Annotated in this window: 57 protein-coding genes, 6 tRNA genes and 1 pseudogene (1 of these 64 running past the window's edge); 28 read left to right on the top strand and 36 right to left on the bottom strand. The window is 38.6% G+C overall.

The window, feature by feature from the left end; translation table 11 throughout:
* Both HOD97_04295 and HOD97_04300 read right to left on the bottom strand, forming a co-directional pair.
* On the bottom strand, nt 1–93 hold a 93-nt coding region (locus HOD97_04295), incomplete at its 3' end, for an IS1595 family transposase (GenBank protein ID MBT4280824.1).
* Nucleotides 94–142: 49 nt separating this feature from the next.
* A complete protein-coding gene (locus HOD97_04300) occupies nt 143–1,720 on the bottom strand; it encodes a sodium:alanine symporter family protein (GenBank protein MBT4280825.1) in 1,578 nt (525 codons plus the stop codon).
* A gap of 108 nt (nt 1,721–1,828) precedes the next feature.
* Here HOD97_04300 and HOD97_04305 point away from each other — a divergent pair, with 108 nt between their 5' ends.
* From HOD97_04305 to HOD97_04340, 8 genes are all read left to right on the top strand, one after another.
* Nucleotides 1,829–4,180, top strand: a complete 2,352-nt coding sequence (locus HOD97_04305; GenBank protein ID MBT4280826.1) for a DNA internalization-related competence protein ComEC/Rec2 — start codon at nt 1,829–1,831, stop codon at nt 4,178–4,180.
* Between the two features lie 265 nt (nt 4,181–4,445).
* Nucleotides 4,446–5,390 (top strand): ribonuclease HII, encoded by a 945-nt coding sequence (locus HOD97_04310; GenBank protein MBT4280827.1) that lies wholly within the window; start codon nt 4,446–4,448, stop codon nt 5,388–5,390.
* Between the two features lie 29 nt (nt 5,391–5,419).
* Nucleotides 5,420–6,397, top strand: coding sequence for a signal peptidase I (gene lepB, locus HOD97_04315; GenBank protein MBT4280828.1), 978 nt, complete (start codon nt 5,420–5,422; stop codon nt 6,395–6,397).
* A 66-nt stretch (nt 6,398–6,463) separates the two neighbouring features.
* Nucleotides 6,464–7,243 carry a hypothetical protein gene (locus HOD97_04320; GenBank protein MBT4280829.1) on the top strand — a complete coding sequence of 260 codons (780 nt, stop codon included), beginning with the start codon at nt 6,464–6,466 and terminating at the stop codon, nt 7,241–7,243.
* Nucleotides 7,244–7,324: 81 nt separating this feature from the next.
* On the top strand, nt 7,325–7,813 hold the full coding sequence (locus HOD97_04325; GenBank protein ID MBT4280830.1) for a hypothetical protein: 489 nt from the start codon (nt 7,325–7,327) through the stop codon (nt 7,811–7,813).
* A gap of 9 nt (nt 7,814–7,822) precedes the next feature.
* Nucleotides 7,823–8,185, top strand: coding sequence for a hypothetical protein (locus HOD97_04330; protein MBT4280831.1), 363 nt, complete (start codon nt 7,823–7,825; stop codon nt 8,183–8,185).
* Between the two features lie 7 nt (nt 8,186–8,192).
* Complete coding sequence (locus tag HOD97_04335; GenBank protein ID MBT4280832.1) at nt 8,193–8,711, top strand: hypothetical protein; 519 nt, start codon at nt 8,193–8,195, stop codon at nt 8,709–8,711.
* Nucleotides 8,712–8,776: 65 nt separating this feature from the next.
* Entirely contained in the window at nt 8,777–9,166 is a 390-nt protein-coding gene (locus HOD97_04340; GenBank protein MBT4280833.1) for a DUF309 domain-containing protein, read from the top strand.
* Between the two features lie 100 nt (nt 9,167–9,266).
* On the opposite strand, the gene HOD97_04345 is transcribed toward HOD97_04340, so the two are convergent.
* Nucleotides 9,267–9,350, bottom strand: a tRNA-Leu gene (locus tag HOD97_04345).
* 124 nt (nt 9,351–9,474) lie between these two features.
* Here HOD97_04345 and HOD97_04350 point away from each other — a divergent pair.
* From HOD97_04350 to HOD97_04445, 20 genes are all read left to right on the top strand, one after another.
* Nucleotides 9,475–10,467 (top strand): NAD(P)-dependent glycerol-3-phosphate dehydrogenase, encoded by a 993-nt coding sequence (locus tag HOD97_04350; protein MBT4280834.1) that lies wholly within the window; start codon nt 9,475–9,477, stop codon nt 10,465–10,467.
* Nucleotides 10,468–10,519: 52 nt separating this feature from the next.
* Nucleotides 10,520–10,591: transfer RNA gene (locus HOD97_04355), tRNA-Arg, on the top strand.
* A gap of 19 nt (nt 10,592–10,610) precedes the next feature.
* Nucleotides 10,611–11,279, top strand: a complete 669-nt coding sequence (locus tag HOD97_04360) for a tetratricopeptide repeat protein (protein MBT4280835.1) — start codon at nt 10,611–10,613, stop codon at nt 11,277–11,279.
* Between the two features lie 102 nt (nt 11,280–11,381).
* On the top strand, nt 11,382–11,816 hold the full coding sequence (locus HOD97_04365; GenBank protein ID MBT4280836.1) for a hypothetical protein: 435 nt from the start codon (nt 11,382–11,384) through the stop codon (nt 11,814–11,816).
* A 15-nt stretch (nt 11,817–11,831) separates the two neighbouring features.
* Nucleotides 11,832–13,346, top strand: coding sequence for a transcription termination factor NusA (gene nusA, locus HOD97_04370; protein MBT4280837.1), 1,515 nt, complete (start codon nt 11,832–11,834; stop codon nt 13,344–13,346).
* Nucleotides 13,347–13,350: 4 nt separating this feature from the next.
* A complete protein-coding gene (infB, locus tag HOD97_04375) occupies nt 13,351–15,747 on the top strand; it encodes a translation initiation factor IF-2 (protein ID MBT4280838.1) in 2,397 nt (798 codons plus the stop codon).
* Between the two features lie 2 nt (nt 15,748–15,749).
* Nucleotides 15,750–16,133 (top strand): 30S ribosome-binding factor RbfA, encoded by a 384-nt coding sequence (gene rbfA / locus HOD97_04380; protein MBT4280839.1) that lies wholly within the window; start codon nt 15,750–15,752, stop codon nt 16,131–16,133.
* Complete coding sequence (gene truB, locus HOD97_04385) at nt 16,114–16,767, top strand: tRNA pseudouridine(55) synthase TruB (GenBank protein ID MBT4280840.1); 654 nt, start codon at nt 16,114–16,116, stop codon at nt 16,765–16,767. Before rbfA ends, truB begins: the two co-directional genes overlap by 20 nt.
* Nucleotides 16,746–17,681 carry a bifunctional riboflavin kinase/FAD synthetase gene (locus HOD97_04390; GenBank protein ID MBT4280841.1) on the top strand — a complete coding sequence of 312 codons (936 nt, stop codon included), beginning with the start codon at nt 16,746–16,748 and terminating at the stop codon, nt 17,679–17,681. Before truB ends, HOD97_04390 begins: the two co-directional genes overlap by 22 nt.
* A gap of 8 nt (nt 17,682–17,689) precedes the next feature.
* Nucleotides 17,690–17,959, top strand: coding sequence for a 30S ribosomal protein S15 (gene rpsO / locus HOD97_04395; protein MBT4280842.1), 270 nt, complete (start codon nt 17,690–17,692; stop codon nt 17,957–17,959).
* A 4-nt stretch (nt 17,960–17,963) separates the two neighbouring features.
* Nucleotides 17,964–20,129, top strand: a complete 2,166-nt coding sequence (locus tag HOD97_04400; GenBank protein MBT4280843.1) for a polyribonucleotide nucleotidyltransferase — start codon at nt 17,964–17,966, stop codon at nt 20,127–20,129.
* Between the two features lie 75 nt (nt 20,130–20,204).
* Nucleotides 20,205–21,629, top strand: coding sequence for an aminotransferase class I/II-fold pyridoxal phosphate-dependent enzyme (locus HOD97_04405; protein MBT4280844.1), 1,425 nt, complete (start codon nt 20,205–20,207; stop codon nt 21,627–21,629).
* A gap of 97 nt (nt 21,630–21,726) precedes the next feature.
* Nucleotides 21,727–22,113: a MerR family transcriptional regulator gene (locus tag HOD97_04410; protein MBT4280845.1), complete on the top strand. Its 387-nt coding sequence runs from the start codon at nt 21,727–21,729 to the stop codon at nt 22,111–22,113.
* A 4-nt stretch (nt 22,114–22,117) separates the two neighbouring features.
* Nucleotides 22,118–22,191, top strand: a tRNA-Pro gene (locus tag HOD97_04415).
* 96 nt (nt 22,192–22,287) lie between these two features.
* Complete coding sequence (locus HOD97_04420) at nt 22,288–23,295, top strand: T9SS type A sorting domain-containing protein (GenBank protein ID MBT4280846.1); 1,008 nt, start codon at nt 22,288–22,290, stop codon at nt 23,293–23,295.
* 139 nt (nt 23,296–23,434) lie between these two features.
* Nucleotides 23,435–24,112, top strand: a complete 678-nt coding sequence (locus HOD97_04425) for a DUF2914 domain-containing protein (GenBank protein MBT4280847.1) — start codon at nt 23,435–23,437, stop codon at nt 24,110–24,112.
* Nucleotides 24,109–25,029, top strand: a complete 921-nt coding sequence (locus tag HOD97_04430) for a phosphodiester glycosidase family protein (GenBank protein MBT4280848.1) — start codon at nt 24,109–24,111, stop codon at nt 25,027–25,029. Before HOD97_04425 ends, HOD97_04430 begins: the two co-directional genes overlap by 4 nt.
* A gap of 3 nt (nt 25,030–25,032) precedes the next feature.
* Nucleotides 25,033–25,647, top strand: a complete 615-nt coding sequence (locus HOD97_04435; protein ID MBT4280849.1) for a DedA family protein — start codon at nt 25,033–25,035, stop codon at nt 25,645–25,647.
* Between the two features lie 42 nt (nt 25,648–25,689).
* Nucleotides 25,690–25,764 (top strand) — tRNA-Pro (locus HOD97_04440).
* Nucleotides 25,765–25,780: 16 nt separating this feature from the next.
* Nucleotides 25,781–28,195, top strand: a complete 2,415-nt coding sequence (locus tag HOD97_04445; GenBank protein MBT4280850.1) for a leucine--tRNA ligase — start codon at nt 25,781–25,783, stop codon at nt 28,193–28,195.
* Nucleotides 28,196–28,244: 49 nt separating this feature from the next.
* Here HOD97_04445 and HOD97_04450 read toward each other — a convergent pair whose 3' ends face one another.
* From HOD97_04450 to HOD97_04610, 33 genes and pseudogenes are all read right to left on the bottom strand, one after another.
* Nucleotides 28,245–29,249 carry a potassium channel protein gene (locus tag HOD97_04450; GenBank protein ID MBT4280851.1) on the bottom strand — a complete coding sequence of 335 codons (1,005 nt, stop codon included), beginning with the start codon at nt 29,247–29,249 and terminating at the stop codon, nt 28,245–28,247.
* Nucleotides 29,236–29,547 (bottom strand): divalent-cation tolerance protein CutA, encoded by a 312-nt coding sequence (locus HOD97_04455; protein MBT4280852.1) that lies wholly within the window; start codon nt 29,545–29,547, stop codon nt 29,236–29,238. Before HOD97_04455 ends, HOD97_04450 begins: the two co-directional genes overlap by 14 nt.
* Before the next feature lie 111 nt (nt 29,548–29,658).
* Nucleotides 29,659–29,732, bottom strand: a tRNA-Arg gene (locus HOD97_04460).
* A gap of 91 nt (nt 29,733–29,823) precedes the next feature.
* Nucleotides 29,824–30,708, bottom strand: a complete 885-nt coding sequence (locus HOD97_04465) for a bifunctional 5,10-methylenetetrahydrofolate dehydrogenase/5,10-methenyltetrahydrofolate cyclohydrolase (GenBank protein ID MBT4280853.1) — start codon at nt 30,706–30,708, stop codon at nt 29,824–29,826.
* An 18-nt stretch (nt 30,709–30,726) separates the two neighbouring features.
* Nucleotides 30,727–31,041: a cell division protein ZapA gene (locus HOD97_04470; GenBank protein ID MBT4280854.1), complete on the bottom strand. Its 315-nt coding sequence runs from the start codon at nt 31,039–31,041 to the stop codon at nt 30,727–30,729.
* Entirely contained in the window at nt 31,038–33,419 is a 2,382-nt protein-coding gene (locus HOD97_04475) for a phenylalanine--tRNA ligase subunit beta (GenBank protein MBT4280855.1), read from the bottom strand. The genes HOD97_04470 and HOD97_04475 overlap by 4 nt, the downstream gene beginning before the upstream one ends.
* Nucleotides 33,419–34,411: a phenylalanine--tRNA ligase subunit alpha gene (gene pheS, locus HOD97_04480; protein ID MBT4280856.1), complete on the bottom strand. Its 993-nt coding sequence runs from the start codon at nt 34,409–34,411 to the stop codon at nt 33,419–33,421. The genes HOD97_04475 and pheS overlap by 1 nt, the downstream gene beginning before the upstream one ends.
* Nucleotides 34,412–34,759 carry a 50S ribosomal protein L20 gene (rplT, locus tag HOD97_04485; protein ID MBT4280857.1) on the bottom strand — a complete coding sequence of 116 codons (348 nt, stop codon included), beginning with the start codon at nt 34,757–34,759 and terminating at the stop codon, nt 34,412–34,414.
* 14 nt (nt 34,760–34,773) lie between these two features.
* Nucleotides 34,774–34,968, bottom strand: a complete 195-nt coding sequence (rpmI, locus tag HOD97_04490) for a 50S ribosomal protein L35 (GenBank protein ID MBT4280858.1) — start codon at nt 34,966–34,968, stop codon at nt 34,774–34,776.
* Nucleotides 34,969–34,979: 11 nt separating this feature from the next.
* Nucleotides 34,980–35,510: a translation initiation factor IF-3 gene (locus HOD97_04495; GenBank protein MBT4280859.1), complete on the bottom strand. Its 531-nt coding sequence runs from the start codon at nt 35,508–35,510 to the stop codon at nt 34,980–34,982.
* Nucleotides 35,485–37,431, bottom strand: coding sequence for a threonine--tRNA ligase (gene thrS / locus HOD97_04500; GenBank protein ID MBT4280860.1), 1,947 nt, complete (start codon nt 37,429–37,431; stop codon nt 35,485–35,487). The genes HOD97_04495 and thrS overlap by 26 nt, the downstream gene beginning before the upstream one ends.
* A gap of 125 nt (nt 37,432–37,556) precedes the next feature.
* Nucleotides 37,557–37,630 (bottom strand) — tRNA-Val (locus tag HOD97_04505).
* Nucleotides 37,631–37,734: 104 nt separating this feature from the next.
* Nucleotides 37,735–39,378: a S41 family peptidase gene (locus tag HOD97_04510; GenBank protein MBT4280861.1), complete on the bottom strand. Its 1,644-nt coding sequence runs from the start codon at nt 39,376–39,378 to the stop codon at nt 37,735–37,737.
* A gap of 8 nt (nt 39,379–39,386) precedes the next feature.
* Nucleotides 39,387–40,013 carry a dTMP kinase gene (gene tmk, locus HOD97_04515; protein ID MBT4280862.1) on the bottom strand — a complete coding sequence of 209 codons (627 nt, stop codon included), beginning with the start codon at nt 40,011–40,013 and terminating at the stop codon, nt 39,387–39,389.
* Nucleotides 40,003–40,683, bottom strand: coding sequence for a 16S rRNA (cytidine(1402)-2'-O)-methyltransferase (gene rsmI, locus HOD97_04520; protein ID MBT4280863.1), 681 nt, complete (start codon nt 40,681–40,683; stop codon nt 40,003–40,005). Before rsmI ends, tmk begins: the two co-directional genes overlap by 11 nt.
* A gap of 20 nt (nt 40,684–40,703) precedes the next feature.
* Complete coding sequence (locus HOD97_04525; protein MBT4280864.1) at nt 40,704–42,026, bottom strand: L-lysine 6-transaminase; 1,323 nt, start codon at nt 42,024–42,026, stop codon at nt 40,704–40,706.
* Between the two features lie 8 nt (nt 42,027–42,034).
* A complete protein-coding gene (locus tag HOD97_04530) occupies nt 42,035–43,558 on the bottom strand; it encodes an aldehyde dehydrogenase family protein (protein ID MBT4280865.1) in 1,524 nt (507 codons plus the stop codon).
* 104 nt (nt 43,559–43,662) lie between these two features.
* Nucleotides 43,663–44,574 carry an ABC transporter ATP-binding protein gene (locus HOD97_04535; protein ID MBT4280866.1) on the bottom strand — a complete coding sequence of 304 codons (912 nt, stop codon included), beginning with the start codon at nt 44,572–44,574 and terminating at the stop codon, nt 43,663–43,665.
* A gap of 118 nt (nt 44,575–44,692) precedes the next feature.
* Nucleotides 44,693–45,400: pseudogene (locus HOD97_04540) on the bottom strand (hypothetical protein).
* 12 nt (nt 45,401–45,412) lie between these two features.
* Nucleotides 45,413–46,258, bottom strand: coding sequence for a hypothetical protein (locus HOD97_04545; protein MBT4280867.1), 846 nt, complete (start codon nt 46,256–46,258; stop codon nt 45,413–45,415).
* Between the two features lie 2 nt (nt 46,259–46,260).
* Nucleotides 46,261–47,085 carry a hypothetical protein gene (locus HOD97_04550; protein ID MBT4280868.1) on the bottom strand — a complete coding sequence of 275 codons (825 nt, stop codon included), beginning with the start codon at nt 47,083–47,085 and terminating at the stop codon, nt 46,261–46,263.
* Nucleotides 47,086–47,094: 9 nt separating this feature from the next.
* Complete coding sequence (locus tag HOD97_04555; protein MBT4280869.1) at nt 47,095–48,474, bottom strand: hypothetical protein; 1,380 nt, start codon at nt 48,472–48,474, stop codon at nt 47,095–47,097.
* Nucleotides 48,464–48,802, bottom strand: a complete 339-nt coding sequence (locus tag HOD97_04560; protein MBT4280870.1) for a hypothetical protein — start codon at nt 48,800–48,802, stop codon at nt 48,464–48,466. Before HOD97_04560 ends, HOD97_04555 begins: the two co-directional genes overlap by 11 nt.
* Before the next feature lie 65 nt (nt 48,803–48,867).
* Nucleotides 48,868–49,995 (bottom strand): hypothetical protein, encoded by a 1,128-nt coding sequence (locus HOD97_04565; GenBank protein ID MBT4280871.1) that lies wholly within the window; start codon nt 49,993–49,995, stop codon nt 48,868–48,870.
* Between the two features lie 61 nt (nt 49,996–50,056).
* Nucleotides 50,057–50,458, bottom strand: a complete 402-nt coding sequence (locus HOD97_04570; GenBank protein MBT4280872.1) for a four helix bundle protein — start codon at nt 50,456–50,458, stop codon at nt 50,057–50,059.
* Nucleotides 50,459–50,488: 30 nt separating this feature from the next.
* Entirely contained in the window at nt 50,489–52,312 is a 1,824-nt protein-coding gene (locus HOD97_04575; protein ID MBT4280873.1) for a methylaspartate mutase, read from the bottom strand.
* 5 nt (nt 52,313–52,317) lie between these two features.
* Entirely contained in the window at nt 52,318–53,172 is an 855-nt protein-coding gene (locus HOD97_04580) for a phosphatidate cytidylyltransferase (GenBank protein MBT4280874.1), read from the bottom strand.
* A gap of 97 nt (nt 53,173–53,269) precedes the next feature.
* Nucleotides 53,270–53,338, bottom strand: coding sequence for a hypothetical protein (locus HOD97_04585; GenBank protein MBT4280875.1), 69 nt, complete (start codon nt 53,336–53,338; stop codon nt 53,270–53,272).
* A 33-nt stretch (nt 53,339–53,371) separates the two neighbouring features.
* The gene (locus HOD97_04590; protein ID MBT4280876.1) at nt 53,372–54,256 is read right to left on the bottom strand and encodes a diacylglycerol kinase family lipid kinase; all 885 of its coding nucleotides are present in this window, start codon (nt 54,254–54,256) and stop codon (nt 53,372–53,374) included.
* 4 nt (nt 54,257–54,260) lie between these two features.
* Complete coding sequence (locus tag HOD97_04595) at nt 54,261–54,722, bottom strand: septal ring lytic transglycosylase RlpA family protein (protein ID MBT4280877.1); 462 nt, start codon at nt 54,720–54,722, stop codon at nt 54,261–54,263.
* The gene (locus HOD97_04600; GenBank protein MBT4280878.1) at nt 54,715–55,635 is read right to left on the bottom strand and encodes a dihydroorotate dehydrogenase; all 921 of its coding nucleotides are present in this window, start codon (nt 55,633–55,635) and stop codon (nt 54,715–54,717) included. The genes HOD97_04595 and HOD97_04600 overlap by 8 nt, the downstream gene beginning before the upstream one ends.
* Nucleotides 55,628–56,425 carry a dihydroorotate dehydrogenase electron transfer subunit gene (locus HOD97_04605; GenBank protein MBT4280879.1) on the bottom strand — a complete coding sequence of 266 codons (798 nt, stop codon included), beginning with the start codon at nt 56,423–56,425 and terminating at the stop codon, nt 55,628–55,630. Before HOD97_04605 ends, HOD97_04600 begins: the two co-directional genes overlap by 8 nt.
* On the bottom strand, nt 56,412–57,671 hold the 3' portion of the coding sequence (locus tag HOD97_04610; GenBank protein ID MBT4280880.1) for a hypothetical protein. The gene runs 486 nt beyond the window's last position; 1,260 of the gene's 1,746 nt are visible here — the last part of the coding sequence; its start codon lies beyond the right edge, outside the window; it ends in the stop codon at nt 56,412–56,414. Before HOD97_04610 ends, HOD97_04605 begins: the two co-directional genes overlap by 14 nt.

Below are 57,671 nucleotides of genomic sequence, written 5' to 3' on the forward strand. Positions count from 1 at the left end.
GGCGTCAAGATCCAAAGAAAACAGCTTAACCAATTGTCTAAATTTCTTCTCGGAAATATGGGAACGCCTAACATACTTGTTTCTCATTGTCATATAAGAACTTACAGCCTTTTATCTTATGCATTCTAGTCATGACCCTATTTTATTTTTTGTACGGGACGTGTTTTTGAGCAAAGTATGATCCCGTCATTTTCTTCAATGCTCCGGATAAGAATATGATTGAAATCAAATTGGGAAATGTCATGATTCCTAATGCAGCATCACCAAAGGCCCACACCGCTTCAAGACTCGCAATTCCTCCAAGAAACACAAATAATACAAAAATCCATCTGTAGGGTTTGATAGCTTTGCTTCCAAAAAGATATTCTGTTGATCTATCACCATAAAAGGACCAGCTGATGGCAGTAGAAACTGCGAAAAGTAGGACGGAAAGTGTGACTATTTTGTCCCCACCTCCAAAAAGCCAACTTAATCCTTCTTTAAATGCAAAGGAGGTAAGGAGACTGCTATTATATAATTCTCTTCCTTCAAATATCCCGGAAGCTATTGCTGCATCTGCTATTGATTTACTTTCAGCTGATATATTCACAAAGAATGCGGTATGTTGCCATGCGCCAGTGGAAAGAATAACCAATCCCGTCATCGTACAAATAATCAAAGTATCGATAAAGGGTCCAAGCATAGCCACGGCACCTTCGCGGATTGGATAATTAGTTTTTGCGGTGGAATGTGCAATTGCTGCGCTTCCTTGCCCGGCTTCATTCGAATACAATCCGCGTTTAATCCCCCAAAGCATGGTCATTAAAATTCCACCGCCCGTGCCTGCTACTGCTGCCGGTGGATTAAATGCCATTTGGAAAATGAGCATAAAACTTTCTGCGATTTTATCATAATTAGCTAAAATAATAAGAGATGCTGCACTGACATAAACCAATGCCATCCCCGGGGCAAGATAACCGGTTACGTGTCCGATTCGTTTAATTCCTCCAATGATTACAAGAGCAACAATTCCTGCCATTAAAAGTCCATTGATGATTTGCTGAATGGAAACTGAAAAATCATTGAAAATGACATGTTTTACCATAAGAAAATGTTCAGGGCCAAGAATATTTGACATTTCGGAATAAATCTGATCTGACACGGTAAAGGACTGAATAGCGTTACCGGTTGCAAAGGAACAAATAATGGCGAATGCTGCAAAGGCTACTGCCATCCATCGCCATTGTTTTCCCATTCCGTTTTCGATGGTGTACATCGGACCGCCGGCTGTAAAGCCTTGATCGTCAATTTCACGATATTTAAGAGAGAGAGAACATTCTGCAAACTTCAGCGTGGTTCCAAAAAATGCGGTAACCCACATCCAAAATATCGCACCCGGACCACCGTAATAAATGGCGGTAGCTACGCCGGCAATATTTCCAATTCCAACCGTTGCAGAAAGAGCAGTGGTTAATGCACGAAAATGATTCAAGTCGCCTTCATCTTCGGGATTATCATAAATACCTCGCGTGACATTGACTCCATGCCGGAGATATTTTATTTGTGGCCAACCAAGACGAATGGTGGCAAAAATCCCGGTTCCTACGAGTGCTATTACCATTAAAGGTATTGCTCTTTCTGATGGGAAAGACCAAACTGCTTCAAAAGAATGCAGTCCAAATGCATACAGAAGAAAAAGAATTATGCCGAAGGCTAAAAGTCCGGATTTAGATCGATTCATGGATGAGTCCTTTATATTCAGTGAAAATTTGATCGATAGTTTACGGGATGGAAACGACAGGCGCAATTTGGAATTGCAGACCAGTTCAGGTTGTCTTTACCTTGGAATATGGAATTATTCCGCAAGTCGCCTCTAGTGTTTATTGCCATTGCTGTTTGCAATGGAATTGTGGTTGGAAAGATTTTCAATGTGCCATTAACAATGTTAAGCGTCCTGGCAATTCTGGCGTTTCTTCTTTTTGTTTATTCTCATTATACAACGAGTGAGATCGCATTCCTGATTACTATTTTTATTCTATCTCTCGGCTATTTCGAATTAGAAGAAAACCGATTAACCCGATTAAGAGAAACGCTTGATTCTCTTCATGACCAACCCGTGCATTACAGTGGAAGCGTATTAAATATTCAACAAACCAAAAAAGGACAAAAGATCCATTTAAAAAATATCAATCTCGCATCTGAAATTAGTTTTGATAATTCCTTTACATATCATGTATATCTACGTGGAATCCATTCCATTCTAATTGGCGATACACTTTCCGGGCAGGGTGAATGGATGGCATTATCCGGACGAAGAAATCCCGGGGATTTTGATTTTCGTTCTTTTTATCATCGTCAAAATATTTTCGGGAAAATTTTTCAAGATAAATATGCAATTCCTTCAATAGATACACTTTCTGAAATTTCAATTATGAGGACAATGGCTCAGATTCGGAAAGATTTGAATCAAACGTTTCATCATTATGTTGGAAAACCTTACGCAGGATTGTTATCCGCACTTATCACAGGGGAACGGAATGATGTTGATCCTGAAATAAAAGACCATTTTATTGCAACAGGAGTGGTTCATGTATTGGCGGTATCCGGGCTTCATGTTGGTTATGTACTGCTCGTTCTCATTTTTATAACAAAAATACTTCGAATTCCTTGGGGTTGGGATCGTGCAGTCATTTGGATCGGATTGCTTCTTTTTTGTCTTTTAACAGGAGGAAAGGCAAGTGTAATTCGCGCTTGTTTAATGGCAGGTCTTTATATGTTGGCGCCGGTAATAAATCGTCCTGCTAATATATGGAATATTATTGCTGCGGCTGCACTTTGTTTACTTTTATGGGATCCTTTATATCTGTTTAATATGGGGTTTCAGTTGAGCTTTACTGCCGTCATTTCTATCGTATTTTTCTATAATTATTTGAATCGTGTTTTGCCGGAATTTCTACAAGTCCCTAAAATGAAAAATCCAGTTGCAAAATTTTTCTGGGGATTATTCCTAGTGTCATTTTCTGCGCAAATTGGAACCCTTCCATTTACGGCAATTTATTTCGGAAAAATTCCGATAATTGCTCTTATTGCCAATATAATAATTGTTCCGCTTATTGGAGTTTTAGTTGGCATTGGATTTGTAATTTCACTCTTTAGCTGGATTCCATTCGTTGGCGAAGTATATGGGCAGGCCGCATGGTTTTTTGGGACTATTATTGATAATTTAGCAGCGTATTTCGCCGGATTTAAATATGGTATTATTAAAACGGGAAGCATGCCAATTTATTTGGTGTGCGTCTATGTTTGTTCCATTATCGGCACTTTTCTTTTCATGGAAAAAGCGTTCAGAAAAAAAGGCATCATTGCACTTCTTATCGGTCTCAATGTCGCTGTATGGACTCCTACTTTTCAACATCCCGCGATGGATGTTATTTTTTTGGACGTCGGTCAAGGTGATGCTGCTCTTGTACGGTTTCAAAATGGAAAAACGATGTTAATCGATGCCGGACAGCGAAACCGATATCAAGATTCTGGAACGGAAATGATACTTCCGGTTTTGGATTATTTTAATATCAATAAATTGGATTGGATTGTGATGAGCCATCCGCATAGCGACCACATCGGAGGATTGATTTCTGTTTTGGAATCCATACAGGTCGATTCAATTTGGGATACGCACATGGATTACCATTCTTGGACATATAAACGTATTTTAGAATTGGCAGAAGAAAATAATACAGGAATTAGGAAATTAATCAGTGGAGAAATAAATCGGATTGATGGTAATACTGCCGTCGAAGTGTTTGCTCCGGACACAGTTTTTATAAAACACGAATCCAATGTGAATAATGCGAGCATTGTTATGAAATTGATACATGGGGAAAATTCTTTTCTATTTACCGGAGATTTGGAACATGAAGGCGATGCGTTTTTACTTTCTTTCGGTTCAGTGTTGAAAACCGATGTACTGAAAGTGGGACATCATGGCTCCATTACCAGCACGACTCAGGCATTTTTGAACTTAGCGAAACCTACCTGGGCCGTTGTGTCGGTTGGCAATAAAAATAAATTTAACCATCCATCTCCGATTGTTATGGAAAGGCTATCAGAGAAGGTATCAAATATCAGACGAACGGATTTGCACCAAGCAGTGTGGTTCAAATCTGATGGTGAAAAAATTTGGGAGGTGGATTGGAGGTAGTGTGTTTCTGTAGATCGATCGCTATCGAGCAGAGATGCTCGATGCACAATATTTCTGTCATTGCGAATCCGCCAGTCGGCGGATGAAGCAACCCGCTTACATTTGTCTAAACTTGATGATTTGTGATTAAACAAGTTCAAGGGGATCACTTTGTTGCTAGCGCGTTTCGTGATGACGGTTCGGGCGTTTTGGGTATACAGGCGATGACAGTGCTCTTTTTCAATCGCTCTTCAGCAATTCTCTGAATTAAATTATTCCAAGGTAAATGATGGCAATTGATCCAAAATATATCGCCGGGGTGGATGAAGCCGGCCGTGGACCTTTAGCGGGACCGGTAGTAGCAAGTGCTGTTATTCTGAAAAAAGATCATGGAATCGAAGGGCTTGGCGATTCTAAAAAACTAACCCCAAAACGCAGACAAGCAGCATTTGAACTTATTATGGAAAAAGCGGAAAATGTCGGCGTCGGATTGGTGAGTTCAAAACAAATAGATCGAACCAATATTCTTGCTGCCACGCATAAAGCAATGAAAATGGCATTGGGTAAATTACATCCTACTCCCCAATTGGCATTGATTGATGGAAGACCGCTCAGGACAAATGTGATCCAGAATAAAGGAATTGTTGGCGGGGATGGAAAAATTGAATCCATTATGGCTGCATCCATTGTGGCGAAAGTAACCAGAGATAAAATCATGGAACAGTACGATATTGTTTTTCCGGATTATGGTTTTGCAAAACATAAGGGATACGGCACAAAACTGCACATGGAAGCACTTATATTACATAAAGCGTGTCCCATTCATCGGAAATCTTTTGCGCCGGTAAAAGCAAATATGCCAACCATGAATTGGCTGAAAAATGAAAAGAAAATTGGTCGTCTTGGCGAACAGCTAACTGCCCTCAGATTAATGAAGGATGGGTTTCGCATTCTTGAAATGAACCGCACCTGCGGCAATCATGGCGAGTTGGATATCATTGCTAGAAAAAATGATTTACTGGTTATTGTGGAAGTGAAATCTGCAACAAAGGAACAAATGGGGGATTTGTCACTTAAAGTTGATCATCAGAAAAAACAAAAATTACAAAATGCTATTCAGCATTATTTGCAAAAGGATGAACCAAAATTCAAAGATATCCGACTGGATGTAAGCACCGTATTATTTATGAAAGGAAAACCAAAAATTGAGTTTTTCCGTGGCGTGGATTGATTAAGTTTCCCGTCAATTTTAAATCCATTATGACAAAAAATAAATTAATCCGGGAAATTCGATCCATTGCGATTCTAGTGACGATTGTATTGCTTTTAAAGGTGACAATCATGGAATCATACATTGTGCCGACGGGAAGCATGGAACGCACAATTATGACGGGCGATTTTTTAATCGGTAACCGTTTTGTATATGGAATGCGCACACCTGATTGGTTGGGTATTATTTGGACAGATATTGGGTTTGATATTCCATATGTACGATTTCCAGCATTTAAAAAACCCGGACAGGGCGATGTGATTATATTTAAATATCCCAGAGATACCCACCAAAAATATGTCAAACGATTGATAGCAGGCCCGGGTGATTCTCTTGAAATAAAATCTAAAAAAGTATATGTGAATGGGGATGAATTTATTCTTCCAAAGCATGGGCGATTCCAAATGCCTTTAATTTCTAAATCTTATAGCCAACCAGATATTTTCCTTGCAAACGGATCGAACAAAGATCATTATCCTACAATCCGGATACCGGCAAAAGGGGACCGCATCCCAATAAACAATGAAACAAATTGGCGATATTTGCTTCCACTTATGATGATGGAAGGTCATACGGCGGAACTAAATAAAGGAACCGTGAATTACCAATTTGATTTAACAGATCCCTACGATCTTAGACGAAGGGGGAAGAAAGAAAACGTACTTCGTCAGTATCGTGAATTTGATGAAAATGGAACCAAATTAAATCCATGGTCCGGAGTGTTGACACATTCAGATTTTCAATATCTTGTCATTGATGGCAAACCCATTCAGGAATTGAGTGAATATGTTTTAACGGAAGATTATTATTGGGCAATGGGTGATAATCGGGACGATAGTTTGGATAGCAGGTATTGGGGATTTGTCCCGCATAAATATATTCTTGGGGAAGCATTGTTTGTTTTCATGTCTCTCGATTTGGATAGTTGGATACCAAGATTGAACCGGATTGGAACGGTGATTCGCTAATATTTTACTCTTGCCTGTAAGGATAGCAACAGCGTAGTTTATTTCAACGAGGTAAGGAAAAAATTCATGACATTATTTACACTACAATCACGATTTATTGCGTGTGCACTCATATTAACGGTTGCTGGGGTTTACGCTCAGGATGATGCATCTGAAGCGATTTCAGAGCCGGATACGGCAGCTGTTGCTGTATCGGATACAACGGGTGGATCGGAAGAAATAGGAGTGCCAGAAACCGAAGAAATAAGTGAAGGTAAAACATTTATAGAGTTGGTACCGGGTGCCGGAGGATTGGATTTAGGCTACAAAGGATATCCATGGGGAAGTATGATTTCCAAAATTCCGTCCGCTTCTTATATAGATTCTGAAGACTTTTCAAATGATTCGACAAGCATTGTATTTAAGGGAAATCTTGGATTAGAAGAAGTTCGGATGGGATTTTTCTATGGAGATGGCGGGTTTTGGAAACTTGAGATTGATTATACCTTAGACCGCAGCAATGTAGATTCCCAAGTAAAACTATTCAATAAAATAGAAAAGAATTTGGCCGAAGTATATGGTCCCCCAAAGGGAACCAGTCAGCTATTAAATGGTCCAAACTCAACATATTCTGATGTAATGAATGTAAAATTTTCCCGTGCGTTTTATCGTTCATCGTGGAATGTCGTTCCGGTGAAGGTTGAGTTAATACTCTCGGGAATTGCGCAAACACCATCTTCGGATTTTCCAATAATATCTTCGACACCCAGTTTTATGAAACTGGTCTATTATAATCCGGACTATATGATTGTGGATGAAGGCGATCCAAATCCAGATCCGTTACCATCCATTTTTGATATATATTAACTTTGTTTGGTTGCGCCAATGGTCCGACCGTTTCTTTTCATTATTCTGGCTGTTAAATTTTCGATGTGCCCCACACCACCGATGATGGTTCGTTATTTTAATTTTGACGGTGAAAAAAGTCCGGCATTAAAAGAAACGAAACAAATTTTAGAATCCCTCGGTTATTCTGTGGATGTTTTTGCGCCGGAAAGCAATTTTCTTGTTACAAAAGCAACTCAGTTAAAACGCGATATCAGGCGGTATGATTATTCTCTTGCTGTTTATATTACCGATATGATACAGATTCACATCATTGCTGAAAAATATGTTTTTAAACGTAGCTCTGAATCTTCGTTGGGTGGTGGAGAAGATATTACAGAAAAACAAATATCCGATCGTTTACCTTACGAAATTCAGCAAAAAGTATTCGGACCGATAATTAAGGCGTTGGATGCGAAGGGATTTAACGAGGATACTGAAAAATTCAAAGAAACGTGGGTTTTACACAAAACTGTTAAGAAATCCATTTGGAGGCATGATCTTTCTATAGCAAATTCTCGACTCGATTTAAAACCATTAATCATTTCTTAGGTAATTATTATGGCAATAGACTTTGATAAAGAACAGGGCAGAAAAGAATATTTAACATCAAAACTGGATGACCTTCTTGATGGTATTAATGATTCGTATGGAAAGGTTCTTCTTGATGAACTTATCAGCAGACTTGAAGGAACCGTTAAAGATTTTAACGATGAAATCCAATCTCTTACGAATCAATTAAAAGAGAATACTTCACTGAAACAGGAACTATTAGAGAAAATCATTACCGAAGAAACTGCTCCACCTTCAGAAGGGCCATCGGATGATGCATTGGAAGATGAAACTGATTCTAATGCAGAGGAAGGGCCTAAGGAAATGAGCGAATGGGAACGACGGTTAGAAGATTTGAGCAAAAAGGAATAATAATCGAATGAATATTAAAGACAAAATTATTTTTAGTTTATTAACGGTATTAATCATTGTGGCCGTGTATTTTCAATATGTTTCTGATTCCATGCAATCTAGAATGGTCGTCCTAAACGAGCAGGATCATCGGCACATTGGTATTGTAGATAGTGAATTCAGAGAAGATTTACGGAAACTGAATTTAAAATTTGAAGGCCGTGGAAAACATTTACGAAGAGCGCAAGCTGCGATTGTAGCCAATACGGACCTAATTATGCATGTGGCAGATTCCCTTACTGAGCAGATTGAAAATGTTCAATGGAATTTAAATGAACATTCTCGTAAATCTGATAGACGATTTCAAGATTTAGAGCAGGATCTTTTAGATCTTCAGGATAGTTTTGACAGTTACAGACGTAAATCGCAAAGAAAAATTGCAAATTTAGAACAATCTGCTACTGCAATTGAAAAACGGATAAAAGAAATTGAAGATTTAGAAATCATTCAAAAAGAGAAAGCAAAAGTAGCAAAGAAGAAAAAATAGCGATTAATCGTATTTAAGTAATGATCAGAAAAATTTGGGGGCTATTTATTTAGCCCCTTTTTTATATGAAATTCACATCCAAACATATTCAAATGATTAATGAAGGAATCGATTCTTTTAATGGTTTCCAATATGATATTGCTCATACGATTTGGGAGCAAGTTTGGAAGGAGATGCGAACGAATGACAATCGCTATTGTTTAAAAGGATTAATCCAAATTTCCGGATCTTATTTGAAATGTTATTTTAAGAAAGGCGACGCATCTGAGTACTTGCTTAGAAGGGCAAAAATAAATATATACAAATATATTTCTGAGCTGAATCAGTTTATTGAAAGTGATTCATTAATTACAGATATTGATTTATTGCTGAAGAATAAGATAACAATTAAAGTATTCCATAAAGTACAAATAAAAAAGCGGGGCAGACTTCACAATGACCTCGGAACAAGGTGAAGGTCTACCCCTTCCACATACCAAAGGTACCAAACCAGCACCTTCTACATTTAAAGTAAATGTTTAATTAACCAGATGCAAGAACTATTTTAAAGGGTAGTGCCGAGGGTCGGAATCGAACCGACACGGAGCGAACTCCACTGGTGTTTGAGACCAGCGCGTCTACCAATTCCGCCACCCCGGCATATAAACCAAAATTATTGGACAAGAAAATAAGAAAGACTAAAATAATGTCAATCATTATTAGTAAAATACTTTAGATCATGATTTCAAAGCATAAGCCAGAAAACACTTCAGAGTATAAATCAATGAAAATAACAGTATTTGGCTGTGGCACCTGGGGTGGCGTTATGGCAAACTATCTTTATTTAAAAGGACATGATGTTTCGATTTGGCAGCGGAAAGGATCAACATTAAATCATCTTGTCAAAACGAGGCAACATCCTAAGCTCACTGATTTACATTTCCAGGATTCCATTGATATTCAATCCAATATATCTGTTGGGTCATCCTCGGATTTATGGGCGTTAGCGGTTCCAAGTAGTGCAATGAGAACCCTAGTACGGCAGCTTAAGGAAATCTATAATCCGAATCAACTTATTGTTAATCTCACTAAAGGTTTAGAGGAAGAATCATTGATGACGATGAGTGAAGTCATTTCTGAAGAATTAAATGCCGATCCAAATCATATTGTGAGTCTATATGGCCCAAGCCATGCAGAGGAAGTATTTCTTCAGCTTCCTACAACATTAGTTTGTGCCTCAAAATCCATTGAAACCGCAACTACAGTTCGGAATATTTTTTCATCATCAACTTTAAGAATCTATTCCAATTCAGATGTTTTAGGAGTAGAATTAGGCGGATCGTTAAAAAATGTCATTGCAATTGCAGCAGGAATTTGTGACGGAATTGGATTTGGGGATAATACAAAAGCGGCATTAATGGTAAGGGGTTCTAAAGAAATTGCACGGTTGGGGAAGGCAATGCATGCATCCGAATTGACGTTTCATGGTCTTAGCGGCATTGGCGATCTTATTGTAACCTGTATTAGTAAATATAGCCGAAACAGGTTTGTTGGCGAAGAAATCGGTAAAGGTAAATCACTTAAAAATGTATTAAAGAATTTGGGGATGATTGCCGAAGGTGTGACGACAGCAAAATCTGTCATGAGTATTCAAAACAAATATAAAATAGAACTTCCAATCTGTTCGGCGGTCTTTGATGTTCTCTTTGAGAATAAAAATCCTAAAACAGCAGTAACTGATCTAATGAATCGATCCCTTAGACATGAAGAGATATGAAATCCTTTTGGTTCTTTTATCATATGACTATTAGGAATTAATTTGAAAGTCTGCCCTTGTAGTTCAATGGATAGAACAAGTCCCTCCTAAGGATTAGATGTAGGTTCGATCCCTGCCAAGGGCACAAAAGGAAAGAGGAAAAAATGTTAAAACCAAAAAGACAAACGTATCAAAAAGAGTTAAAAAAAGATCCACTTCTTGAAGGTGTAAATGCACTACAGCACAACATTGAAACGAATTCGAAAATATACGGTAGAGCGATTATTGGAGTGCTTGCAGTTATATTAGTTGTCATAATTGTATCAAGAAATATGAGCGCAAAATCAGAGGAAGCTCAGATCGTTTTGAATAGGGCAATGGTTCTATTTGAACAAGGCGATTTGGATAATGCTCTCTTAGAGTTTGAAGCATTGTATGATGAATTTGGAAGTACAGGAAGCGGAAAATTATCAGCATATTATTTGGGACGATTATATTTTGACCGTCGCGAAATGGATTTAGCACAATCATATATGACAGATTATGTTAACAACCCCGAAATGCAAATGCTTACAGCTTCAGCCTATTCCATTTTAGGAAAACTTGCAGAATTGGACAAAAATCTTACATCAGCAAAAACACATTACCAAAACGCAGTAAAATACAGCACAATGGAAACTGACCGAAATCATCATAGTTTATCTTTGGCTGCGGTGCATATTGTTGAAAACGAATCTTCGGAAGCTTTAAATATTTTGGATAACATTATACAGGAAAGCAATCCCAATAATCCTATCCGTGCTAAAGCAGAACGTTTGAAGGGTCAATTATAGTAAATTAATCTTTTAAAATTGCCGTTTGATAACTCGGTAAATTGGTATATTTTACGACGTGAAAAGTGGGTTGCGCGACCCACTTTTCGCTTGTATAGAGACATGATAATTAGAGAAAAAGTCGAAAATCTGCTCCCGAAAGGGATCCATTTATTGGATATGAAAGAAGATTCAAGAGGAAGATCTGTACGCCTTGTGATAGATTCAGATCAGGCAATTGATTTACGTATGACAACTGACATTACACGTCGGGTGAATAATGCTGGCGTTTTGGATTCCGCATTTCCTAGTGGGTATAGTTTGGAAGTTTCTACGCCGGGAGTGTCTACGCCTTTGACTAAACCTTATCAATTCAGTAAAAACGTTGGACGAATATTGAAGTTGGTTTTAAACCGAGGTGAAACACATCAAAAAGTTCAGGCAGAATTACTGCATGCAGACGATGATGGAATTCAGTTTGTTAAAACAGATTCAGAACCTGAACGAATATTCTATAGAGATATTATTGAAGCTAAAGTTAACATTTCCATTGATTAAACGCGGGGAGGCAGTGTGATAAACAGAGAATTAATTGATTTTTTCGCAGATGTTGCGAGAAGTAAGAATGTCGAAAGATCTGAACTAGGAACCATTTTAGAACAATTATTCCTTTATATCATTGAGAAGGAAAGGGGTGAAGCCTCTAATGTGAGTGTCATTGTAAATCTTGATAAAGGTGAAATCGAAATTTTTGCAGAAAAAGAGATTGTAGATGAAGTGATGGACCCTGTTTTGGAAATTTCTCTTGAGGAAGCACAAAAGATTGAACCCGATCTTGAAATTGGCGATTCTTACGTAGAAGTCATTGAAGCTGAACAGTTTGGACGTCGAATGGTTCATTCTGCTAAGCAGTTTTTCAGTCAACGGCTTTTGGACATTGAAAAGCAAAACATCTATGAAGATTATGCCAACCGAATTGGAGAAATTATTATTGGCACAGTTCGGCAAGTTCATCGGGATCGCGTCTTTGTAAATATTGAACAGGCAGAATTAATCATGCCCCGAAAAGAACAAATTTCAACAGAACGTTACCGTAGAGGTGATACAATTCGAGCATTGATAAAATCTGTAGAAGTGACTCCAAAAGGTCCGGAAATTATTGTTTCACGTAGTGATAATCATTTTCTTTACAAATTGTTTGAAATGGAAGTACCGGAAATTGAAGACGGATTTATTGAAATTACCGCAATTGCTCGTCAATCCGGAGAACGAGCGAAAATAATTGTGAAATCTTCCGATCGAAGGATTGATCCGGTTGGAGCCTGTGTTGGAATGAGAGGAAGTAGAATCCAAGCCATTGTTAGAGAATTGGATAATGAAAAAATCGACATTGTTAATTCAAGCGATCAGCCTGAGGTATTAATTTCTCGAGCCTTATCCCCAGCAAAACCCATTAATCTATTTATCGAGGATCAAAGCAAATACTGTGTTGCAATTTTTGATGATGACGATTTGGATATTGCGATAGGACGTGGAGGTGTAAATATCAACTTGGCATCTAAAGTGACCCAATATAGAATTGACGCTTACGGAGAAAAAGAATATCAGAAACGATCTGATGCCCAAAAAACGTCTCTAATTGATGTTCCGGATTTTCCGAAGATAGCTGCAAAATCATTAGAAAAAATCGAAATTTTAACCGTTGGAGACCTCGATTCAGCAGAAGATGATGTTTTGGATGATTTGTTAAAAGATGAAGTACTTGAAAAAGTATATGATACAGTGGATGAATTCATAAAAGAGGCTGTTAAGCCAGATATTGAAGAAGAAGAAGTCGAATTACCGGAAGAAATTCAGCTAGAAAATAATGGAGATGAAGATTCTGAAGAAATTAGCAAATCCAAAGATCCAGTACCAGAAAACGCAGATGAAAAAGAGACTTCTAAAGAAGAAATAGATGAAGAATCGACTCAAGATGAATCTGAAGAAAAATCAAAAACTGACGAACCTACTGAGGATAATAGTGCAATAACTGAAAAGGAATCTTCGGAAATTCCTGAAAACGAAAAAATTGAGGAGACGGCATAACGATATGGCACGCCCAGTAAGAATATTTCAATTGGCCAAGGAACTCAATATTTCCCATACGGAGATTGTTTCCTTTCTTAAAAATAAAGGAATAGTGGTTGGTAGCCATATGTCTCCGGTGGATGATGATGCGCATGCACTTATTATGGATGAATTTGCTAAAGATAAAGAAAATGTGGATCGATATCGGAAGGAACAAGTTCGGAGAGAAATTCATGATACAAGGGTAAAAGCAGAGCAGTTAGCCCATAAAAAGGTAGTTATTTTATCTCTAGAAGATCAACGGGCATTAGAAAAAGAAGAAAAAGAAAAAGCAGCAGAAAAAGCAAAACAAGATCAAAAGAAAGCAAAACAAAAGCAAGCTGAGGAAAAAGCCAAAAAAGATAAGGAAAAAGAAAAGAAAAAGGAAGCGCAAGCTAAACCTAAAAGAAAATTAAGACGTATAGACTTATCATCCATCGAGTCTCAGGTTGGTCAAAAACAAAGAAAGCCCATAGAAAAACCGGGCGACAAAAAACCACATGTAGCCAAAACTACTGATCAAAAAGTGAAAGCTACCATGGCGAAAATGCAGACAAAGACCAAAAAGAAGGTTTATAAAAAAGAGAAAGTAAGTGAAGAGATCGAATCAGAACAAAAACGGACCAATATTTCGATAGCTGAATTTTCAAGTGTAGAGGATTTGGGCAAAATATTTAACGTATCTTCGAGTGAAATCATTCAAAAATGTATGGCTTTGGGAGTGTTGGCTACCATTAATCAACGGCTAGATTGGGAAGTTATTGAACTTCTGGCTGAAGAATACGACATGGTCGCTGAAAAAATTTCAGACATCGGTGAGGAATTATATTCATTTAAAGAGTCTGAAGAAGATTTAGCGCATGCGATTGAACGTGCACCGGTTGTGACGGTAATGGGACATGTTGATCATGGTAAAACTTCTCTACTTGATCATATTCGTGATGCCAATGTTGTTGCAGGCGAATCTGGAGGAATCACCCAGCATATTGGCGCATATAAAGTAGAACTTGAATCCGGAAATCATATTACATTTTTAGACACACCTGGTCATGAAGCTTTTACGGCCATGCGTGCTAGAGGTGCAAAGGTTACGGATATGGTTGTATTAGTCGTCGCCGCAAATGACGGCGTGATGCCACAAACTATAGAATCGATTGATCACGCGAGAGCTGCAAATGTGCCTCTGATTATTGCTATTAATAAAACTGATCTTCCTGATACGGATATTGACAGAATAAAACGTGAATTATCTGAGCATGAAGTTCTGGTTGAAGATTGGGGCGGAAAAGTACAGGCTGTACCGATTTCAGCTAAATCCGGGGACGGAATTGAAGATTTAATGAATGCAGTTATTCTTGAATCCGAAGTGTTAGAACTCAAAGCTAATAAAGATACATTGGCTAAGGGAACTGTCATTGATTCAAGATTAGATAAAGGACACGGTGCAATTGCTACTGTTTTAATTCAAAAAGGTACTTTAAAAATTGGAGATCCTTTTATGTGCGCAAGCTACTCCGGTAAAGTGAGGGCATTGTTAAATGAAAGAGGACAACGAATCCAGGAGGCTTTTCCATCAGATGCCATTCAGGTGCTTGGATTTGATAAAGTTCCTCAAACTGCAGATATTCTTTCGGTCGTTGAAAATGAACGTGAATTAAAGCGCATTTCATCCGAGCGACAAAGAATTAAACGCGAAATTGATCAGAAGAAAATTGGTGCTCAATCATTAGATGCTATGTCAGCCATGATTAAAGAAGGTGCCATTAAAAACCTCCCTCTCATCATAAAAGGTGATGTTGATGGATCTATCGAAGCACTTTCAGAAACGCTTGAAAAGCTTTCTACAGATGAAGTAGGCATTCAGATTATTCATAAAGCGGTTGGAATGATTTCTGAGTCAGATGTTCTTTTAGCTGAAGCTTCACAGGCAGTGATTATTGGCTTTAATGTTCAAGTAAGTTCGAATGCAAAATTGCAGGCAAATCAAGCAGGAGTAGAAATTCGAAATTATTCGATTATTTACAATGCTGTAGAAGAAATCAAACTTGCACTTGAAGGTTTACTTGAACCTGATAAAATCGAGGAGGTTGTCGGGCGGGCCGAAATCCTAACTCAATTTAAAATCCCTAAAATCGGAAACATTGCAGGAACAAAGGTTGTAATGGGGATCATTAATCGTGGAGCAAAAGCCCGCGTTATTCATGACGATGAAACTATTCACGAGGGGAATGTGACTTCTTTAAAACGATTTAAAGACGATGCAAAGGAAGTTAAAGAAGGGCTTGAATGCGGAATTGGCGTTGATGGTGTTAAAACATTTAACGAAGGTGATATCATTGAAATTTTTGAAATAAAAACTGTTAAAAGGACTCTTGGATAATATTGAAACAGCAGTTACCATATAAGCGGACTGATAGAGTTTCGCATCAAATCCAAGGAATTTTAGGAGAAATAACAACTCGGCATATTAATCTTTCTCATCTGGGTTTTATCACATTTTCTCGAGTCACAATTACCCCGGATTTAAAAATTGCATCGGTATATTATACCGTTATGAAACCTAAACAGGATATCAAATTGATAGAACGAGAAATGAAATCAAAAATTTCACTTTTCAGGAAATATTTAGGGCAAGCATTGCACATAAAATTCACTCCGGAAATAAGATTTTATTTTGATGATTCTGTAAATTATTCTCATCGAATTGAAGAAGTATTATCTAAGATTGATATTCCGATTGAAACCAATGATTCTGAATCTTTATAAACCCATCGGATGGACATCATTTGATGTTGTTAAAAAAGTTCGAGGTATTACTCGTGTAAAAAAAGTTGGACATGGCGGTACTCTAGACCCTTTTGCCGAAGGTGTATTACTCATTGGAACAGGTAAGGATACAAAGTCTCTGACTGAAATAAGTGCACAATCTAAATCATACACTGCTACGCTTACCTTAGGTTCATCAACAGATTCTCTAGATTTAACCGGTAATATTCTTGAAAAGAATTTGGTTCCGCAGCTCACTGATAATGACATCGCAGAAGTGTTAACAGAATTTTTAGCAGATCAAGAACAAATCCCGCCTATGTATTCCGCAAAAAAGATTGATGGTGTTCGATTGTATAAACTTGCACGAAAAAATATATCAGTTGAAAGAAAACCGGTTCCAATTCATATCAGTCAAATCCAATTAGAAAAATTTGTATCGCCAAATATCACCTTTAATGTGCATTGTAGTAAAGGAACATACATTCGTGTACTTGGTGCGGATATTGCCGAAAAACTCGGTACCAGCGGACATTTAACGTATTTACAACGCCGTAGCGTTGGAAACTATTTGGTTGAAGATTCTTTATCTTTAAAAGAATTTGAAAAATCATGGACATCTGCCGCAGCCTAAAGGAAGTAAAACCGTCCTATGAATCCGTTGTCACCATTGGAACATTTGACGGATTGCATCGTGGCCATCAGGAGGTCATTAAACATGTCGTGTCGACTGCATCAGCACATAATTCAAATTCAGTCGTGGTTACGTTTGAGCCACATCCGCGCCATGTTTTGGATCAGAATTCAACCTTTCCACTGTTAATTGGTATTGAAGATAAACTAAGGTTAATTGGGAATTTAGGAGTTGATAAAACCTTGGTGATTCCGTTTGATATCTCTTTTTCAAAAATGACAGCATCAGCATTTTTGAATCAAATAATTGTTGTCAATTTTCAGCCTAAGCGAATTGTAGTTGGCTATGATCATCATTTTGGACAAAATAGGGAAGGTTCACCCGAATTTTTATTACAATACGGAAAAGACAATCATATTGATGTAAAAATAATTAACCCGATCCATGACCAGGATGTGATTATTTCAAGCACTCATATACGAAAATTGATTTCGGATGGATTTGTACGAAGAGCATCATTTGAGTTAGGTTGGGTTTTTGGATTCCGGGCCGTTGTGGTGCCGGGCTCAGGACGAGGAAAAGGGTTGAAATTTCCAACGGCCAATTTTCTTCCAGTTGAAAATAATCAGCTTTTACCACGTAAAGGAGTTTATTTTGCTAGGGGAAGGATTAATGGTAAAAGTCTGTATGGAATGTGTAACTTGGGTGTTCGTCCAACCTTTAATGAAACTGATTTTGTTATGGAAGTTCATTTTTTTGAAAAATCAATTGGTGATTTATACGAGAAAGAAATAACCATAGAATTTTTAGAACGGATTCGAGACGAGAAAAAATTTATGGATTCTTCAGAGTTAAAAATACAACTTGCAACGGATCAACAAACCTGTAAACAATTAATGAACAAATATCATTAGGAGATAAAATGCCTTTAACACAAGAAAAAAAGAAAGAAATCATTGGATCGTTCGGTGAAAATTCAAAAGATACCGGCAGTTCTGAAGTGCAAATTGCCATGCTGACAGCAAGGATCAGAGATCTTACAGAGCACTCAAAAAAGAATAAAAAGGACCATCACTCCAGACGAGGATTGGTCACGTTGGTTGCGAAACGGAAAAAGCACATGAAATATTTGCGCCGTACGAACCCGGATTCATATGTAAATGTGATTAAAACACTAGAAATTAGAGGATAAAACAATGTTGAAGAAAGAAATGGAATTGGGTGGAAGAACACTTTCAATTCAAACTGGAACGATAGCAAGACAGGCGGCAGGATCTGTAATTGTAACCTATGGAGAAACCTGTGTAATTATCGCTGTAAATGCAGCAAAAGAAGTTCGTGAAGGAATTGATTTTTTCCCGTTGCAGGTGGAATATAGGGAAAGACATTATGCCGGTGGAAAAATTCCGGGTGGTTTTTTTAAGCGAGAAGCACGACCATCAGAACACGAAATTCTGACAAGTAGATTAACAGATCGTCCTATCAGACCTTTGTTTCCAAAATCATTTAAATATGAAACGCAGGTCATAGCAACCGTCCTTTCAAGCGATGGTGAAAATATGGCTGACACTCTTACCGGTATCGGCGCATCTGCTGCACTTATGATTTCTGATATTCCTTGGAATGGTCCCATCGCAACGGTTCGAGTTGGGAGATTGAATGATTCGTTTGTCATTAATCCTACTCGGGAAGAGATGAATGAGTCCGATATGGAAATTATGGTTTCCGGAAATGAAAATACCGTTGTCATGGTGGAAGGAGAAGCTAAAAACATTTCTGAGGAAGATTTTGTACTTGCTTTGGAATTTGCTCAGGATCATATCAAAGAAATCATTGATCTTCAAAAATCTTTAGTCGCAGAATGCGATGTAGTCAAACGTCCGATTCCCGAATCAGAAGAAAATGAAGATTTGGCGAAGGAAGTTAAAGATCGTGTCGCAAGTGATATTGACAATGCGATTCAAATTGCAGATAAACATGATCGTGAAAAAGCAATTGATGATATTCATGAGAAAACGCAATTAGATTTAGAAGAAACTTATCCGGATAATAGTCAATTGATCAAAGATCATATCAACACTCTATTAAAGGAAGCGTTTAGAGAAAATATTCTTGCAAAAGGAATTCGAAGTGATGGAAGATCTACGACGGATATTCGTCCGATTACGATTGAATCTGGATTACTGCCTCGTACACATGGTTCTGCCTTGTTTACTCGCGGCGAAACCCAGGCATTGGTCGTCCTAACGCTTGGCTCTCCAAGAGATGAGCAAATTGTGGATAGCATGGATTTAGATACCAAGAAAAATTTCATGCTTCATTACAATTTCCCTCCATATTGTGTTGGTGAAACCGGAAGAATCGGATTTACAAGCAGAAGAGAAATAGGGCATGGAAATTTAGCGCAGCGTGCATTGAAACAAGTGCTACCGGATTACGACGATTTCCCATACACTATCCGGATTGTTTCGGAAATCATGGAATCAAATGGATCGTCCTCAATGGCGAGTATTTGCGGTGGTTCGTTGGCACTGATGAATTCCGGTGCACAGATTAAAGGTCATGTAGCCGGAATTGCAATGGGATTAATTACCGACGGGAAGCGTAATGCAATTTTAAGCGATATTCTTGGAGCCGAAGATCATCTAGGAGACATGGATTTTAAGGTAGCAGGAACTCGAGAAGGCATTACTGCGATCCAGCTCGATTTAAAAATTGAGGGGATTTCCTTTGAATTATTAAAAGAAGCGTTAGCCCAAGCAAAAACCGGAAGAGAACATATTTTAGATATAATGTATGATTCTATTTCTGATGCGCAAACAATGTCAGAATACGCTCCGAAAATTCTATCTATTCAAATTGCGCAGGAAAAAATCGGCGGACTTATTGGACCGGGTGGAAAAACGATTAAGAAAATCATTGCTGATACAGAATGCGAAGTAAATGTTGACGACGATGGAATGGTGACAGCAGCAAGTCTTGACCTTCGCCGTTGTCAGGAAGCAATTGAACTTGTAAAAGCAATTACCCTCGAACCTGAAGTTGGAATGGAATTCGATGGAACGGTCACGAGGTTAATGACATTTGGTGCGTTTGTAGAATTTGCACCGGGCCGGGAAGGCCTTGTTCATATTTCCGAACTTGAGTGGAGTAGGGTAGAAAAAGTCGAAGATGTTTTGAATCCAGGTGATAAAGTTAGGATCAAACTCATTAAGGTGGATGACCAAGGTCGTTTAGATTTTAGTCGGAAAGCTTTGCTGGAGAAACCGGAAGGGTGGACCCCACCGCCAAAACGCGACGATCATCGAGGTGGCAGAGGAAATTCCCGGGGAAATAAACCCTTTCGCAAAAAAAGATTTTGAAACATGAAAGAGCTGAAAATGAATTAATTTCTGTTCATAGTTTTCAGTTTTTTCAACTAAGATTAAATTAGTCACATGACCGATCACATTTCGATCAACTCAAACCTGGTTGAGATGGAATATGCCGTTCGAGGGAAAATTCCAATTCGTGCTGAGGAAATGGAAAAGGAAGGCAAACCGATCATTTCTTGTAATATCGGCAATCCACAAGCATTTGGACAAAAGCCGATTACTTTTTATAGGCAAGTCTTAAGTCTACTTGAATTTCCCTCTGCAATCAACAGGGAACGTGACTTCATTCATAACATTATTTCCGAGAAGGAATCTCTCTCTCTTTACTCTAATTCGATTCTAGAATACGCTGAATCAATCCTAATGGAGTTAAGATCGGGAACTGGAGCTTATTCAGAAAGTAAAGGTCCACTATTTATTCGAAAAGCGATTGCAAATTTTATCGATAATAGAGATAAATCTGAAAATTCTAAGAGTCAGCTTTCCAACTTCGACCATATATTTTTGACTGATGGCGCTAGCGATGGCGCAAAGCGGGTTCTAGAAATCCTAATCTCAGATAAAAATGATGGAATAATGATTCCAATTCCGCAGTATCCTCTCTATTCCGCTACGATTAGGCGGTGTGGCGGAACTCAGGTGAACTATTACCCCGATGAAGAATCTGACTGGTCATTGAACAAATCCATTTTAGAAGACTCATTTGCCGCTGCAGTTAAACAAGGAATAAAGGTCAAAGCGATTGTGGTTATTAATCCTGGAAATCCGACCGGCTCTATTTTGGACCAAGAAAGTATAGCGGTTTTGTTAGACTTTGCAGAAGAGCATGACTTGGCCATTATTGCCGACGAAGTATATCAAGATAATATTTATGGTGAAACTTTCACATCATTCGCTTCTGAAAAAGGTGAGAGGGACATACTTCTATTCAGTTTACACAGCTCCTCTAAAGGATTTCATGGTGAATGTGGACATCGGGGCGGTTATCTTGAAGTACGTGGTAATCCTGTGGTAAATGATTACGGAATCAACCTCATTGACATTTTATTGAAACAGGCTTCTGTAAGTTTATGCTCCAATACAATTGGTCAATGTCTTATTTATATGATGGTAAATCCGATAGAAAAGGACACAGAAGATTTTATTCATTATGAATCTGAGAAAACAAATATACTTACGGAGTTAAAGGAAAAAGCAACTATCATCAAGGAAGCTATCCAAGAAATGAATGGGATGGAAATTTTTGGCCGTACCGGCGCAATGTATCTTTTTCCACGAATCAATAAAATGCCGGCTGATAGAAATGATTTTGACTATTGTATGGCTCTGTTGGAAGAAACGGGATTATGTACTGTCAATGGTGCGGGGTTTGGCCAGAAAAATGGAACTCATCATTTAAGAATTGCATTTTTACCGCCCAAAAATAGATTAGAAATTGTTCTTCCTCAATGGATTCAATTTCATAATCAATTCGTTTCTCAATCATAAAATTTCGGTTATAATAATTTTCATCCTTAATAAATTTCAGTTGTAATAGGATTCTAACCTCTTTAATATAAAGTATTAGTTTAAGTAGAATATATCCATGAGCACTGACGCATTATCCATAAAGAAACTCTATTACTCCATTGGCGAAGTAAGTAAAATTACTGAATTAAAACAGTATGTCCTTCGGTACTGGGAAACAGAATTCAAACAACTAAAGCCTTCAAAAAATAGGGCAGGAAATCGTATTTACCGTCAACAAGATATTGACTTAATTCTTTTGATTAAAGATCTGCTTTATCGCCAAAAATTTACCATTGCTGGTGCGAGGGATAAATTAAAATCTGATGAGGCAAAATCTTCTATAGAGGAACAAAAACTCGATCGTGGTTCTGCTGAGGCGCCATCGAAATCCTTATCCTCTGAAATTCTATTAAATTTAAAACAGGATCTTGAATCAATTCTTGAAGGTATTAGAAAATCATAATAATCGGAACGTGGCGCAGCCCGGTAGCGCACTGCAATGGGGTTGCAGGGGCCGCAGGTTCAAATCCTGTCGTTCCGACTTTTGTTATTATTTTTTCGTATATTCTTAAACCTTATTTATTCTAAGGTTGACTAATTCGTAATTATTAAACATTAATTCAAAAGGAAAAACCTCATGAAACAAATTCTACTTAAAACTTTTTTGCCTTTTTTCATTGTTGGTTTGGCTGGCCTGTCCGGCCAAGGTCATGGCGGGCACGGAGGTGGGCATGGACATGGAGGCAATCATCTTACAACAGTTGATACTGTAACTACAACGGGAACGGCAATCGTCTTTAGCGATACTGGTCATTGTTTTATTCATACACGGTATTTTTTGGATACTGACGGAAATGATACCATTGATTTATCTTTAAGATTTGGACCTGAAAGTTATGAACCTGAAAGTGGCGCAGTGCGTCCTTTCGATGGAGATGAAATTACCGTAACAGGACGAGTCATCACAAGAAGAGGACATTCCACAATGAAAGTGTGGACTCTCAACAATATGGAATGGGTGAATCCTGATAGCGGCTACGGGGCACATAACGGCGGTGGCCTGGAAAATTATATAGATTCAGTTTCGGTTACCGGTACAATTATTGCTGAAACCGATTCTGTGCATGATAGAACAAGGTACTTCCTCGATTCAGACAGTGACGGATTAGCAGACTATAAGCTCAGGTTACGTTATTGGTTGCACACAGACTCATCTGCAACTCTACCTGAAAGCGGTGAAAATGTCTCCATTGAGGGATGGGCCCTTGACTGTGAAGTAGGGACGGATAAACTTTGGGTAGTTACAATGGAAGATTATAATCCTGCAAATCAACAATTGGGTACAGACGGCTATACATTTGCGACGGAATTCAAACTGTCCGCAATTAATTATCCTAATCCATTTAATCCAACGACGACTATTTCATATTTGGTTCCCGAAGCAGGGAATGTAAGTGTTAAAATTTTTGATATGCTCGGTCATGAAATCAAAACATTGGCTGTAGGATATCATTCGTCTGGCACTCACCACGTTTCCTGGAATGCGACCAATACTTCAGGAAAACCAGTTTCGGGCGGAATGTATTTCTATGTGATCCAGTCGGGAATTACAACCGTGAAGGAAAAATTGATATTCCTTAAATAATTTCTCTTTAAATCATGTAAAATAGCCTCCAGAAATGGGGGCTTTTTTATTTTAGGGATTCATTGATGTTGTTATAATTTTCACCCTTACTATGCATATATTTTCTGACCCATCCGTGTGGCAAGTTACCCTAATGTTAATGATTCTAATTGGGGTTGCGGTTTATGTCCGCCAATTCAAGACTATCGCAGGTCTTATCGTTGTATATATTGCATTTATTTCATTTTTCACACCTAAAGAAATACCTCATTCTATCCAAAACATACCAGCTCAAACTATACAAAACCAAATTGAAGAAATATCAGATACTTTACCCATGATAGAGGGAGAAAAAGCAAAAGATTCTTCAATCATTTCATTACCGAACATTACAAATGATATGCAAAATGTTCCTGATATTGGGAGTGATGTTTTCATTCAAACAATGGAAATAACCAAAACTGATACCTTATCAAATATTTTTATAATTCAAAAAATGGAAACATGCAGCAATGTTGTAAGTCAAACCCGACATCCGGTGGGTGTTGCCACTGAATTTCCTGATACTATTGATCAGGTGTATTGTTTTACCATGGTGCAAAATCTTGGGAAAACGCAATCGGTAAAACATGAATGGTCTTTTAATGGAACCGTTATTTCCACAATCCCAATGGAAATTGGTAGATCACATTATTGGCGTGCGTGGAGTTATCAAACTATTCAACCGAAGAATACGGGTGATTGGAGTGTGAGCATTAGCGATTCGAACGGAGTAACTCTTAGATCGATTGATTTTTCTATTTACTCCACAAAAACTGACGAAACACAGTCTGAATGAAACTGGTTTTCCTTCTATTACTATTTTTGATTTCCTGTAGGGAATCCATAAGCTACACACACATTCCCCTTTCTTGGATTCAAGAAGAAAGAAAAACACAACCTGGGTTAACTGTTTATTCCGGCAAGAATAAAAACATTCCGCTAAAGGTGTGGTACGCGAAGATAGAAAGGCCGGATTCTTTATATCATGTAAGAGCCCTCGTATCTTCTGATAATGATAAGAGAGAAACGCCAACCCAATTTTTAAATCGTACAGGTGCGGATCTGGTTATAAATGCAGGGTATTTCCGAATGGATAAAAACCCAACGACCCATGTTGGTTTTCTCTATTTATCCAATGAAATGTTTGAAAGACCGTTTTCTACACTTTTGAGATGGAATCGACGCTATCGAACCGCTAGAGGTGCTTTTGGAATTACCGAATCTGGTGAAGGAGAAATAACATGGTCATACACCCGAAATGACTCTTTATTTCGGTGGGAGAATGCAACACCAAATGAACCAAATCATCCTGTAAAATCGTTAGATTTCTCTGCTGCAAAATATTGGCCTGTTCAGGACGCAATACAAGCAGGACCTGTTCTTATCAAAGATGGTGAAATTAATATCACATCCGATGAAGAGTTATTTTTTAATACAACCATCCCAGGCGTTCATCCAAGATCTGCTGTTGGAATTGATGAAAATGGCAGTATTATTTTTTGCGTTGTAGATGGCAGACAATTGGAGAGCAGGGGAGTCGACTTAAATGAACTTGCCATCATAATGAAAGATATCGGTTGCGTAGACGCTTTAAATCTAGATGGCGGCGGATCTAGCGCAATGGTTGTAGGCGGGAAACTAATAAACCGACCCATCGGATTGGTTACAGAGCGTGAAGTCATGTCTGCATTTGGTGTTTTTTCTAGAGAATAAGAAATGCATTGGATTAGAAAAATATATGATTGGATGCTACATTGGGCAGAGACTCCCTATGGTCCGATCGCCCTTTTCTTTTTAGCTTTGGCTGAATCATCTTTTTTTCCAATTCCACCCGATGCTCTTCTCATAGCGCTTGCTCTCGGTCTTCGAACAAAATCATTACAATTTGCATTGCTATGTTCTGTCGGATCGGTAATCGGAGCGCTCATTGGTTATGGCATTGGTCATTACCTTTGGTGGAATGCGCAAAGTGATTTTTCCGGATTGGCGCTATTTTTCTTTAATCATATACCTGGATTTTCTGAAATCATTTTTAATTCAATCCAATCCAAATTTGAAGCGTATAATTTTTGGATTGTCTTTACTGCGGGATTTACGCCTATTCCTTTCAAGGTATTTACAATTTCAGCAGGTGCATTTGACGTCAATATATGGATGTTTTTAATCGCATCAACCGTAAGTCGATCTGCACGATTTTTTCTCGTCGGATGGCTTATTTGGAAATATGGTGACCCAATCCGCGAATTCATTGAAAAATATTTTAATATTTTGGCGATTATATTTACGATTTTATTGATAGGTGGATTTATTCTTATCAAGGTCTTCATTTAGTTGTAGAGATTGAAACATATCTTTTAGATTCTAGGACATTTTCGGGGTGTAGCGCAGCCCGGTTAGCGCGCGTCGTTCGGGACGACGAGGTCGGAGGTTCAAATCCTCTCACCCCGACAATTTGAAAAAAATAATGAGTTACGATCATAAAACCATAGAATCCAAGTGGCAAACTTACTGGGATGAGCATAAAACCTTTAAAACCGAGGATACCTCCGAAAAGCCCAAATACTATGTTCTAGACATGTTTCCCTATCCATCCGGGGCTGGGCTTCATGTTGGTCATCCTCTGGGGTATATTGCAACCGATATTGTAGCCCGCTATAAACGAATGCAAGGATTCAATGTGTTACATCCAATGGGTTGGGATGCGTTTGGGCTTCCAGCAGAACAATATGCAATCCAAACAGGAACCCATCCTTCGAAGACCACGGCAAAGAATATTGTTAATTTTCGTCGTCAAATTAAGATGTTAGGATTTTCCTATGACTGGGAACGTGAAATAAATACAACTGATCCGGATTATTATAAATGGACGCAATGGATTTTTCTTCAATTATTTAATAAAGGTTTGGCATACCAGGCTGAGTTTCCTGTGAACTGGTGCCCGGAATTAAAGACAGTCTTGGCCAATGAAGAGGTTATAGACGGAAAATCGGAACGCGGTGGACATCCTGTCAAACGAGTTCCAATGAAACAATGGATGCTCAAAATTACAGATTATGCAGAATCTTTATTGAATGGATTGGATGACCTTGACTGGCCGGATCATGTGAAAGATTTGCAAAGAAACTGGATCGGGAGGTCCGAGGGGGCAGATGTCGATTTTAAAGTAGAAAATAGAAAAGAAGTTATTCGAGTTTTCACAACTCGGCCGGATACTCTTTTTGGTGCTACTTATATGGTGCTTTCACCGGAACATCCCTTAGTGGAAACTCTGACTACCGATGATCATAAAGAATCCGCATCCAAATACCGTGATGCTGCAAGTCTGAAATCGGATCTCGAGAGAGGAGAGCTCAATAAAGACAAATCTGGGATATTTACCGGCACATTTGCAATAAACCCTGTTAATGGTGAAAAAATCCCCATTTGGATTGCTGATTATGTCCTGATGTCATACGGTACTGGCGCAATTATGGCAGTTCCGGGGCAGGATCAACGCGACTGGGATTTTGCATCCAAATTTGATTTACCCATCATTCGTACGGTCAATACTCCCGATGATTTCGATGGTGATGCGTTTTTAGATGATGGGCCAGCTATTAATAGTGATTTTTTAAATGGATTAAAAGTAGATGACGCCAAATCAGCCATGATCAATTACCTTGAGGAAAATAAAATAGGGAAGAGACAGATAAATTATAAATTAAGGGATTGGTTGTTTTCAAGACAAAGATATTGGGGCGAACCGTTCCCACTGGTGCATGCAAAAGGCAAAGTAAACCCGATTTCAGAGGATGATTTGCCCGTATTATTGCCGGAAGTAGAAAAATACAAACCTTCCGGAACAGGAGATTCCCCTTTAGCAAATATAACCGATTGGGTAGAAATGAAAGATGATAGCGGAAATATTATCGGTCTCAGAGAAACCCATACCATGCCTCAATGGGCTGGATCTTGCTGGTATTATTTGCGATATATTGATCCTTTAAATACTCAGGAAGGTTGGAACTCAAAAAAGGAACAATATTGGATGCCGGTTGATCTTTACATTGGCGGGCAGGAACATGCTGTGTTGCATTTGATGTATGCTCGTTTTTGGCATCATGTGTTATACGATTTAGGGTTTGTTTCCACAAAAGAACCATTTCAAAAATTATTCAATCAGGGAATGATTCTAGGTAACGATGGCTCAAAAATGAGTAAATCTAAAGGAAATGTTATCAACCCGGATGAAATAGTTGACGAATTTGGAGCAGATGCCATGCGATTATATGAAATGTTCATGGGCCCCTTAGACAAAGCAAAACCTTGGTCTGAAACCGGTTTGCAAGGATGCTCAAGATTTCTCAATAAAATTTTACGATTAATTATAAAAGATAATGAAATAAACGCAAATATTATTGAAGATGCAGCAAATGACGAAACAATTAAATTATTGCATCAAACAATCAAAAAAGTCACATATGATATCGAAAATTTGGATTTTAACACAGCTATTTCCCAAATGATGATTTTTACGAATCATTTAATTACGCAATCATCTATTAATCGAAAGATAATCGAATCATTCACATTATTATTAAACCCGTTTGTTCCTCATGTTGCTGAAGAAATATGGAATAAATTGGGACATACTAAATCAATTACGTACGAATCCTGGCCAAACTATGATCAAAACTTAATTATAGAAGAATTAATGACTATTGCAGTTCAAGTAAATGGTAAACTGCGAGCTAGTATTGAAATTGATGCTAATGCCGATAAAGACTTAATTATACAAACTACCAAAGAAAATGAAAAAATATCTCAATATTTAGACACCAAAGAAATTTTAAATGAAATATACGTCACAGGACGGTTAGTAAATTTTGTCATCAAGTGAGTAGTATTAAGTAGGCTGTGCAATTATACATAATATATGTTATGTGCAATTATTGGGTTGGGATGGTTTTTTTAAATTTCTGAAGGTTTTCCTTCTCTCCGATAAGCATTACCGTTTGATTCTTGGATAAAGCTGTATCGGGTTGCGGATTTAACATAACATCACCATTTTCCTCTACAATTCCAACAACCATTAAATTGAACTCATCTCTTAACCCTGAATCTCTGATTAAAACGCCATCGAAACGCGGTATTATTGATAAATCAATTTCATCAATGGCAAGATCTACATATTTCTGTTGTGGTGTTCCAATCACTACGCTGTCTTCTACAAATGGACTCAAAAGCATTTCTGACATTTTATGTCCGCCCGCCACGTATGGATTCACAATTTTATTGGCTCCTGCCCTTTTTAATTTTGCTGCTGTATCATAAATAGCATAACGAGAAACCAAAAAGGCATCTGTATTCAATGTTCTTACGGACATGGTTACAAAGAGATTATCTTGATCGGTTTCCAAGGTTACTACCACTCCTCTTGCAGTTTGAATACCGGCTTCAATCAAGGTTTCTTCAATGGTTGCATCACCAAAAATATAATCGAACCCCTTTTCTTTAATTTTGTCAATTTTGGTGTCTTTATTATCAATCACGACAAATGGAACATGCTTTTCTGCCAGTTCTCCGGCTATCACAGCACCCATCCGTCCATAACCACAAATAATGTAATGACCTTTTAGTTTTTGAATGTGTTTTTTCATTTTTCGACTCCGATATTGACCAAACTCCAATAGTTCAGTCCCAAATTGTGAAATAACGTAAGCAAATCCGCTCACACCGAAAATAATTAAGATCATTGCCCAAATTCGTCCGGCTTCGCTTAAGGGATGGACTTCTGCAAATCCAACTGTAGATAAGGTAATTACAGTCATATACAAACTGTCTATAATGCTCCAATCATCCCCCCCAATAGTAAAAAACCCAATGGTACCTGTTGTGAGCAAAACCAGAACAAAAGTTATAAATTTAAAAGATCTGTTGTTAAAGGGACTCATCTATCCAATCCAAGTATTTTTGTGAACCGCTTTCGATTGGCAACGAAATAATTTCAGGAACGTCATAACTATGTAGTTTCAGTATCAGTTTTTCTACTTCCCGCTCTTTTGACTTTTTAGTCTTAATGAACAATAAAAACTCGTTTTCCTCATTAATATTCCCTTCCCAGCGGTAAATGGATGAAATGTTCGGGATTATATTCACACATGCCACGACTCTTGATTGAACCAATGCGTTAGCGATGGTTTTTGCTTCAGCCTTAGAAGAAGTAGTTGTGAGTAAAACCCGATAATTCATACCCTAAAATTTACTACAGGAAATAATTATCGTTTAGCTCTACTATTAGATTGGATAAAGCCTGTGGATTTGGATAAGGAATTTTAAAATAATTATCCTAATCTGGTTTTGTACGCCCGACAGGATTCGAACCTGTGACCTTATGCTCCGGAGGCATACGCTCTATCCAGCTGAGCTACGGGCGCAAATAAATAAAAAAATTACAACAAATACTTTAGCATATTGAATCGAAGTACGACAAAATTACCACCTTCGTCATGCTCAGGGAATACTAGCTCATGGTGACAATAATCTTTCAGCAGCTTCCACTGTATTCTCAACCAGCATGGCGATAGTCATGGGTCCAACGCCACCCGGGACGGGAGTCAACGCAGTTGCTTTTTGAATCACAGAATCATACTCCGCATCTCCAACCAGTTTGTACCCTTTTTCCGAATCGTCTTCTACCCTGTTAATTCCAACGTCTATCACGACTGCACCTTCAGAAATATCATCACCCGAAATGGATTCCGGAACACCGGTTGCTGAAATAAGGATATCTGCAGAGCGTGTAAGTTCTTTTTGGTTTTGTGTATGGGTGTGGCACAAGGTAACAGTTGCATTTCCAGGGTTTCTTTTGAGACTTAACAAGATGGACATCGGCCTTCCAACAATGTTACTTCTCCCAACCACCACAACCCGCTTTCCATCTGTGTCAATATCATAATGTTCAAGAATTCTCAAAATTCCTTTTGGTGTACATGGAATAAATCGTGGGTTTCCGGCGGTTAAGAGTCCAAGATTTAGCGGATGAAATCCATCTACATCTTTGGAAGGGGCAACTGACAATAAAACATTTTGTTCATCTATAGATTTTGGCAGTGGAAGCTGTACAAGAATCCCGTGAAACCGATCATCAGCATTAAGTATCTGAATTTTTTCCAACAATTTCTCTTCTGAACAAGAATCCGGCAAGCGGATAGTTTCGGAATACAAATTAAGCTTTTCAAATTTTCTGGTTTTACTACGAACATACACTTGACTTGCCGGATTTTCTCCCACCAAAATAACTGCAAGTCCCGGCGTGATACTTGCTTCTTTTAAATGAGTAATCCTGGAATTCAGCGATGCATAAACAGACTCGCTTACTGTTTTCCCGGAAAGCAGTTGAGCTTCAGGCATGGTAGTATCCGAAATAAATTAAGCTAATTCTTGATCGATTTTATCAATTAGAGATAAAACCTTGGATTCTACTTCGCTCGACAAATTGTCTTTGTCTCTGTTCGATGTAAACAATTCATCTGTAACGTTCATTGCTGCAAGTATTGCGATTCGAGTCGAAGATTGAGACGAACTCAATCCATCTTGCACTTCGTGCATTTTGTTGTCTACATATTCAGCGATATTTTTGATATACGTTGAATCTGCAGGTGCTTTTACTGTGTACTCATGACCAAATATGGAAACTCGCACCAAATTGTCCGAATCGTCTATAGATTTATCTTGTTCGTTCATGATCTTAATTTACCATCAAAAATTTTTGAAACAACGTCTATAATTCCCTTAATCAATGGGTTTACGTCCGAATCTTCAAGTGTTTTTGAAGGATGCTGGAATACCAACCTAAATGTTACGGAACGGTTTCCCGATCCGATTGATTCATCTGAAAATTCGTTAACCGGCGACACTAATTTTAAAATATCGCCACCCTTTGTTTGCATTGATTCCAAAACGTCTCCTACCGAGACAGAATCGGATAACACAAAATTCAAATCTCGTTCACTCACAGGGTATGCGTTGATTTGTTTGAATTGTGTTGTTACATCTAATGCGTCCACAATCTGTTGGAATTCAAATTCGAATCCATAAATACCTCGTTTACCAGATTTGATTTTTTGAATAAATGATGTATTTACAATTCCTATCGTGCCAATATCATTTCCCGAAAGACGAATCGTTTGCGCATTGGAAAAAATATCCGATTTGCAAGGAAGAAATGCCAAATCTTGAATTCCAAACCGGGCTGCAATAGAAGTAATCACACCTTTGACAACAAATAAAGATGATTTTATTTGCGTTGAATGATGGATATCCTTATCAGTCCAATTTCCATGAATGACTCCAGCCATTTTTAGTTTTTCATGAATTCCTTTAAGCCCTTTTTTCTTTTGGACAAAAACATTTCCAATTTCATAGAGTCTTAAATCTTGTCTGCCATTTGCAATATTGAAATCAATTTTTTGTATCAATCCCGGGATTAAGGTTGTTCTTAAAAATGCCATTTTTTCACTCAATGGATTCTTCATGGCAACAGGTGTTTCCGCATGAGCGGATGCAATGCGTTTTGACTCTAATGAATTTGAATAACAATGTCCAAATCCAAACCCGGCCATAAATTGAACTACATCCTCAATGGATGCTTCCGGATCGGGTTTGCGAGATGAATGCACACCCGAAAAATGAACGCTCGATGGAACATTATCATACCCGTAAATTCGGATGATTTCTTCAATTAAATCAATTTCACGTTCTAAATCGGGCCGATAAGTTGGTATGTTACAAGACCACGATGAGGCATTCTTTTTTACAATCATCCCCAGTCCTTTTAACGTGTTTGAAACATGGGCATCAGAAATCTTTTGTCCTGAAATCAAATCAAGCTCTGATCTTCTAAGTGTTACTGATGTTTGTTTGAATTTTTTTGGGTACGCATCAATATAGCCTTTAATTGGATTTCCTCCTGCAAAATCAATGAGCAATTGAACCACCCGGTTATATGCAGCTACGCATCCGTTAATATCAGCGCCTCTTTCAAATCTGCGTGATGCTTCTGTTCTCAGTCCTAATGATTTTGCGCCTTTTCGAATTGTAATGGGATCAAAATAAGCACTTTCAATTAAAATAGAAGTTGTATCTTTTGTAACACCGGAATCTTCTCCACCCATAATTCCGGCGATTGCTAATGGATTTTTTCCATCGGTAATGAGACAATGGTCTGGGTTGAATGTATATTTTTCTCCGTCTAAACCAAGGATTGATTCACCCTTTTTTGCCTTGCGGACCTGAATTGCTTTCCCGGGAATTTTATCAAGATCAAACATATGTGTTGGATGACCGAATTCCAGTAAAACAAAATTAGATATATCTACCACATTGTTAATACTCCTCAAACCGGCGGCTTTTAGTTTTGTCACCATCCATTCCGGAGATGGCCCCACCGTTATTTCATTTACAATTCCGGCGATATATCTTGGGCAACCAATTTTGTCATCAATCGTAACTGAAATATGATCCTTCGATGGACTAACTGCTTTATGAACCGGTGATGTTGGAATTGTTAGTGTTCGACCGGTTTTTACCGCTAAATCTCGAGCTACTCCAATATGTGACAGCGCATCCGAACGATTTGGGGTCAAATCCAAATCGATAGCACTGAATTCACTTTTGAGCCATTTAGAAATAGAAGTTCCGATTTTTAAATTGTCTGGTAATTCCATAATACCTTCATGCTCATCTGAAATCCCCAGCTCCCTTTCGGAACAAATCATGCCGGTACTTTCTATTCCGCGAATCGTTACTTTTTTCAATATAAACCCACCGGGAAGTGATGATCCAACCGGCGCAAATGGAATGGAAAGGTTTTCACGAACATTCGGGGCACCACAAACAACTTCGACTGATTGCGAACCGTCAAAAACGGTCACCAAAGATAGTTTATCTGCATTTGGGTGTTTTCGCACAGATGTTATTTTCCCGACAATCAATCCCTTAACTTCACTAAAATTAGATGAAATTTCCGCTTCTAACCCCAGCATTGTTAGCATTTCAGAAAGATCTTCAAGCGATTCATTTACTTTAACATAATCGCTTAGCCAGCTAGTTGAAATTCGCATCAGAATTGCTCCAAAAAGCGTAAATCACCTTGATAAAATAAACGAATGTCATCAATGCCATACTTCAACATAGCGATGCGTTCAATTCCCATTCCAAACGCATATCCATGCCAAATTTTAGGATCGTATCCAACATTAGTAAATACCTCAGGATCCACCATTCCGCAACCCAATATTTCTAACCATTCACCTCTGGATTCGCTCCAAATATCCATTTCAGCACTTGGTTCGGTAAAAGGAAAAAAACTTGGTCGGAATCTCATTTTCACATCATCCCCAAAACATCTTTTTACGAATAATTCCAATGTACCTTTCAAATCTGGAAAGGAAACATTTTTATCTACATACAATCCTTCAACCTGATGAAATAAGCAATAGCTCTTAAAGCTGATGGCCTCATTTCGGTACACTCTCCCAGGTACAATATAACGAAGCGGTGGATTCTGATTTTCCATCAGATGGATTTGCACATTGGAAGTATGCGTTCTAAGGACTGTATTATCGTCAACGAAAAAAGTGTCCTGCATATCTCTCGCTGGATGATGCTTTGGAATATTTAGCGCCTGGAAATTATGATAATCATCATCAATTTCAGGACCGTATGCTACCGAAAACCCAATTGAAATAAAGATGTCTTTTATTTCTTTTAAGATTTGATGAAGCGGATGAATTGATCCTGTAGAAAAATTGAATCCTGGTAGTGAATAATCGATTCGCTGATCTTCATCCGCTTGGTCATCGATATCATCAGCGCCCGATATTTCCTTAAAGGCGTTCGATAGCTCGTCCCTCAATGAATTAAGCTGTTGACCAAATTTAGGTCGATCAGAAGGATCGGCATCCTTCAATTGCTGAAATAATGATGCAATTTCCCCTTTTCGCCCAAAATATCGGACACGCAACAATTCTTGTTCCTGAGGATCGGTCGGAAATTTCTCGACATCTGCCAAAAATGATTTCTTGACAGATTCAATGGACCGCTTAAGATCCATTTAACCCTGAACGGTTTTTACGAGCTCAGCAAAAGCATCAGGTTCTCTGACCGCTAAATCAGCCAGAACTTTTCTGTCCAGTTCGATTCCTTTATTTTTCAGACCGGCTATGAAAACGGAATATGAAATTCCATTCAATCGAGTCGCTGCATTTATTCTTGTAATCCACAGGCGTCGGAACTGGCGTTTTCTTTGGCGGCGGTCACGGTAGGCGTATGTACCTGCTCTAACCACAGCATCTTTGGCCGCTTTATAGGTGCGGCTCCGGGCACCATAGTAGCCCTTGGCCTGCTTTACGATTTTTCTGTGCCGACGATGTCGTGGAACAGATGAGTTTGCTCTTGGCATGATGTATCTCCTATTTAACTTTCGATCATACGTTTAACTCGTTTTTCCGTTGATTTTGAAACAAGTCCTGTTTTTCGCATTTTTCGTTTCGCATCTTTAGAACGGCGAATTAGCATATGTCTATGGTTTGCTTTATTTCTCTTTAACTTCCCGGTGCCGGTTTTTCCAAACCGTTTTGTTGCACCACTACGAGTTTTTTGTTTAGGCATTAGTTTCTCTCCTATTTTTGAGTCAGCACAACATTCATGCGCCGACCTTCTAAATCTGTCTGTTTTTCTATTTCCGAAATATCTTCTAGCATTTGAACTACACGTTCAAGAATGTCCATCCCAAGATCAACTCGAGATAATTCTCTTCCACGGAACATAATTGTGACCTTTAATTTATTACCTTCCAGCAAAAATTTCCTTCCTTGATTTACTTTTGTCATCAAGTCATTTTCACTGATAGCAGGGCGGATTCTAATCTCTTTTATTTTTATGATATGTTGCTTCTTTTTACTCTGGTGAGCCTTTTTCTTTTGCTCATATTTCAATTTCCCATAATTCAGAAGTTTACAGACAGGAGGGTTGGTATTTCCACCAACCTGGACCAAGTCAAGATTTACATCTTCTGCCTTTTCAATCGCTTCTTCAATGGAAACAACACCTAATTGTTCTCCGGTTTCACTTATCAGTCTAACCTCTTTTGACTGAATAGCCTCGTTTATTCGCAACTCTTTTTTCTTACTGATACAATGGTCTCCTTTCATTGATTTCTTGTTTCAAATCTTTTATTAATGCATTGAATTCGATTGATCCCTTATCCCCAATTAATCTTCTTCTAACAGAAACTGTCTCAGATTGGGATTCTTTTTCGCCAATTATTAGCATCACATTTATTTTTTGCAATTCGGCATGGCGAATTTTAGTTCCTATTTTATCCGGTCTTTTATCAAGGGTCACTCGAAATCCTTCAGATTTAAATGATTTCATTACTTTCTTGGCATATAAATCAGCTTTTTCTGACACGGTTAGAATAGTCACCTGTATTGGCGCAAGCCACAGTGGAAAGTCACCTTTATAATGTTCAATTAAAAAACCAATGAACCGTTCGTGTGTGCTTAAAGGTGCCCGATGAATGCATAAAGGTGTTTGATCTTTACCGTCCGAATCGATATAGGTGAGACCAAATCGTTCGGGAATTGCAAAATCTACCTGATTGGTTGCCAAGGTAAATTCTTTTCCAATTGCGCTCCAAACTTGGACATCTATTTTGGGACCATAAAAAGCTGATTCGCCTGGAACTTCTATAAAATTGATTTCACCGTCAGCCAATGCTTCTTTTACTAAATTTTCTGTTTTAACCCATAATGCCGGGTCATTGACATATTTTTTTCCTAAACCTTCTTCGTTATGAAGACTTAATCTCATTTCATATTTTTCAATCCCAAAAATGTCAAAATATTTTAAATAAAGATTACACACGGCTAAAAACTCATCTTTAAATTGATTTTCGGTGCAATATATATGGGCATCATTCATTTGCATACTCCTAACGCGCATCAATCCAAATAATTGCCCGGATTTTTCATATCTGTAACAAGTTCCATATTCGGAAAACCGCACAGGCAAATCCTTATAACTACGCTGTTCAGATGCAAATACTTTATGATGATGTGGGCAATTCATCGGTTTAACATAATAGTCGGTTCCGTCCACATTCATCGCAGGATACATATTTTCTTTATAATGTTCCAAATGACCGGATTTTTCGTACAAAGTTCCTTTGGTCAAATGTGGTGTTCTAATTCTATCATAACCCGCTACGGTTTCTACCTCTTTTGCAAGTTTTTCCAATTCGTCTATTATGGCAGTGCCATTTGGAAGCCAAAGTGGCAATCCCGGTCCAATTTCTTCATCAAATGTAAAAAGTTTTAATTCTTTTCCTATTTTTCGATGATCTCGTTTTTTCGCTTCCTCTAAAAAGGCTAAATATTCATTTAATTGTTTCTTTGTGCTGAAAGCGGTTCCGTAAATGCGCTGTAGCATTTTATTATTCTCATCACCTCGCCAATATGCGCCTGAAGTATCAAGTAATTTAAAATATTTTATCCTGCCGGTTGAAGGAGCATGCGGCCCACGACATAGGTCAAAAAATTCTCCCTGAGTGTATATAGAAACTTTTTCATCCTCAGGTAATTCGTCGAGGATTTCCACTTTATAAGGTTCATTCATTTCCGAAAATATCTTAATTGCTTCTGTACGACTGAGTTCTTTTCTTGTTATAGTTAAGTTCTTTTTAGAAATTTCGTGCATCTTGGCTTCAATTTTAGGAAGATCGCTTTCTGAAAAATCCTCCTCAAAATCAATGTCATAATAAAATCGGTTCTCTATGGTTGGACCAATGGATAATTTCGCATTGGGATATAACTCCATGACAGCCTGTGCTAATAGATGCGCTGCACTATGAAGAAGTACTTCGTGTCCGGCCTCACTCTCGCCTTTGATCACTACAAAATCAACATCTTTGTCAATCGGGATGGATAAATCAATTAATGCACCATTTACTTCAGCTACAACAGCAGCTATTGCCAACCCCGGTCCTATGGATTCGCAGATTTGCATTCCCGTTGTCCCAGACGGGAAAGTTTTTGTGGTTTTATCGGGCAATGTTATGGTGATGTCACTCATGGGTAAAAAATTCGGATGAATAGTTACAAAATAATGTCAAAATAAATGAACGGACTTAGGTGCAAGTTCACTGAGAACAATAAATGTTGTGATATGTTGATAATATTACCATCTTAAATTTCGTGTGGGCGATACTGGACTTGAACCAGTGACCTCTTGCATGTCAAGCAAGCACTCTAACCACCTGAGCTAATCGCCCTAATGAATTCGTTTCGATAACAATAGAATATGGTGTCGAAAAATTCGGTGGAATCTATAATAAATTTGAATTCTGCGTAATTGATTTTCAAAAGAAAATTAACATTAATTTGGAATAGAAAACGTTCCGTTATATGCTACTTGATTAGATAAAATACTCATCGCTTTTTGTACAACAACATCATTTTTTAATGATTCTCGAATGCGAGATTCTGTCCCACCGAATAAACCCGCAAATTCTAGAAATAATCCTCTTTCCAATTCATTAAGTTCATTATTAAAAAGAGCATTTTCGGATTCAATTATTACTTCCTCCGCCTTGGTAAAAGCAAAATGCAATTTCGAATTACCTTCAGTATAATCTTCTAGTTTTTTCCACGCATCACGAAATTGATTTTCACCAGGCAATGCCACATCTACCTCTTGTTCTTCAATAAAAGTATGAAATTTTATGAGCAAACTTTCATCATTTACAACTTGGTCAAATGATCTATAAAGATGTTTATGTTTTTGAGCATATGAAAAGAAAATGCCTTTGCGCAAACACTCTTGGGTAAGGGGTGGAAGTTCTTCAGAATCAACTTCGTGATCAGGATGAATTCCTCCTCCACCCTTAACTGCTCTTCCGCCTTTTGTAGAAAATATACTATCTTCCTCGGCGATTTGTATCACAATATCTTCATCCACATAATCCGATTTTTGTATCAGGCGACCGCTTGGGATATAATATTTTGCGGTTGTTATTTTTAAAGATCTTGTCGGATCTAAGGAAAACACAGATTGCACCAATCCTTTTCCAAAAGATGATTGACCAATGATAATTCCCCGATCTAAATCTTGAAAAGCACCTGCTACAATTTCACTTGCGGATGCACTCCCTTCATTAATCAGAATAGCAATTTTTATATTTCTCGATACCGAAATCGGGCGACGAGCGTGATACGTTTTGTTTGATGCTTTCGTCCTTCCCCTTGTGGTAAGAAGCAATTCACCTTTTGGAATGAAAATATCCATAATATCAATCGCAGCTGCGAGTAATCCTCCGGGGTTATCTCTAAGATCTAAAATAATTTCAGAAACATCTTCTTTTTCCAACGAACGCAAAGCTTGTTGAATTTCTGTCGGAGCATTTTTAGAAAAGCGTGTCAGTCTGATGTACCCAGTAGATTCATTTAACATCCCCGAATAGGAAACATTTTTTACATGAATATCTTCACGGGTTAAAGCAAATTCTAACGGATGATCAGATCCGTATCGCTCGATTGTTAGAACAACAACCGATCCTTTGATTCCACGAATTAATTTTGCCGCATCGTCTAAGGAAAGTTCTATTGCAATGTTATCATCAATTTTGGTTATGATATCGCCGCTGATAATGCCGGATCTTTTTGCAGGAGAATCGTCAAATGGGGCAATAACTGTCAGTTGGTCACTGCGTCGACTCAGTTGAATTCCAACACCTCCATATTGGCCCTTAGACAACAATTCAATTCCATCTCTTTCATTTTCTTCTAAATAAACGGTATATGGGTCTAATTCTGATAGCAGATTTCGAAGAGTAGCGCTTGTATAAACATCGGTATCAAGTTGATCTACATAATTGGTTAAAAGGTATTTATAGGCCTCATTAATCAACCTTTGGGATTTAGCAATTTTTCGATAGAGGTCTGAGCTGGTAAATGCAACGGAAATAATAGCAATAAACGCAATTCCACCGGCAAGGATTTTAAATGACTTTTTGGATTTCATAACGTCTTCTAACCTACAATATTTCTTCGGTTTATTTCCTCTATAATTTTTTGATGAATTTCTTCTACTGAATCATATCCATTCATCACAATAATTCTATTTGATTCCTTTTCAGCGAGAGACATATAGACTTCTCTCACTTTCGCCTGGAACTCAACCCCTCCCTCTTCAATTCTATCTGAATCAGTTTGTTTTCTCCTTGCGGCCTCTTCGGGTAAAATATCAACAAAAAAAGTGATATTGGGTACCAACCTTTCCGTTGCAAACTGATTTAATTTATGTAACCACGATATATCTATGCCCCTACCGCCTCCTTGATAAGCAACAGTTGAATCAATATAGCGATCCGCAATTACACATTTCCCTGATTCTAAATTTGGAACAATGGTCTCGTCTGTTAATTGTGCTCTGCTAGCCACCATAAGTAACACTTCAGTTCTATCCGTTAGTTCTCGGCGGTCTGTGCTAAGGAGCACTTGGCGAATTTCTTCAGAAATGGTTGTGCCACCGGGTTCACGGACCAGAATTGTGTTTTTGCCGCAACCATTCAAATATTCCAATAATAGCTTCGCTTGGGTACTTTTGCCACATCCGTCAATACCCTCAAAGGTGATAAAAATCCCTTTAGACGAAATAGACATTCTTATCATCCTTCCCAATCAATAATGTAAACTCTCCCTTTGGCTTTTTCTGATTAAAATGAGATTTGAGTTCAGAAACGGTTCCTCGAATAATTTCTTCGTGCATTTTTGTCATTTCTCTCGCGGCTACAGCCGGTCTATTTCCAAGTATTTCTTCAATGTCGCCTAAGGTACGAAGCATTCGATGAGGACTTTCATAAAAAATTAATGTTCCTTGGTAATCTTTTACTTTTTTCAATCTTGCTTTCCGTCCCTTTTTTGAAGGCAAAAACCCCTCAAAAAGAAATCGATCAGTCGGCAGTCCGGAAACCACCAAACCGGCGATTGCGGCTGAAGCGCCAGGAATAGTTTCAATCGTACAATGGTCATCAATCGCCGCCCGAATTAATTTATATGCGGGATCGCTGATACCAGGAGTGCCGGCATCGGTGACTAGAGCAATCGAATTTCCATCGTTCAGTGTATTCAATAATTTTGGAATTCGAGTAAATTTATTGTGTTCGTAATAACTTACAGTCGGCACAGAAATAGAATAATGATTCAATAATTTTCGCGTATGCCTCGTATCTTCTGCAGCGACAAGCGATACAGATCCCAAAACTTCAACCGCGCGAAAAGAAATATCTCCTAGATTTCCAATTGGTGTAGCAACGATGTATAAAATTCCCTTTGATCCTGTAGGGTTCACAACTTTCCCAATGCTCGGGAAATCATGTCAATTCCCTGATCAATTTCTTCTGAAGAAATATTTAAATGCGGTCTAAATCGGATAGTTTTTTCCCCAGAACCAAGCACAATTGCTCCTTCTGTTTGGATTAATCCGGTAAGTTTATCTCTATCTTCAGATGAATTACAATCGAAAGCACGAAATAATCCAATCCCCCTTGACCCTGATATTTTATCGGTATGTGTATTTTCTAATACTTCAAGTTTTGCCTGAAGAAAATTTCCCATTTCATGTGCATTTTGAACAAGATTTTCATTTTCAATAATATCAAGGTATAATTTGAAGCGCACCATATCTGTCAAGTTTCCTCCCCAAGTGGAATTAAGTCTACTGGATTCTTTAAAAACATGGTCATCAATTCGATCAAGCCTTTTTCCTGCAAAAATTCCGCAAACTTGCGTCTTTTTTCCAAAACTAATAATGTCGGGTTGAGCATCATCACCAAAATGTTGATGGCACCACATTTTCCCTGTAATTGCAATTCCGGTTTGTACTTCATCATAAATCAACAAAAAATCATTTTCATTAGCTAAAGTCTTGAGTGATTTAAAAAAATCCGGCCGATAATGGTTATCTCCTCCTTCACCCTGAATGGGTTCGATTATTAAACAGGCAACTTCATCCGCAGATTCTTTCAATACAGATTTGATTTCGTCCAATGCTTTGACTTCTTTTGCTTCAATGGTTGCATTTGACTCATTAGAAAGTGGAAAATCGATATGGGGATTTGAAATTCTGGGCCAATCAAATTTGGGGAAATAATTTGTTTTTCTCTTATCATGAGAATCAGTGAGACTAAGCGTATATCCCGATCTTCCATGAAAACATTGTTCAAAATGAATCACCTTTGATCCAAGTGTAGATTTTCCATTGATTCGATTTAGTTTTGATTTCCAATCAAAAGCAGTTTTCAAAGCATTCTCCACCGCAAGTGCACCGCCTTCAATATAAAATGCATATGGTAGATATTCCGGCTGAGCAACGTGTGCCATGGTTGTAACAAAATCAGCCATTTGTGTGGAATAGATATCAGAATTGGTCGGTTTATTTAATGCAGCGGTTGCGAGGTATTCTTTATGATCCAGTACATACGGATGATTGTAACCGACCGACATGGATGCAAACATTGAAAAAAGATCTAAATATTCTTTTCCGTCTCGTGCGTCAACCACCCAAGAACCATGGCTTTTTTCGAGATCAACGATCGGGTCCATCCCGTCTGCAAGCATATGATTTCCAATTGCTTCGCGTACGTTTTGCGGTGCTGAAATTTTTGCCATGTGGATTCCTATTCTTGTATATCGAATGTAATGCCTTGGGCCAGCGGTAAATCACTTCCCCAATTGATGGTATTCGTTTGCCGTCTCATATATTGTTTCCATGAATCCGATCCGGATTCTCTGCCTCCGCCGGTTTCTTTTTCACCACCAAATGCTCCACCAATTTCAGCGCCGGAAGTTCCAATATTGATATTAGCAATGCCACAATCGCTTCCGACCGATGATAGAAATTTTTCTGCATTTTGAATATTCATTGTAAACATGGATGAAGAAAGCCCCTGAGGAACATCGTTATGGATCTCAATCGCTTCGTCCAAAGTTTTATATTTGATGATATATAGAATAGGTGCGAATGTTTCTTCTTGAACAATATCCCAAGAATTTTCAGCTCTCACAATGGTAGGTTCAACGAAATAGCCATTCCCTTCAATGGTTTTACCACCATAAATAATTTCACCACCGGATTCCTGCACTTTTTCTAAGGCATGTGAAAAATCTGCGACGGCAGTCTCATTTACCAAAGGACCCATAAGTGTTCCTTCTTTAATAGGATCGCCAATATTGACTTGCTTGTAAGCATTTACCAAACGATTAACCAATTCGTCATAACAAGATTCCTGAACGATAATGCGTCTTGTGCTCGTGCAGCGCTGACCAGCTGTTCCGACTGCGCCAAATGCAATGGCAGGAATCACCATGTTCATATCTGCTGTTTCATCAATGATAATGGCGTTGTTTCCACCTAATTCAAGAATGGTATTCCCAAAACGTTTTGCCACGGATTCACTTACATGCCGTCCCATATTCGTTGAGCCAGTAAAGGAAACTAATGGTATTCGTGGATCGTGAAGCAATTTTTCGCCAACTATAGAACCTTTCCCGATAAGCAGATTAAAAATGCCTTTATATCCATTTTTATCAAGGACTTCATTGCAAATATGCTGAACAGCCACGGCGCATAGTGGTGTGGATGAGGATGGTTTCCAAATGACTGTGTCTCCCGCAATAGCTGCTATGAAAGCATTCCAGGCCCAAACTGCAACCGGAAAATTAAATGCAGATATAACGGCTACGGGACCCATTGGCTGCCATTGTTCATACATTCTATGATCCAGGCGTTCAGAATGCATAGTTTTCCCGTACAGCATTCTAGACTGTCCGACGGCAAAATCGGCAATATCAATCATTTCCTGTACTTCCCCATCACCTTCTTGTTTGATTTTTCCCATCTCCATGGATACGAGCGTTCCAAGTGCATCTTTCTTTTCCCTTAATGCATCGCCCATTTCCCGAACCAATTGTCCTCGAATGGGAGCTGGAACGGTTCGCCATTGTTTAAATGCTGCAACTGAATCAGAAATAACCGTTTCAACTTCGGTTTCGTTTGCCTGAGAAACTGTCCCCAATACATCACTATTCGCGGGATTAATTGAGGTTAAAATGTTATTCGGATCGGATTTAGACCACTTTCCATTTCCAAAGCAAGTTCCCGAGTTCAATTTTTCTATACCAAGTTCTTTTAAAATATCCATGATTTGTTTTAATAATTTATTATCTAAAAATGAGCGCTAAATCTAATCACATTATATGAAATAATGCACGTTGAAAGATCATCTAATTCCTCAAACAAAGCTGGTTACACAACCGGGCAAGCCCAAGCATGGGTATGATTGGTTTCGAATTCAGGGATAGTTTCAGAACATGAATCAATACCAAACTTGCATCGAGGATGAAACCTGCATCCAGAAGGATAATCCTGCGGTGACGGAACCGTACCAGGAATCGATTCAAAATTCCCATCGGAAGTTTTATTTAACAAAGAAACACTCATCAACGCCTGGGTGTAAGGATGTTTCGGATTTGAAAAAATATTTTCCACTCTTCCGGATTCAATGATTTTTGCGGCATACATGACTATTATTTTATGTGCAAATTCCCTGAGTAATACCAAATCATGTGTAATGAATAAAATGGATAAGCTGGACGATTGATGTAATTCTCTTAAAAGATCTAAAATCTGGGCTTGAATTGTGACATCTAAGGCAGTTGTGGGTTCGTCAGCAATCAGTAAATCTGGCTCTTGCGCTAATGCAATAGCTATCAGAACCCGTTGTTGCATTCCACCGGAAAATTCATGCGGATATTGATGGTATCGTTTTTCAGGGTTATCAATACCTACTTTTTCCAACAAAGCAATAACCTTGTCTTTTTTACTCCTACCCACTTCCTTACTTTTAATTCCTTCTAAAATTTGCTTCCCGATTTTCATTACCGGATTTAAACTTGTGAGAGGATCTTGAAAAATCATTGCTGTTCTGCGCGGAAGGATCGGTGCTTCAAAATTTATCAGCGCCTGTTTTGAGGATAATCCTGCCAAAGCAAGCGCAAGTTGGGATTTACCGCATCCTGATTCACCAACCAATCCAACGATTTCTCCCGGCCTAATATTAAAAGAAACCCGATCCACTACCGGAACCGGGTTTCCATCAATCTTATACTGAATCGTTATATTACTAACATCTAAAAGATGATCATATGACATCTTCATTCACTGGCGGTTTTCGATTCGAAAATGCATCGTACCCTAAAATAATTATCATGATTGCCAGTACCCAAAATGAAGCATTGAAATATTCCGCAGAGGAATATTTTATCAAATCTACAAATCTGCCGATAAGAAGCGAGATTCGCCCCATTACTGCAAACCCAAAAGATGCACCAAAACTAATCATAAGAAAATAAATACCCACTTTGGATGCTTTCCCCAATATTCCTTTATGTTCTTTTGAAAAATAAAAATAAAGAAGTCCCGTAATGGTACCGACTAAAATCACAATACTGTTAAAGATTGATGGTGAGGTCAAACTGAAGAACGGCAAATTTGGGTCAGAAAAACTTGCTGCGGTTCCTTTGATTTGTCCAATCACATTCGAATTCAAATACCCATATGCACGCAAACCGGCAGCCATTCCAACTGTGTACGCGATACCCCACCTTGCGAACCAACTGATTTTGGGAATAAGGCTTAAGAGCATCATGATACCTAACGCAAATGGAACTAGATAGATTAAATGCATATCATGCCCTTTATCAATTCCGCCGGCAGGAAAAACTGACGTGGAAATCCAACTCAATCCATTATAGAACTTGTACCATAATGATTCACCGCTGAATTCTTTTGTGGGCCATAGACGTCCAAATAAATTCGGTTGGATCTGTGTCCAAAAAAAGATGGCTGTCCAATAACCGGCCGAAATGCCAACAAATAAATGTTCAGCAATTTTATAAAAAGGATTATCCTTATATAAGTAGGAGAAGATTCCCAGTGTGAGGAAAACTGCAATCCATCCTCCAAATATGGCTGTGCTGCTCATAATTCTATCTCCTTAATATTTTCTAAAACGCTTACGCTCAATGAAATAAGCTGCATTCCCTAAGATGATAAATAAAACAATAACAAGATGTGCAACTGATTGTGCGTCCATACCGCTTGTTGCGCTGCCCTTTTGCCCGATTAATGCTTCATATTCTGCGGCTCCGGGCATGCCTGCCAACACACCTTTCATTTGTCCTGCTTGCACATATGGCATTACCTCGTTCACTTGGATTGACGTAACCCCGGAACTCATCGGAACACCGGTTGGATCTGCGGCATATTGAACCCACTCAATCGTTCCTGGATACCCAGCGGATGACGAAAACAAGAAAGCGAAATCTCTGAAGTTTGTAATCCCGTCCATTAAGGGAATTTCATCAATCTTGGTTTGATACACGTCCACCGTGTACAGTTTACGGATGTTGCTTACAATTCCTTTGACAACCGCTTCGTTTCCCGGGCGAAATCCAAGAAAGACATAATCTACTCCATACACCTTGCCAAATTCTTCATCGGCCACTTGCTTAAGTGCATCTTGTGCCATGAACTGACCATCTGGCCAAAGACAGGTAACAAACACCTTATGACCATTCCTGAAGAAATGCCTCAGAATACTGATGGTCATTGGATGATTTTCCGGTTTGGTGCTGGGACTATATTCAACTGAAAGCAATACATTTGAATTTTCCGGTAATGCTTCAATTGCGTCGTACACTACTTGGGTGGTTTCTGTCGGTCTGATTGGCATACCAATAGGATTTAGAATTGGAATTATCACAACGATGGCCAGAACTAGAAAAATCCAACGACGATCTACTTGCCCAAATTTTAAAATAAAATTTTCAATTGTTCTCATATTTATTCTCCAATATAAGATTTTTCAATCCCGAGGATATAGCGGATTGAAGTGGCGAAAATTCCCAAGCCAATGCCGATCATGATTGCGCGGGTACCGGCAACATTCGGATAATAATAAATCCATTCTTGAATGATTGGAAGATAGAAAATTCCCGGTTGATCCAAAGGCCATCCTGTCATTATCCCGGCGACGGTTACTACTGCTAATCCGATTCCAACGACGCCAAACGTAATCATTTTATCTTTCTTCCAGGAATTCACACCTATACCCAATGCCAACACGATAATATACATGATGAACCAAGAGGAAATGACACTGCCGATGGGAACGCGGCCGACCATGATAATGATTCCCGAAACCAGCAAAAGTGATGCTTCAAAATTTCGAATGCGGAAAGCACGGTAAGAAGCAGACGCCACAAAAAATGCCAATAGAGAAAACATCGTTGCTGACAACGGCGTGAACATAAAATCAAACATCCATTTGAATAATGTTCCTTCCGTGGTTACATGAGCGCCCCAAACTGCTACAGAATCATCTACACCTTTGATGAAAAATCCTGCTGTTATAGCAAACAAAAAACCAAAAATAGCCACAACACTATACGGCCATCCTTTTTTCCTACGCGCTATTTTTTGCAGCTGCAGTTTAATAAGATTCATCGCGCCGAGGATAATGGCAAAACTCGCTAATATATCATACCATTGCGTTGCATCATCATTGACAAACGCCTCAATAGACGGTTCCTCTACAAACCATCCAAAAAGAGTTATCGCGCCAACCAAGGCAACAATGAGAATAGGTATTTGTCTTTTCCAAATCATGCCGTTCTCCTACTGAACTGTTAAAATAGATTGAATTGAAGGTAAAGATCTTTGTGAAGATCCCCATGATTCCATAAAATAATTTGAATCAACTATTGAACTCACAAAATTCTTTTCCGCCAGTGTATAGTAAACTCTCTCTTTTTTAAATCCAGTGAATCCAGAAGAAAGCAATGAATCCTGTTCAAATATTTCAAGTTCTTTCCATAATGACTTTCCATATTTAATTTTACTATTATGCCAAAAATCATCATCATTATTTAATTCTGAATAATTATTAAGAGCGTAGTTTAGGTTTGTTTTTTTCTCTTTATAATCAAAACCAAGTTGTCTCCAATATTTATTTCCTGTTTCTAACGCAAAATTGAGTTTTCGATTTATTCCGATATCAAAATATTCTAAATTTCCATACATAAGTAAAATACTTGAATCAGGAATATTTATTGTATTATTAGCCCATTGATACTTCATTAAATCACTTATTTTATTCCATTGTTTAACATTTAAAGTATCACTTTTTGAATTATTGTTAATTTTTAAATCCATCCATTCTTTTGAAGATGAAAGCTCAAATAGATTTCCGATAAATAAAATAAGCGATAAAATTGTTGTAGCAATAACACCAGCTTTCACCATGTCCTGCCCTCTCACACCGCCAATCAGTTCTGGCTTTTGCGAAAGGTATGCGCTGGCGGCAAAGAATTCTTCACCGATGAGGGTATAATCACATGCCGTAACAAAGAATGGAATCTGCGCTTGCGAAGCTGTTCCGGCAATTTGAATGGCACCGATTGAATTTCCTGTTTCCGCCAAGATTAAAGATTCCGCATAAAATTTTCCCATATACAAACAGGCAGCCGGTTTTTCACGAACCATAATTCCGTTAACGCCGGCCGCATAGGCAAATTGGTCATCTGTCAAATAATGCACCATATCTTCGTGAAACATGTCCGGACGGCCTTCCATCATATAAGATTCTCTACATGCTTCCCGTGCGGCTTTCATAACAATAGATCTTGACACTGGAACATTAAGAGAAGTTTCATATCGTGCAGTCATTTTTGAAACATGACCTAAAACGATCACGCCTGCAACTGTTTCCACTTGATCCATATCCATAATTCCCGGTACAAATAAAACAGGCTTTCCCATTTCTGTAGATCTACCAACAGCTTCTTCAACTGCTTTCAATCCGGGAATGGGACGTAAATAAAATTCTTCTCCGCGTTCTGCCATGCGAATATTATAGAGTAATGTTGCTCCAATTACGACAATAGCAATAAACATTACAATTCTATTTGGATTGAAAAGCGGATGCCCCGCAGACCAATAGACTAGGAACGCAAAAGTCAACCCTCCGGTTATCATCCAAAATTGTTTATCCTTCACTCGCTTCTCCTTCCATTTCGGAATTTACTTTATCCAGACGTTCAATTTCTGATAAAAGAAATTCTACCGTATCCGGTTCTTCAAAAAGTTCTGCGGCTCGATAATAACCATCCGCTTTTATAAAAGAATTTACAATCGGGCCAAAAAATACCATAGCATGACTGCCAAGCAATGCTAATGGTTTTGTCATTTCCAGAAAAAAAATAGCCGGTGTTACAAATCCCGAACGCTGGATTCGTTTAGCCAATCTTGTGATGAATTCTTTATCGGGATTGGATAAAGATATTGGATTAGGAGTCAATGGATTGGGATTGGAAGTTTGGATCATTAAGGCTGCCTTTTAATAAAATTAATTTTCTTTTCCATCGTCTTTATCCTAATCCATTTTCCATTTTAGTCTGTTTCAACCATTTCCAAATTTGCCCGGGGAATTTCAACATTTTCTCCATCAATTTCAATGATAGCAACCCGCACCATAGTTTCGGATTCCATTTTTCTCAAATCAGCAGGAAGGTCTATGACTTTTCCCATTCTTCCAAAATAAGGAGCGCGAATAACACGAACAAGGCTTCCGGCCTGGATTCCTTCGGACGCATTGGCATCTTTGTGATCACCCTTTAGTTGATCTTTTGTTAACGGAACAACAATTTCAGGGCGAATGACACCGGCACGAATTTGCGTTGCGCCATTAACAGAAGCAAATTTTCCGCGATGTTCCTTTAATAAATCAAATGTTTGCGAACCCATTCGGATTTTTCCATATCCTTCGGTTAGGATTAGCGATGTAACCAAATCTTCCGAACCCGTAATGGCAACACCGAGGGTATATCCTAAAATATCTTCTAAATCGAAATAATTAAATCCGCCGACAACGACTCCTGCCACTTTCATTTGAATCGCTTTTTTGTACGCGTTTAAACTTATAAAAGAACCGCCAACAATAATTTTGCCTTCTAATTCTGATGTGATCATTTCTTCAGTGATTTCATCTTCTCGAGTACCTGTTACTATTTCAAGATTTCCTCTGCTTTCCCCGCCGATTCCAAAAATTCCCTGAATAAATACACCTTCAGATTCAATGATAACGCCTTCTTCCGGAAGGACTTTTTTAATGGTTCCGCTCATGTATGCGTCAATTTCAACGGGAATGGGCGCTTCGCGAATCACGACCTGTCCCGTGGTATCAGAAATCACTTCTATGGTCCCATCGACAGGAGCGATTACATTGGATTTGAATAAACCGAATATTCCTTTTGTTTCAGCAATCATTTCATCTTTACTGACTGCCGTGCCTTCTTTTACAATCATTGCTTCTTTTACATCATCCGCATCAATATTTAATTGGTTAGCAACATTGACCATTTGGACATTTCCGGGTAAATCCGTTTTTGCTACAATATCATCGGGTGTAACATTTGAACCTTCTTTAACTGTTACCGTGCCTTTTAAAGGCAAACGTCTCTCTTTATCGATCTTCGTTTCGTGTAAAACTTTGAGTCCGGGTGTGTATGCGTGGGCCATAAATTCAGTAGATTAGATTAGGAGTCAATAGATTCGGATTAGGATTGGGAGTCTGGATCATTTAGGCGACTTCTCCATAATCTGATATTTCTTCACTTATTTGATTCATTGCCGATTGTGATAATTTTGTCAGCATTTTAACAATGGATAATAATAATTCTTTACCATCAACAATTTCATTTTCATTTAATAAGTTTTTCACGACGATCACATCTAGGCAGGATGCACATTCCAAAGCAGATGCCCTTGCAATTTCAAAATAACGTTTTCTATCCTTTGGATAAGATTTACCATTTCCTTCCGCTATATTTAATGGCACAGAAATTGACGCTCTATCCAATTGATCTGCTACATTTTTGTTTTTCCTAATTGGTTTCCAAAATGAATTCAACCATTCAATAAACTGAAGTGAAAATTGATAAACCTCTAATTTCTCATGATTAAAATATATTTTCTTTTCCATATTCTTTATCCTAATCCTTATCCTATGCCCTTATCCTAATCCTTCCAACGAAGGATACTCCTGCATAGCCGCTGACCACTTTGATAAATCAGCAATGCGTTGCTGCGAATTATCGGAAATATTCATTGGACGCCCACGTCCATCTAAAATGATTCCAACCACGCCGCCATAAATAATGGTTTGGATGGTTTCATTTTTTCCTGAACCGATATCCATACCTTTTCCCGGAGTCAGTTTAGCATTCACTTTTTCATACGGAACATCAATTCTGACAATATCGCCAAATTTGATTTCATGAGTTTGAGTTTCGCCATTTAACAATGTTAATTCCGCATGTAAAACGGTTGTACCCGGTTTTGTGGTTCCAACAGGCGCGACGCACGTTCCAAGGTGAATTAAGCAATCTTTTTCAAAAACTTCGATGGCAGCAGCGCGAGCATCTTGCGCTAAATCTTCCTTTTCGATTTTTGCCATGACACCAAGCTGCGGCATCATAAAAATGGAATCCACGGCTAATTGTGTAATGCCTTCCGGCAGAAATGAATCAATCAACATTCGAGCAGATTGCTCTCGGCGAGGCGCATGAGATAAAACGCCGCCGGATCCAACCAGTAAATCGAGTTCCATCATATCCACTAAAGATTCACCCGAATCTGTTTGCTCAAATGCGTCGGAGATGGTTCGTTCTTTTTGAACACCTTTTAAGTTGACCGCAAATGATTTATGCTGGATAAAAGAAAGGCGCAATGCTTCTCGGGCGATGGCTTGTTCAATCACCAATTCTTCCAAACTTTGGGGAACCGTCGTTGGGCGAATCATTTTATTTCCGATTCGATTTGTTAATTCTTTTTCATCAATGTTAAATGGAACCCAACGTAACACATTTTTCAATCCCGATTCGGCTAATACATTACAAATGGAATAGCTCATTCCAAGATTTGCGCTTACAGTTCGATTAAATTGTTTTTGAAAGACGGAAAAAATATCTGTAGTAGCTCCCCCAATATCGACTCCGACAACGGAAATATTCTCTTTTTCTGCTACCATTTCAATGAGAGCACCCACAGCGCCTGGTGTTGGCATAATCGGTGCGTCCGTCCATTCCATCAACTTCTTATATCCGGGCGCCTGCTGCATAACGTGTTCCATAAATAAATCATGAATCTTATCTCGTGATGGCTTCAGATTTTCCCGTTCCAAAACAGGACGGATATTCTCCGTTAAATCAAGATCGGTGATTTCACCGAGTGTTTCTTCGATTTTACCAGAAGCGTCTGTATTTCCGGCGTAAATAACCGGTAATTTATAGTTTGTACCTAAGCGTGGTTTTGGATTGGCAGCTGCGAGAATTTCAGCCAATTCGACTACGTGTTTAGTTGTACCTCCATCAATGCCACCCGAAAGTAAAATCATATCAGGGCGAAGCTGCCTAATTCTGGTTATTTTTTCGTGTGGTTTCCGGCCATCGTTTGACGCTAAAACATCCATTACAATAGAGCCCGCACCTAATGCCGCACGTTCTGCAGATTCTCCGGTCATTCCTTTTACTACTCCGGCCACCATCATTTGTAAACCTCCACCTGCCGAACTTGTGGAAATATAAATATCTACACCTACATCCCCAGAACTCGGAGTGAGAATATGATCTCCATCTAATAATTTCCTACCGGCAAGCTCTTCGACTTCCATCACAGCGTTTAGTACTCCTTTGGTTACATCCTCAAAAGGTGCCTCCACTGTAGTCGGAGCTTCCCCACGCACGCTTAGCCGAAATTCTCCATCGATTTTTTCGATTAGAATCGCTTTGGTTGTTGTACTCCCGCAATCCGTAGCTAATATACTTCTTAATTCCATCTCAATTACCGCACCCAAAGATAAATATAAGATAAGGGTGCCGCAAAGATCATTGAATCAAATCTATCCAACACGCCTCCGTGCCCCCTTAAAAATGAACCGCTATCTTTTACGCCCGCTTGGCGCTTCATCCAGGATTCCATAAAATCACCTATTTGCCCGATAAATCCTGCGATGAGAGAGAAAACCGCAACATCGGTCCATGAAAGTTGCAAACCGCCGATATTCGCCGTTTTAAAAATGATGTATACTGCAAAAGAAGTACCCAATCCGGCTATCGAACCCTGCACCGATTTTTTAGGACTTGCCCAGGGAATAATTTTTGTTTTCCCCCAAAGTATACCGGCCCCCATACAAGCGGAATCGCATAGCCATACGGCAAGAATAACTGCAGCGGTAAACATGGTTCCGTTTAAAGAATCTGCCTGCCGTAAAAGAATAAGAGTTCCGAGAGTAACGGAAATATACAAAATGCCAAATAGGGCTAAAGAAACATTTTCTAAAAAATAATCTCGCTTTCGAAATAATTCTGAAAACATAATCAAAAAAGTAAATGCTATCAATGATCCGATTAATTCAATAGATGAAATTTCAAGATTGAAATGATAAAAAATTAAAACAATAATCCCACCACCAAGTCCTAACATTTTGGAAGGAGAATATCCTTTTTCGGCATAGAGATTGTAAAAATCAGTTAATGCGAGTAAAACCACAAGAGTGATAAATATTGAGAAATAGATTTCACCAACCCAAATCAAGGATATGATTGCAGGGATCCCGATGAAATTAATAAGTGTTCTTCCTTTGCCTTTTTTTGTCATGTTTTTTGTAAAAATGAGACCGGAAGATACTTCAGTCAATTGCTGATAAACAACGGCGATTCTTACAAATATCAGATGAAAAATCTAGAATATGTTTCCGTTAAAATGAAAATTACTATTTAATAACAGACTTCAATTATTTTACTACATATTTATTTAGGCTTTCACTCTCAGACATCGCACCAACAGATAGTGCCTTATGGATACCACTTCCGGTTCTTGATACGAATTTTTCAGCTTACACTAAAACTTCAATTTCACTTGGGAGGACTTCCACATGAATTGGGGTATTCCCAATAATTTCTCCGTCTATATTGAGCGTATGCGGTTCCTTCGGAATAATAGAAAATTCCTTCACTTGGTGATATTCCACGATCGGATCACCAATATGCCCGCCGGAAAACACTTTGGGAAACATTTTGAATAGTTTTAATCGGCTGGTTTTATGTGCGACAATTAGGTCAATAAATCCGTCGTTTAGCTGAGCGAGCGGCGCCATTTTCATCCCTTTTCCGGTGTGAATCGTGTTGCACCCCATAATAAAGCCGAAGTCGCCGACAGTCCTGTTCCCTTCTATAACCAAAGTCGCCAATCGTTGGCGGAATCGAAGAATTTCAATCAGCGATGCTACATTATAGCGCTGACCACCGAGCCACCTAAGTTTTTCAGCTATTTCGTTAATATCTGTTGGCATCCCCCATCCCACGATATTAAACGCGTACAATATTTCGCCATTTCCATCCACCTTCATGATATCGATCGGGCGGTTACGATTGGTTAGTATCCGCTGTACCGCCTGTTTCGGATCAAGACAATCTACATCATGCATAAAAGAATTTCCTGTTCCACCGGTGATGAGACCGATGGGAATTTTTCTTCCGTCTTCTCGATTCATCAATCCATTAATGATTTCGTGCATAGTGCCATCACCACCCACAGCACACAGACCATCATACCCAGCAAAATTAAGCGTTGTAGCGAGTTCTCTTCCATGGCCTGCATACTCTGTTTCTATTACGTTTAATTCTGCATTTGCTGCATTAAATATGGGACGGACATCCTGCAAAATTCCGGGGCCTTTTTTAACACCGCCTTTTGGATTAACTAAAACGAAAAATTTCATCTTTCTAACTTTTCTTATGTTTCATGTATTTATTGTCTCCGAATTCGATTACCTCAATTTTGACTTTGGTCGTTCCCTTCCCTACAAATCCAAGTTTAAGGGCTGCGCCGTACGAACAATCCAGAATCCGTCCTTTTACATAAGGACCTCGGTCATTAATCCTTAAAATCAGCGATTTATTATTATCGACATTTGTAACTCGTACGATGGTGTTAAGGGGTAAAGTTTTATGTGCAGCCGTTAATCCATACATATCGTACACTTCACCATTTGCCGTTAATTTTCCGTGAAAATCTTCAGCATAAAAAGAGCTAACGCCCGTCATTGTTTTCCGATGTTTTATCGGTTTTGTTTTCGATGATTTAGCTTTTGGACGTGGTCCCGATCCACGATAGCGCGGATTATTGGTACACGATACAAACAGGAACATGACGATTAGAAAAATACTGGGAACGTTTTTATTCATTTATTGCAACTTTTCCAATAAGATCGGATATGTGTGAAATATTAGCTTTATGGCAATACGATTCTATAGCTTTAATGATAGATATTCCTGCAGCAGGATTTCGAAAATTTGCAGTTCCTATTTGTACCGAACTGGCACCGGCAAGCATATATTCAATTGCATCTTCTGCATTCGTAATACCGCCAATTCCAATTATCGGAATTTTGACCGCTGTAGAAATTTTATGGACGCACGCAAGTCCAATCGGTTTAATTGCGGGGCCGGAAAGACCGCCGTATATCGTATGGATGTTTGTTTTCCGCGACTGCGCATTAATACTCATTCCATACACCGTATTGATGGCAGATACAGCATCCGCCCCTCCATTTTCGGCTGCCCGAGCGATCTGTCGAATATCTGTTACATTTGGGCTGAGTTTCATAATGAGCAATTTTTCAGTCCGATTCCTTAACGCAGATGTCAACGTTTCAGTCACACCAGGATCCACGCCAAATTCAATTCCTCCGACTTTTACATTAGGACATGAAATGTTTATTTCATATCCAACAATATTTGAAGATATAGTTTCCATCATTTCCAATATTTCACAATATTCCTCTTCCGATGAACCGGCGATATTCATGATGATTGGCACCCCGATTCCTTCGTATTTCGGAATCATTTCTTCGATATATTGTTCAACGCCTATATTGGCGAGCCCTATGGAATTGATCATTCCCGAAGGCGTTTCTACAATGCGAGGTGGAGGATTTCCTTCTCTCGGATGGCGCGTGATAGATTTGGTAATAATTGCACCCAATTTAGAAACATCTACAAGATCATTATTTTCTAATCCATAGCCAAATGTTCCCGACGCGACGAAGATAGGATTTTGGAATGTTTCTTTACCGATGGTTGTCGTTAAATCAGGCAAAATGCACCTCAGACGCTTTATAAACAGGACCATCTATGCACACGAGGGAAAATTGTTCATGGTAGCTAGGTTTATTTCCATTTTTACTTGATTTTTCAATGACACAACCCTGACATAATCCCAACCCGCAAGCCATGTAGCTTTCTACAGAAAATTCTGCAGATATTCCGGCAGAATAAGAAAAGGATTTAAGTGCCTTTAGCATCGGTTCAGGACCACAAGCAAATAACTTCGCATTGGATCTTTTTGAAGCGAGCAGCTCTAAAACCGGAATAACGGTTCCCTTCTCTCCGATACTTCCATCATCTGTTGTCAAATAAATTCCCTTATCATGGTCAGATTCTATGAAATGTTCTGAGGCGGTTTTTGCACCGAGAATTACCGTCGTCTCAATATTTTTTTCGTTACATGCATTTTTTAAATTCAACATCGGAGCCAAACCTACACCGCCCCCGATCAGGATAGGATGATTATTTAAATTATCCCAACCGGAAAAAGTATTCCCCAATGGCCCTAAAAGATTGATAGAATCACCTTTTGTCTTTTTCGTAAGGCTTAGCGTAACGTCGCCAAAAATTTTGTATATAATCGATAGATGACTGCCATTTACAGCGGCAATGCTCATTGGACGCCGAAGCGGGTGTTCCCAGCTATCATCGGTAAGTAAACTGATAAATTGTCCGGGGCCGGTATATTCAGCGCAAATATGTGGCGCTTCTACTTCCAACTGCCACACGCCTGAAGCAATCTCCGCATTATTTACAATGGAAGCGTCTTCAATCACGTTCATCTGTCGCCACTGTATCCTGTTTCATGCTTTCCACTAATTGCGTTATCATTTGCAAACGCACTTTCGCATTATTATAAGAATCGCTTGTTGGAAAATGATTTCCCATCCATTGATAATATTTAATCGCACTGTCAGGTTCCACAAGAGAAACATCGTAATAATGAGCTAGCGAATAGGCTGCTTTGAGCCCAACTTCTGTGGTTGAATCCGACTGAATTATTTCTCGATAGGTATTCATGGCCTCAGAAACATTGGATCTCATGAATGATTCTGCTTTGAGCAATTGAGTGTGGTTCGGGTCAACTTCCTGATTTAATCCATACATTGTACGAATGCCTGTGGCAAATTCGCTCTTGGGATAATCTGATAAAATTTTCTCTTTTATGGGATCAGCATGGGCATCATTCTCCGATTCTTTTAAAAGATAAACCAACGTGAACATCGCTTTTGGCGTCCATTCAGATTTTTCCAGCGAATCTACAATTTCATAAAAATATTGAAGAGCAGAATCGGGTTGTCCAAAATGGAACGCCCATAATTCTCCCAAATTGTAAAGCGCCGGCGCATAATTGGGGTCAGCAAATGGATCTTTTTGAGTTATTTCCAATGAATCCGCCACGGAGGTGTCTGATGTAGTTTGGACTTCAAAAATAGACGCTATCGCTGACAAGGACGCTTGATAGGACTTGATTTCCTTCCCACGCATTTGGGCGCTGTTTTTAAAGACAGATTTCCCAGATTCTTTTGGTACTTGATTATAGGATTTAAGTGCATCTTCAAAATTAAAATCTGTAAAAAGAGAAATCTCTGCCAGATTAAAGTATGCTTCTGCGGATATTTCAGTGCGAGCATAATCTGCTGCGACACCATTCAATCGTGATACCGCGCTTTCTAATTTCCCAATAGCGATATCCAGTTTAGCGAGCTCTAACTCAAGTTCTCCCCAAATCCCATTAAATGATTCAGTAGCGAGCAATTTCTTTATAAGATCAGATACTTCATTCCATCTCTCCTGCGATCTATATATTTTAACCAAATTTAGATTTGCTTCTTCAATCCGATTTTTAGTCAGGGAATATTTGATTACTTTTTTGTTTGCCTTAATGGCCAATTCATAATTTTTTGCTAAGGTTGCAATATCTGCAATTCGAAAATATATTTCAGCACGGTCATTTGGATTTTTTGTCAGTTCAGCGCCTGAAATCAGATATTCCATTGCCTTTTTATTTTCATTTATTTCGAGCTG

It is taken from the genome of Candidatus Neomarinimicrobiota bacterium (genome assembly GCA_018651745.1).
Lineage (GTDB): Bacteria > Fidelibacterota > Marinisomatia > Marinisomatales > TCS55 > JAAZYX01.

What these genes read in the sequence shown, in the direction of transcription:
- rpmI (MBT4280858.1), bottom strand. Translation starts at nt 34,968, where the DNA reads ATGCCTAAACAAAAAACTCGTAGTGGTGCAACAAAACGGTTTGGAAAA.
- HOD97_04390 (MBT4280841.1), top strand. Translation starts at nt 16,746, where the DNA reads ATGGACATCTGCCGCAGCCTAAAGGAAGTAAAACCGTCCTATGAATCC.
- HOD97_04435 (MBT4280849.1), top strand. Translation starts at nt 25,033, where the DNA reads ATGCATTGGATTAGAAAAATATATGATTGGATGCTACATTGGGCAGAG.
- HOD97_04590 (MBT4280876.1), bottom strand. Translation starts at nt 54,256, where the DNA reads ATGAAATTTTTCGTTTTAGTTAATCCAAAAGGCGGTGTTAAAAAAGGC.
- HOD97_04325 (MBT4280830.1), top strand. Translation starts at nt 7,325, where the DNA reads ATGATGGTTCGTTATTTTAATTTTGACGGTGAAAAAAGTCCGGCATTA.
- HOD97_04550 (MBT4280868.1), bottom strand. Translation starts at nt 47,085, where the DNA reads ATGATTTGGAAAAGACAAATACCTATTCTCATTGTTGCCTTGGTTGGC.
- infB (MBT4280838.1), top strand. Translation starts at nt 13,351, where the DNA reads ATGGCACGCCCAGTAAGAATATTTCAATTGGCCAAGGAACTCAATATT.
- HOD97_04450 (MBT4280851.1), bottom strand. Translation starts at nt 29,249, where the DNA reads ATGAGTCCCTTTAACAACAGATCTTTTAAATTTATAACTTTTGTTCTG.
- thrS (MBT4280860.1), bottom strand. Translation starts at nt 37,431, where the DNA reads ATGAGTGACATCACCATAACATTGCCCGATAAAACCACAAAAACTTTC.
- HOD97_04350 (MBT4280834.1), top strand. Translation starts at nt 9,475, where the DNA reads ATGAAAATAACAGTATTTGGCTGTGGCACCTGGGGTGGCGTTATGGCA.
- HOD97_04525 (MBT4280864.1), bottom strand. Translation starts at nt 42,026, where the DNA reads ATGGCAAAAATTTCAGCACCGCAAAACGTACGCGAAGCAATTGGAAAT.
- HOD97_04545 (MBT4280867.1), bottom strand. Translation starts at nt 46,258, where the DNA reads ATGAGAACAATTGAAAATTTTATTTTAAAATTTGGGCAAGTAGATCGT.
- HOD97_04430 (MBT4280848.1), top strand. Translation starts at nt 24,109, where the DNA reads ATGAAACTGGTTTTCCTTCTATTACTATTTTTGATTTCCTGTAGGGAA.
- HOD97_04305 (MBT4280826.1), top strand. Translation starts at nt 1,829, where the DNA reads ATGGAATTATTCCGCAAGTCGCCTCTAGTGTTTATTGCCATTGCTGTT.
- HOD97_04410 (MBT4280845.1), top strand. Translation starts at nt 21,727, where the DNA reads ATGAGCACTGACGCATTATCCATAAAGAAACTCTATTACTCCATTGGC.
- HOD97_04465 (MBT4280853.1), bottom strand. Translation starts at nt 30,708, where the DNA reads ATGCCTGAAGCTCAACTGCTTTCCGGGAAAACAGTAAGCGAGTCTGTT.
- HOD97_04510 (MBT4280861.1), bottom strand. Translation starts at nt 39,378, where the DNA reads ATGAAATCCAAAAAGTCATTTAAAATCCTTGCCGGTGGAATTGCGTTT.
- HOD97_04495 (MBT4280859.1), bottom strand. Translation starts at nt 35,510, where the DNA reads ATGAAAGGAGACCATTGTATCAGTAAGAAAAAAGAGTTGCGAATAAAC.
- HOD97_04470 (MBT4280854.1), bottom strand. Translation starts at nt 31,041, where the DNA reads ATGAACGAACAAGATAAATCTATAGACGATTCGGACAATTTGGTGCGA.
- HOD97_04365 (MBT4280836.1), top strand. Translation starts at nt 11,382, where the DNA reads ATGATAATTAGAGAAAAAGTCGAAAATCTGCTCCCGAAAGGGATCCAT.
- HOD97_04320 (MBT4280829.1), top strand. Translation starts at nt 6,464, where the DNA reads ATGACATTATTTACACTACAATCACGATTTATTGCGTGTGCACTCATA.
- HOD97_04335 (MBT4280832.1), top strand. Translation starts at nt 8,193, where the DNA reads ATGAATATTAAAGACAAAATTATTTTTAGTTTATTAACGGTATTAATC.
- HOD97_04330 (MBT4280831.1), top strand. Translation starts at nt 7,823, where the DNA reads ATGGCAATAGACTTTGATAAAGAACAGGGCAGAAAAGAATATTTAACA.
- HOD97_04360 (MBT4280835.1), top strand. Translation starts at nt 10,611, where the DNA reads ATGTTAAAACCAAAAAGACAAACGTATCAAAAAGAGTTAAAAAAAGAT.
- rplT (MBT4280857.1), bottom strand. Translation starts at nt 34,759, where the DNA reads ATGCCAAGAGCAAACTCATCTGTTCCACGACATCGTCGGCACAGAAAA.
- HOD97_04475 (MBT4280855.1), bottom strand. Translation starts at nt 33,419, where the DNA reads ATGCGAATTTCAACTAGCTGGCTAAGCGATTATGTTAAAGTAAATGAA.
- HOD97_04300 (MBT4280825.1), bottom strand. Translation starts at nt 1,720, where the DNA reads ATGAATCGATCTAAATCCGGACTTTTAGCCTTCGGCATAATTCTTTTT.
- HOD97_04575 (MBT4280873.1), bottom strand. Translation starts at nt 52,312, where the DNA reads ATGGAATTAAGAAGTATATTAGCTACGGATTGCGGGAGTACAACAACC.
- HOD97_04400 (MBT4280843.1), top strand. Translation starts at nt 17,964, where the DNA reads ATGTTGAAGAAAGAAATGGAATTGGGTGGAAGAACACTTTCAATTCAA.
- lepB (MBT4280828.1), top strand. Translation starts at nt 5,420, where the DNA reads ATGACAAAAAATAAATTAATCCGGGAAATTCGATCCATTGCGATTCTA.
- HOD97_04560 (MBT4280870.1), bottom strand. Translation starts at nt 48,802, where the DNA reads ATGATCCAAACTTCCAATCCCAATCCATTGACTCCTAATCCAATATCT.
- HOD97_04595 (MBT4280877.1), bottom strand. Translation starts at nt 54,722, where the DNA reads ATGAATAAAAACGTTCCCAGTATTTTTCTAATCGTCATGTTCCTGTTT.
- truB (MBT4280840.1), top strand. Translation starts at nt 16,114, where the DNA reads ATGATTCTGAATCTTTATAAACCCATCGGATGGACATCATTTGATGTT.
- HOD97_04570 (MBT4280872.1), bottom strand. Translation starts at nt 50,458, where the DNA reads ATGGAAAAGAAAATATATTTTAATCATGAGAAATTAGAGGTTTATCAA.
- rpsO (MBT4280842.1), top strand. Translation starts at nt 17,690, where the DNA reads ATGCCTTTAACACAAGAAAAAAAGAAAGAAATCATTGGATCGTTCGGT.
- HOD97_04530 (MBT4280865.1), bottom strand. Translation starts at nt 43,558, where the DNA reads ATGGATATTTTAAAAGAACTTGGTATAGAAAAATTGAACTCGGGAACT.
- pheS (MBT4280856.1), bottom strand. Translation starts at nt 34,411, where the DNA reads ATGGATCTTAAGCGGTCCATTGAATCTGTCAAGAAATCATTTTTGGCA.
- HOD97_04535 (MBT4280866.1), bottom strand. Translation starts at nt 44,574, where the DNA reads ATGAAGATGTCATATGATCATCTTTTAGATGTTAGTAATATAACGATT.
- HOD97_04340 (MBT4280833.1), top strand. Translation starts at nt 8,777, where the DNA reads ATGAAATTCACATCCAAACATATTCAAATGATTAATGAAGGAATCGAT.
- HOD97_04425 (MBT4280847.1), top strand. Translation starts at nt 23,435, where the DNA reads ATGATTCTAATTGGGGTTGCGGTTTATGTCCGCCAATTCAAGACTATC.
- HOD97_04455 (MBT4280852.1), bottom strand. Translation starts at nt 29,547, where the DNA reads ATGAATTATCGGGTTTTACTCACAACTACTTCTTCTAAGGCTGAAGCA.
- HOD97_04565 (MBT4280871.1), bottom strand. Translation starts at nt 49,995, where the DNA reads ATGGCCCACGCATACACACCCGGACTCAAAGTTTTACACGAAACGAAG.
- HOD97_04420 (MBT4280846.1), top strand. Translation starts at nt 22,288, where the DNA reads ATGAAACAAATTCTACTTAAAACTTTTTTGCCTTTTTTCATTGTTGGT.
- HOD97_04605 (MBT4280879.1), bottom strand. Translation starts at nt 56,425, where the DNA reads ATGAACGTGATTGAAGACGCTTCCATTGTAAATAATGCGGAGATTGCT.
- HOD97_04445 (MBT4280850.1), top strand. Translation starts at nt 25,781, where the DNA reads ATGAGTTACGATCATAAAACCATAGAATCCAAGTGGCAAACTTACTGG.
- HOD97_04405 (MBT4280844.1), top strand. Translation starts at nt 20,205, where the DNA reads ATGACCGATCACATTTCGATCAACTCAAACCTGGTTGAGATGGAATAT.
- HOD97_04310 (MBT4280827.1), top strand. Translation starts at nt 4,446, where the DNA reads ATGATGGCAATTGATCCAAAATATATCGCCGGGGTGGATGAAGCCGGC.